Genomic DNA, 52,942 nt, shown 5'->3' on the forward strand with positions numbered 1-52,942 from the left:
CGCGCCGCCGCCGCGCGCACCGCCGCCGCCGCCCCGACCCGCCCGGCCGCGCCCGCCGCCGCCGGCGGCAACGAGCTGCGCGCGCTGTCCACCCCGCCGCCGGCCTTCCCGCCGGAAGCGCTGCGCTCGGCGCAGTCCGGCGAGGTGCAGGTCGAGTTCACCGTGTCGCCGGACGGCTCGGTCTCGGCGGCCCGCGTCGTCCGCGCCAACCCGCCGCGCGTGTTCGACCGCGCCGCGGTCAGCGCCGTCAAGCGCTGGCGCTTCCAGCCGGTCGACGCGCCGGTGACCACGCGCCGCACGATCTCGTTCAACCCGGGTACCTGACCGGGCGACGCGCGACGAAAAAAAGCCCGGCTCCGGCCGGGCTTTTTTCTTGCGGTCGCGCGGCTCAGCCCGGCGTGCCGGGCGAACGGAACAGCGAGGCGACGCCGGTCTTGAGCTTCGCGTGCAGCGTGACGCCCTCGGCCATGCCGGACGCCTTCCACGCCTCGTACTGCGCGTCCATGTCGGCCAGCTCCTGCGCGGTGAACAGTTCGCGCATCGCGGCGAAGATCTCGCGTTCCTCCTCCTTCGCGTGGTGGTCGATGAGCTCGCCCATCACCTTCGCGCTGCCGGCGAATTCGCGGCTGGTCGGCTCGCAGGCCTTGAGGTCGGGCAGCACGCTCTGCTCGACCGCGCGATGCTCCTGCATCGCGGCCGCCCACAGCAGCTTCTGCTCGTGGCTGGCGCGCGACTTCAGCGCCGGATAGAACACCAGCTCTTCCCACTTCGCATGCGGCACCAGCGCCATCTCGATCTTCTCGAGCAATTCCAGGCGCGTCTTCTCGGCGCGGTCGGTGGTGGCGTTGACCTGCTCGAAGAGCGCGCGGAGCTGGTCGTGTTCGGTCTTGAGGGTAGTGAGGATGCTGCGCATTGACGGGCCTCCATGACAGGCCCACAGCGTCGGACGGCGGCGCGGATCGATGCGTGAAAGCGGCCGTGCGCCGCACGCGACACGTATTGCCGCATCGCATCCATGCGAGATGGCGGCGCCCCGCGAGCGCCGCCATCGTGCCGTGCCTCAGCCCGAGATCGCGAGGCGCTCCTGGTGGTAGCGACGCACCGCCGCGAACCACAGCACCGCCGCCAGTCCGAAACCGCTGGCGAGGTAAACCGCCCACACGGCCGGCTGGATCGCCTCGCCGCGCACGATCTTCAGCAGCAGCTGGTTCTGCGCGAGGAACGGCACCGCGAACTGCCACAGCTGCGTCTTGATCGGATTCACCATCAGCATGATCGAGGGCAGCATCGGCAGCAGCATCAGCCAGGTCATGTGGCTCTGCGCCTCTTTCATGCTCTTGGCCGCGGCCGACAGGAACGTCAGCAGCGACGTGCCGATCACCAGCATCGGCAGCAGCACGAACAGCATCTTCGCCATCGCCGGAAAGCTCACGTCGAGCATGCGCGCGGTGGCCGCGAGCTGTGCGCTGACCTTGAACGACATCAACGTGAGCACCAGCGACAGCAGGCCGAGCGAGCAGGCCGCGGCGATCTTGCCGGTGACGATGCCGCCGCGCCGCGCGGGCGTCGCCAGCAAGGGCTCCAGCGACTGGCGTTCGCGCTCGCCGGCGGTGGCATCGATGATCAGGTACGCGCCGCCAAGGAACGAGCTGATGATCAGCAGGTAGGGCAGCATGATCGACAGCACCATGCCCTTCTTGGCCTGCTCGCTGGCGACGTCGCGGTTGCCGACGTTGACCGCGCGCGTGACCGACGGATCGATGCCGCGCGCCAGCAGGCGCAGCGCGCCCATCTGGTCGCGATAGCCCTCCAGCGCCGCGCGCACGCGGGCCATCGGGATCTCCGCATTGCGACGCGTACTGTCGGCCACCACCTCGACCACCGCCGGCTTGCCCGCGCGCCAGTCCTTCGCGAAGTCCTCGTCGATGCGCAGGCCGACGTCCTCGTCCTGCTGCGCGATCGCGGCGTCGAGGTCCTTCGGCGCCTTCTTCGCCTGGATGCCCTGCGTGGCGAGGAACGCGACGAGGTTGGGCGCGCGCTCCATGCCGTCGACCGGGATCACGAGCGTGCGGTCGAGCTCGGTCTTGGCGCGCTTCTCGGCCATCGAGCCGGTGCCGATGATGATCAGCGGGTACAGCAGCGGGCCGAGCAGCAGCGCGATCGCGAGCGTGCGGCGATCGCGCGAGATGTCGCGCAGTTCCTTGCGCATCACCGACCACACGGTGGCCATGAGTCCGGTCTTCATGCGTGCAGTCCTTCTTCCGAGCCGATCGCCTTGACGAAGGCGTCCTCGAGGTTGGTTTCACCGAATCGCGCCCGCAGCTCGTCCGCGGTGCCGCCCGCGACGACCTGCCCCTTCGCGATGATCACGATGCGATCGCAGAGCGCGGCCACCTCCTGCATGATGTGGCTGGAGAAGATCACGCAGCGCCCTTCGGCCTTGAGCTGCAGCAGGAAGCCGCGCATCGCGCGCGTGGTCATGACGTCGAGCCCGTTGGTGGGCTCGTCGAGGATCACGTTCCTCGGGTCGTGCACGAGTGCGCGTGCGATCGCCGTCTTGGTGCGCTGGCCCTGGCTGAAGCCCTCGGTCTGTCGATCGAGGATGTCGTCCATCTGCAGCTCGCGCGCCAGCACCTGGGTACGCGCGGCGATCTGCGCCTTCGACAGGCCGTGCAGCTCGCCGAAGTAGGCGATGTTCTCGCGCGCGGTCAGGCGCTTGTAGACGCCGCGGGCGTCGGGCAGCACGCCGAGCGCGCGGCGCACCGTCACCGGATCCTTCGCGGTGTCGACGCCGTCGACCATCACCTGGCCGCGGTCGGGCGTCATCAGCGTGTAGAGCATGCGCAGCGTGGTGGTCTTGCCGGCGCCGTTCGGGCCGAGCAGGCCGGTGATCTGGCCGTCGGGTGCCTCGAAGGACACGCCGTCCACGGCCTTGACGGGGCCGGTCTTGGTCTTGAACGTCTTGTGCAGGTCGTTGGCGGTGATCATGGCCGGCTCACGGCTCCCATCCGTTGAAGCTGGTGAACGGCGGCACGGGCGCGACCGTCTCCAGGCATTTGGTGTCGAGCGCCTTGGCGTTCGCGGTTTCGATGAACTTGCCGATCAGCTTCGGCATGCAGCCGGTGCCCATCACGTTGTGGCCCTGCCCGCGCAGCACGACGGCCTTCGCGTTCGGCAGCGTCTTCGCCACGCGCTCGGCGTACTCCGGCGGCGTCACCGGATCGAGTTCGCCGGACATCAGCAGCACCGGCGCGTCGCTCCTGAGCGGCTGGCCGAAGTCCGCCGGTCGCGCGCCCTTGGGCCACGCCTTGCAGGCGGCGAAGAACATATCCGCCATGTCGGTGCCGAGCGCGGTGCCCGCGTCGGCCGGATCGGCGACGTAGCGATCGGCGTCCTCGGCGCAGATCACCGACCACTGCATGCCGCGGTTCATGCTGCCGGCCATCGACTCGCCGCCGAGCGCGGCCAGCGCGGCGAGCGGCGCATAGCGCCCCTGCACCGCCTCGTCGACGACGACGGGCAGCAGCGCCGCGGCCAGCGGCACGTACGAGAACAGCTGCGTGAGCCCGACCACGGTCTGCGCGGTGAGCTTGTCGTGCTTGGCCTCGCCGGTGGCGGGATCGCGGTAGTCGACCTCGACCGGCGCGCTCGCCAGGCGCTGCTTGAGCGTGGCCAGCTGCGTGCGCAGGTCCTGCGGATAGCGCTTGGCGCAGACCGGATCGGCGGCGCAGGCCTTGCCGCGCAGCGTGAGCGTGCGTTCGAACGTGCGCGCGAACTCGCCACCGGCGACGACGTCGTTGGGCAGCACGCCGTCGAGCACCACTGCGCGCGTCTGCGCCGGATGGCGCATCGCGTACTGCTGCGCGACGCGCGTGCCGTAGGACACGCCGACCAGGTCGATCTTCTCCGCGCCGAGCGCGCGGCGCACGGTATCGAGATCCTCCACCGCGACGGTGGTGGTGAACAGGCGCGGGTCGTGCGTCTGCGCGGCGGCGCACTTGCCGGCGTACTCGGCGATCGCCGCGGTGTCGTCGCGGTCCTTGTACTCGTCGCGCAGCGCCTTCGGGCAGTCCAGCGGGGCGGACTTGCCGGTGCCGCGCTGGTCGACGAGGAACACGCTGCGCGACTTCAGCACCGGGCCCAGCGCATTGGCCACCGCGGCCGCGTACTCGCTCGCGGCCTGGCCGGGGCCGCCGGCGAGGAAGAACACCGGATCGGGCGCCGGATCGACGCGGCCGCCGGGCCGCAGCCAGGCGATGCGCAGGTCGACCTTCGGCCCGTTCGGCTTCGACGGGTCCTCCGGCACCGCGAGCGTTCCGCACATGCCGTCGAGCGTCTGCGCGGCGAGCGCGCCCGACAGCGCGCAGGGTTCGAATTCGATGCGGCCGACGGTCCGCTTGGCGGACTCCGGCTCGGGCTTGGCCTGCGGGCCGTGCGCGGTGCCGGAACATCCGGCGAGCGCGAGGGCCAACAGTGAAAACAAGGGTCGGACTTTCGACATGGGGCCATCCGTGAAGCGGTGGAAACGCGGCGACCGGCCGGTCGCGCAGGAATGGACGGCCCGGGCCGTCCGTGGAAACGATTACGGGTGAGGGCGGCTGCTCCGCGCGGCGGCGCCGAAGGCGATGCCCGCGCCCACCATCGCCGTGCCCATCGGCAGGAAGGCGATCCGGCGGGTGACCGCGCCGACGCCCAGCAGGGCGAGCCCGAGGATCAGGAACGCGATGCCCATGCCGCGGAGCCGGCGGGACCGGTCGGTAATGGCGGCCATGTCAGCGCGGGCCCGTCGACAGCGGCGGGCACCGCGGCGTGCCGAGCGTGGTGACCCAGAGCGCGGGGAACACGAACGTGGCGAACATCGTCAGGTCGAACACAATCGACAGCACCAGGGTGGCGACCGTCGCGGCGAGCAACCAGGCGTTGCGGCGGGACAGGAAGCGGTTCATGCGTCGTCTCCGGGGAGGAAGATGGCTTCGAGGGGCGCGTCGAACAGGCGCGCGATGCGGAACGCGAGCGGCAGGCTGGGGTCGTACTTGCCGGTCTCGATGGCGTTGACGGTCTGTCGCGACACGGCGAGCCGCTCGGCGAGCTCGCCCTGCGACCAGCCCTGCGATTCCCGCAATTCGCGCACGCGGCTTTCCATGTCAGGCGAAGCGCCGCGAAATGAAGACCTTGGCGATGCCGTAGGTGAGGCAGATCAGTGGGAAGACCCAGATCATCGCGGCGCTCGACGGGATGTCGATCACCTTGGCCGCCTGCAGCAGGCCGGCGGCGAAGTAGGCGAGCGAGACCAGTACCGTGGCGAAGCTCACCGATTCCACCTCGATACGTCGCTGCATCTCGTCGGTATCGCGGATGTGGCGCACGATCGCGCGCATCGCCAGCGCGACGAAGGGCACCGGCGCGAGCGCGACGAGCGCGCGCAGCGACGGATCCTCCACATGCTGCTTGAGCAGCCAGACCGAACCGAGGATGGCGACGACGTAGCCCGCCATCGGCGGCAGGAACTCGCGGAGGTAACGACGGCGCAGGGCGGGCGTCGCGGAGTGCGCGGCCTCCGGCAGGTGGCGCGCCAGCATGCCGGCCAGTACCAGCGCCACGCTGACGCCCGACAGCAGCCCGCCCGCGAAATCGGATAGCAGGCCGGGCATCCAGGCGCGCAATGCCAGTACGGCGACCAGCTGGAAGGCGCCGAGGGCGATGCAGACGCGGGCAGCGAATCGGTTCATCGTGGCCAGTCAAGTAAACTTGACAGGGATGCTGGCGCCGTCCCCGGCCGGTGTCAAGCGTGCTTTACACGGTCCGACGAACGGCGCGGACGCGACGCGGGCGGGTCCGCGACGAGGGCGGCGGGCGATCGATCCCGGCACCCGGCACCCGGCGCGCCGGCCCAGGCGGGGGATCCGCCGGGCTGCCTACTTCGAACTGACGTACTTCTCGCGCCGGATCTGCCCCACCGGCAACCCATGGCCCTTCAGCGCCTCGAAGCAGGCGTCGACCATGTTCGGATTGCCGCAGAGATATGCGATGTCACCCTCGGCACTCGGCGCGAACTCGTCGAGGAACTGCTGCACGTAGCCGTGGCGCACGTCCGCATGCGCCTGCGGCGAGCCGGCCGCCGGCAGCTCGCGCGAAAAGCATGGCACGAAGCGGAAGCGATCCGGGTGCCGGTTCGCGAACGCGCGGAACTCGTCGCCGTAGAGCAGCTCCGCCGGCGTGCGTGCGCCGAACAGCAGCACCACCTCGATGCCGCGCTCGGCGATCAGGCGCTCGAGCTCGGGCAGCATCGCGCGATACGGCGTGACGCCGGTGCCGGTGGCGATCAGCAGGTAGCGGCGGTTCGCATCCTGCGGCATCAGGCAGAAGCGCCCGAACGGGCCGCTGGCCATCAGCGTGCCGCCGATCGCGAGGCCTTCGAACAGCGCCGTGGCAGCGCCGCCGGGCACGTAGCTCACGGCGATCTCCACCGCCTCGCCCGGGCCGATCGCGTGGTCGTGGATCGTCGCCAGCGAATAGCTGCGCTTGGTCGCGGTGCCGTCGGCGTAGGTGAAGTGCACCTGGATGAACTGGCCGGGGATGAAGTCCAGCGGCTGGCCGTCCTCGCGCACGAACGAGTAGTGGCCGACGCTCGGGGCGAGCATGCGGCGCGAGACGAGTCGGAGCGGGAACTGGACGATGGCCAAAGCGGTGCGATCCTGACGGGCAGCGCATGCACAGGGCGGCACGGCCGCTGGAACGCTGCAGCGCGCGGGTGTGCGCGCCTGGGCTGCCTATACTACCGGGATCACCGTTCGAACCCCCGACATGCCCGACGCCGTCGCGACTCCCGCGCTGTCCGTGCGCGACCTGCGCAAGACCTACGACAACCGTGTCGAAGCGCTCAAGGGCGTGTCGCTCGACGTGCAGCCCGGCGACTTCTTCGCCCTGCTCGGCCCCAACGGCGCCGGCAAGTCGACGCTGATTGGCATCGTCAGCTCGCTGGTGAACCTGAGCGAGGGCAGCGTGTCGATCTACGGCATCGACCTGGTGCGCGACCGCGACGCCGCCATGCGGCAGATCGGCCTGGTGCCCCAGGAAATCAACTTCAACATGTTCGAGAAGCCGGTCGACATCCTGGTCAACTACGCCGGCTTCTACGGCGTGCCGCGCGCCGAGGCGCTGCAGCGCGCGGAAGTGGAGCTGCGCCGCGCGCAGCTGTGGGAGAAGGCCAACGTCATGAGCCGCACGCTGTCGGGCGGCAAGAAGCGCCGCCTGATGATCGCGCGCGCGATGATGACGCGCCCGCGCCTGCTGATCCTCGACGAGCCCACGGCGGGCGTGGACATCGAGATCCGCCGCGGCATGTGGAAGACGCTGCGCGAGATCAACGCGCAGGGCACGACGATCATCCTCACCACGCATTACCTCGAGGAAGCCGAGAACCTCTGCCGCAACGTCGCGATCATCGACCGCGGGCGCATCGTCGAGCAGGGCTCGATGAAGTCGCTGCTGGCCAAGCTCGACGTCGAGGGCTTCCTGCTCGACATCGACGGCGTGCTGCCCGCGCAGCTGCCGCAGGTCGAGAACGCCACCATCAGCGCGACCGACGACCACACGCTCGACATCGAGATGCCGCGCGCGATGGATCTCAACCGCGTGTTCGCCGCGCTGGACGCCGCCGGCATCCGCGTGCGCTCGATGCGCACCAAGTCCAACCGCCTCGAAGAACTCTTCGTGCGCCTGACCGGCGAGAACGCCGGCACCGCCGCGGTCTGAGCCGCGCGAAAGAACCGGAAGCCCCGATGTCCACCACGCCCGCCACGCTGTCGTCCCGCCACCTCGTCGCGCTCGGCACCATCGCGCGACGCGAGGTCAATCGCATCCTGCGCATCTGGACGCAGACGCTGATCCCGCCCGCGATCACCATGACGCTGTACTTCATGATTTTCGGCGGGCTGATCGGCTCGCGCGTGGGCACCATGGACGGCATCAAGTACATGGACTTCATCGTCCCGGGCCTGGTGATGATGTCGGTCATCCAGAACGCCTACGGCAACATCTCGTCGAGCTTCTTCGGCGCGAAGTTCGGCCGGCATGTCGAAGAACTGCTGGTCAGCCCGATGCCGAACTGGGTGATCCTCGCCGGCTACGTCGCCGGCGCGGTGCTGCGCGGCGTGATGGTGGGCGCGATCGTGCTGGTGATCGCGATGTTCTTCACCCGCGTGTCGATGCCGCATCCGTTCGTCACGCTCACCACCGTGCTGCTGGGCGCGACGATCTTCGCGTTGGCCGGCTTCGTCAACGCGATCTACGCCAAGAAGTTCGACGACATCGCGATCGTGCCGACCTTCATCCTCACCCCGCTCACGTACCTCGGCGGCGTGTTCTATTCGGTCAAGCTGCTGCCGGGCTGGGCGGAAGCCGCGACGCACCTCAACCCGATCTTCTACATGGTCAACGCGTTCCGCTACGGCCTGCTGGGCACCAGCGACGTGCCGCTCGCCGTGGCGTACGGCCTGATGCTGCTGTTCGTCGCCGTACTGGGCGCGCTGGGCCTGTGGCTGCTGCGCCGGGGCGTGGGCCTGCGCAGCTGATGTGACCTCCGGCCCATTGCGACGGGGGTCGCAGCGGGCCACAGTGCGCGCCTCTACGTCCGGGGAGGGACAGGGATGGCCAAGCTCGTCGATATTTTCCTGCAGCCGTCGAAGGTGTTCGCCGAAGAGCGCGAGCGCCCGACGTTCCTGGTGCCGATGGTGGTGCTCGCGGCGCTCACCGTCGCGTTCACGCTGGCGTACTTCTTCCGCGTCGACCCCGCTTGGTACGCCGACCACATGTTCGACGCCCAGCGCGGCACGATGACCGCGAAGGAAATGGCGCGCGCCAAATCCATGATGCCGGCCACGCGGACCATGGGCGTGTTCGGCGCGCTCGGCGGCACCGTCACCATCGCGCTGATGCTCGCGATCATCGGCCTGTACTACTGGCTCGCGGCGAAGGTCACCGGCAAGCCGCTCGGCTACAAGCACGGCGTGAGCCTGGCCGGCTGGTCGGCGATGCCGACCGCGCTGGGCACGCTGGTCGCGCTGATCGGCGCGCTGACGATGTCGCCGCAGACCGGCCTCGAGAGCCTGATGCTCACGCACGTCGACCCGCTGCTGGTGAGCAGTCCGGCCGGCCAGCCCGGCCATCGCCTCGCGCAGAGCGCCGACCTGCTCGCGGTGTGGACGACGTTCCTGTCCGCGCTGGGCTGGCGCGTGTTCACCCGCTCGTCGTGGCTGCAGGCGATCGTGGTCTCGGTGATCCCGCTCGCGCTGGTCTACGGCGTGCTCGCGCTGCTGCCGGGCTGAGTCCGCACCGATGACCCCGAAGACGAAGAAGGCCCTCGCGGGCGGCGTGGTCGTGGCCGTGCTGGTGCTGCCGGTCGCGCTGCGCGGCCTGCACGGCGAGCGCGGCACGCCGGTGCAGGTGCAGCCGGTCGCCACGCAGTCGGTGCGTCCCACCATCCTCGCCTCCGGCACCCTCGCCTACGGCACCGAGGTGAACCTCACCGCCGAGGTGGTCGCGAAGGTCGACCGCATCCTCGTCGCCGAGGGCGACACGGTGCAGCAGGGCCAGTTGCTGATGACGCTGGACCCCAAGACCTACCGCAACGCGATCGATCGCGAGGCCGCCGGACGCCGGCAGGGCCAGATCGACATCACGCGCCAGCGCGCGACGCTGCAGTTGCGCGAGGCGCAGTACGCACGCTCGCGGCAGCTCGCCGCGCAGCAGCTGATCGACCGCAACAAGCTGGAAGAGGATCGCCTCGCGCTGGAACAGGCCCGCGCGCAGCTCGCCAGCAGCAGCGAGAGCCTGCGCCGCCAGCAGGCGGTGCTCGGCGAGGCCTTCGACCAGCTCGGCAAGACCGAGATCCGCGCGCCGATGGCCGGCCGCATCGTCGAGCTGCCGATCAAGGTCGGCGAGACGGCGATCCCGTCCACCAACGCGCTCGCCGGCGCCAAGCTGATGAAGATCGCCGACGTCAGCGCGCTCACCGCCGAACTCAAGGTGGACGAGGCCGACATCGGCCAGGTGTCGATCGGCCAGGCCGTCGACGTCTATCCCGCCGCGTATCCCGACACGGCGATCCACGGCCGCGTGCAGAAGATCGCGCTCGCCCCGACCATCGAAGGCCAGGCCCGCGCCTACAAGGTGACGGTGACGCTCGATTCGCCCGGCAGCCTCAACCTGCGCTCGGGCATGAGCGCGCGCGCCGACGTGTACCTCGGCGACGGGCGCGCGCGGCTCGCCGTGCCGGTCGAGGCGATGGTCGAGGACGACGAGGAACTCGCCGCCGCGGCGGCCGACGAGGACGCGCCCAAGCGCGAAGCCGCGAAGGCGACGGAAGCGAAGACCTACGTCTGGCTGGAACGCGACGGCCACGCGCGCAAGGCGCCGGTCAAGGCGGGCGTCGCCGACGACCGCTGGCAGGCGATCGCCACCGGCCTCAAGGCCGGCGACCGCGTGATCGTGGGCCCGGCCAAGACGCTGCGCACGCTGCACGACGGCGACGCGGTGGTCGTGAAGACGGCGAAGGAACTCGACGCGGCGAAGGACGGCGGAGCCGCGAAGTGATCGCGCTGTCCGGCATCGTGAAGCGCTACACGATGGGCGAGGAGGTCGTGCAGGCGTTGCGGGGCGTGGACCTCTCGATCGGCCGTAACGAGTACGTCGCGCTGACCGGCCCGTCGGGGTCCGGCAAGTCCACGCTGATGAACCTGCTCGGCTGCCTCGACACGCCCACCGAGGGCCACTACCTGCTCAACGGCCGCGACGTCGCCGGCATGGACGACGACGAGCTCGCGCACGTGCGCAACCGCGAGATCGGATTCGTGTTCCAGAGCTTCCACCTGCTGCCGCGCCAGAGCGTGCTGCAGAACGTGATGCAGCCGCTGGTCTACCGCGGCCTGCCGCGCGCCGAGCGCGTGCGCCGCGCCACCGAAGCGCTGGAGAAGGTCGGGCTCGGCAATCGCCTCGACCATCGCCCCAACCAGCTCTCCGGCGGCCAGCGCCAGCGCGTCGCGGTGGCGCGCGCGCTGGTCGGCGAGCCGTCGCTGCTGCTGGCCGACGAGCCCACCGGCAACCTCGACTCGCAGACCTCCGCCGAGATCATGGCGCTGTTCGACGCCCTGCACGCGCAGGGCCAGACGGTGATCGTGGTCACGCACGAGCCCGACATCGCCGCGCACTGCCACCGCGTGCTGCGCGTGTTCGACGGCCGCATCGTCGAGGACACGCGGCAGGCGCCGCGCAGCGCGGCGGGAGTGCACTGATGCAGGCCTATCTCGAAGCGCTGCGCGCCGCGCTCGCCAGCCTCACCGCGCACCGGCTGCGCAGCTTCCTCACCACGTTGGGCATCCTGATCGGCACCGCGAGCGTGATCGCCGTGGTGTCGCTCGTGCAGGGCTTCTCCGACTCGATCCGCGCGCAGTTCGCCGACATCGGTGGCAGCACGCTGAGCGTGGAGGCCAACAACGACAACGACAACTTCCGCACCGGCAAGATCAACACGCTGACCGCCGAGGACGTGGAGGCGTTGCGACATCGCGTCGCCGGCATCGGCGAGGTCGCCCCGTTGCTGGGCGTGCCCGCGGGCCAGGCGAGCTGGCGCGGCCGCAGCAGCCAGCCGCAGGTCATCGGCACGACCAGTGAATTCCAGCAGGTGCGCGCGCGTTTCCCGCAGGTGGGCCGCTTCCTGGTGCCGGCGGACGACGCCGGGCGGCGCCACGTCGCGGTGATCGGCACCAAGGTGCGCGACGACCTGCACCTGCCTGCCAACCCGGTCGGGCAGTACATCAAGCTCGGCGGCGACTGGTTCAAGGTCGTCGGCATGATGGAGCCGAAGGGCGAGGTGTTCGGCTTCAGCCAGGACAACTACGTCGTGATTCCGTTCGACGTGGCGCGCGCGATGAGCGGCAACGCGATCGACCCGATGATCGGTGTGTCGTTCACCGTGCAGCGCATCGACGAGCTCGACACCGTGCAGGAGCGCGCGCGCCGCGCGCTGCGTGCGAGCCGCGGACTCAAGCCGGGCGTCGAGGACGACTTCAAGATCCAGGCGGCGAACTCGATCAAGGACCAGCTCGAGAAGATCACCGGCATGGCGACCGCCGTGCTCGGCGGCATCGTCGGCATCTCGTTGCTGGTCGGCGGCATCGGCATCATGAACATCATGCTGGTGTCGGTGACCGAGCGGACGCGCGAGATCGGCATCCTCAAGGCGCTGGGCGCGACGCGCCGCGACATCCTCGTGCAGTTCCTGCTCGAAGCCGCGCTGCTCGCGCTGCTGGGCGGCGTGATCGGCATCGTGCTCGGCTACGCGGCGGGCGCCGGCATCGCCGCGCTGATCCCGAACTTCCCGCCCGCGAGCGTGCCGCTGTGGGTGGTGCTGGTCGCCGCCGGCTTCTCCGCGCTGGTCGGCGTGGTGTTCGGCCTGATGCCGGCCTCGAAGGCGGCCGGGCTCGATCCGATCGAGGCCCTGCGCTACGAGTGATCGCGACGCCGCGTGCCGCGCGGCGCCCGCGCCTCAGCCGCGCGTGACCGTCGCGGCCGGCGCCGCCTTGCCGCGACGCAGGGTGCGGCGCAGCCAGCCACCGAGGTCGTCGACGACGGTGTAGGCCGCCGGGATCACCACCAGCGACAGCGCCGTCGACGTGATCAGGCCGCCGATCACCGCCACCGCCATCGGCCGGCGGAAGCTCGAATCGCCCGACAGGCCCAGCGCGATCGGCAACATGCCCGCGCCCATCGCCAGCGTGGTCATCACCACCGGGCGGGCGCGCTTGCGGCAGGCGTCGACCAGCGCGTCGTGCTGCGTCATGCCCTGCTCGTCCTCGGCGATCACCGCGTAGTCCACCAGCAGGATCGAGTTCTTGGTGGCGATGCCGATCAGCATCAGCAGGCCGATCAGCGCCGGCAGCGACAGCATGTTCTGCGTCACCAGCAGCGCGCCGAACGCGCCGCCCGCGCACAGCGGCACCGCGGTGAGGATGGTGAGCGGTTGCAGCGCGTGGTTGAACAGCAGCAGCAGCACCATGTAGATGCAGGCGATGCCGGCGATCATCGCGACGACGAAGCCGGTGAACAGCTCCACGAACACCTCGGCATCGCCGGTGTTGATGAACGACAGGCCCGGCGGCGGGCTCTTCACCGTCGGCAGCTGCTCGACCTCCTTCATGACCTCGCCGAGCGGTCGCCCGTTGAGTTCGGCGGTGAACGTCACGTTGCGCTGGCGCTGGTAGCGCGAGATCACCGACGGCCCGCTGCCCGGCTCGATGGCGGCGACGGCCGCGAGCGGCACCGTGCCGTTCTTGGCGGGCACGCGCAGCTGGCCGATCAGCGCGGGATCGCGCAGCGTGGCCTCGGCGAAGCCGACGCGGATCGGGATCTGCCGCTCGGGCAGGTTCAACTTCGCGAGGCGCTGCGCATAGTCGCCGCTGGTGGCGATGCGCGCGGCCTCGGCGATGTCGGCGGTCGACACGCCGAGCTCGGCGGCGCGCTGCGTGTCCGGGCGGATCTGCAACTCGGGCCGCAGCAGCGAGGCCGAGGAACTGATGCTGCCCAGCCCCTTGATCGCATGCAGTTCGCGCTCGAGCGTGATCGACGCATCCTGCAGGCGCTGCGGATCGTCGCCCGCGAGCACCAGCATTAGGTTTTCGCCGGGCTCGTTGGAGATGTACGACATGCGCACGCCGGGCAGGTCGGCGAGCGTGGCGCGCACCTCGCGCTCGAGTTCCTTCTGGTCGCGGTCGCGCGACCGGGGCTGGCCCCAGTCGAGCACCAGCGTCGCCTTGCGCGGCTCGCCGACGCCGGTCTTGTTGGGGTCGCCGACGTCGAGCACGCTGCCCACCGTGGTGTAGACCTGCTTGAGCTCCGGCAGCGCGCGCAGCTTCGCACGGGCCTGCTCCGCGACGCGCGTGGTCTCCTCCAGCCGCGTGCCCGGCGGCAGCTCGATCTGCAGGTTGCTTCGGCCGACGTCGGTGAACGGAATGAACGTCGTCGGGATCAGCGGCACCAGCGCGAGCGAGCCGATGAAGAACACGGTGGACACCGCGAGCGTGACCCAGCGGTGGCGCAGCGCGGCATCGACGAGGCCGAGGTAGCGCCGCATCAGCGGGCCTTCCTTCTCCTCCACGCCATGCGCCTTGAGCTGGTAGGCGGCGATCATCGGCGTCAGCAGGCGCGCGACCAGCAGCGAGAACAGCACCGCGGTGGCCGCCGTCCAGCCGAACTCGCGGAAGAACTTGCCGGCGATGCCGGGCATGAACGCGACCGGCACGAACACCGCGGCCAGCGTCATGGAGGTCGCGATCACCGCGATGCCGATCTCGTCGGCGGCCTCGCGCGCGGCCTCCAGCGGCGTCTTGCCCATGCGCAGGTGGCGCACGATGTTCTCGATCTCGACGATCGCGTCGTCGACCAGGATGCCGACCACCACGCTGAGCGCGAGCAGCGTGATCATGTTGAGCGAGAAGCCGAACCAGTACATCACCGCGAACGTCGGGATGATCGACAGCGGCAACGCGATGGCGGAAATCCACGTCGCGCGCCAGTCGCGCAGGAACAGCCAGACCACCGCGAGCGCGAGCAGCGCGCCCTCGACCAGCATCTCCATCGACGAGTGGTAGCTGCGCTCGGTCTCGCCGACGGTCGAGGTGACCATCTGGAACTTGGTGCCCGGCGTCTTCGCGGCGAGCTGCGCGAGCGCGGCTTCGACGCCTTCGGCCACCTTCAGCTCGCTCGAGCCGCGCGTGCGCGAGATCGAGAACGCCACCACGGGCCGGCCGTCGAGCAGCGCGACCTGCGTCGGGTCGGCGGTCGCGTCGGTGATGCGCGCGAGCGTGGCAAGGCGCACCGAGCGCCCGTCGGGCAGCACGATCGCGAAGTCCTCGAGCTCGCGCGCGTCGTTCACCGTCGCGATCGTGCGCAGCACCTGCTGGCCGGCGCCGATTTCCGTCTTGCCGCTCGGCCGCTCGACCTGCATCCGCGCGAGCTGCTGGTTCACCGCGCCGGCGGTGGTGCCGAAGGCCTGCAGCGCGTCGGGATCGAGGTCGATGCGCACCATGCGCTCGACGCCGCCCTGGCGCGCCACCTGCGCCACGCCCGGCACGCCGAACAGCGCGCGGGTCACGTCGCGGTCGACGAACCACGAGAGCTCGTCCACGCCCATGCGGTCGGACTGCACCGCGTAGGTCATCAACGCGCCGCCGATGGTGACCTTGGTGACCAGCGGCTCCTGGATGTCCTGCGGCAGGTCGGCGCGGATGCGGCTCACCGCCGCACGCGTGTCGTCGAGCGCGCCCGCGAGGTCGGCCTCCAGCTGGAATTCGATCGCAGTGGTGCTCACGCCCTCGGTCACCGTGGAGGTGACGCGCTTGACGCCGTCGAGCGTCGCGACCTGGTCCTCGACCTTGCGCGTGACCTCCGTCTCCAGCTGGCTCGGCGACGCGCCGGGCTGGCTGATGGTGACGACCACCATCGGGAAGCTGACGTCGGGAAAGCGCGCCACGGGCAGCTTCCAGAAGCCCCAGAGCCCCGCGACGCAGAGCACGAAGAAGATCATCAGCGCCGGCAGCGGCCGGCGGATGGCCCAGGCCGAGACGTTCATCATGGCGCGGTGCCCGCGTCCGCGTCCGCATCCGCACCCGACGCGACGGGCGTCGAGCCGGCCGCCGACGGCGCACCCGCCGCATCGGCCGCGACCACGCGCACGCGGTCGCCGTCGCCGAGGAAGCCGGCGCCGCGCTCGACGACCTGCGCGCCGGCCGCGAGCCCGTCGAGGATCTCGACCATGCCGTTCGCCGTCGTGCCGGTGCGCACGCGCACCCGCTTGGCCGCGCCGTCCGCACCGACGGTGAACACGTACGGGTTGCCGTCGCGCTGCACGATCGCGGTGGCCGGGATCACCAGCGCCTTCGCGTTGCCGACCAGGATGCGGCCCGGCAGGTACGCACCGGTGCGCAGGCCGTCGGGTTCCGGCAGGTCGGCGTAGATCGTGCCGGTGCGGGTGGCGGCGTCCACGCCCGGCGGCACCGCGCGCACCTCGCCTTCGACATCGTGGCCATCGGGCGCGCGCACCACGACGGGGTCGCCCACGTTCACCGCGGCGAGCTCGGTGTCGGCGAGTTCGGCGCGCCATTCCAGCCGGCCGTCGCGGATCAGGCCGATCAGCTCGGTGCCTGCGGCGACGATCTGCCCGGGCTGCACGGCGCGCTTGCTGACGACGCCATCGTCCGGCGCGCGCAGCTCGGCATAGCTGCGACGCAGGCGCGCGGCATCCAGCGCGGCGCGCGCGGTGGCGGCGCGCGCATTGGCCTGGTCGCGCGCGGCGCGCAGCTCGTCGACCTGCCCGGCCGAGATGTACTTCTCGCGCAGCAGCGGCTCCGCGCGGCGCAGGTTGGCCTGCGCGAGCGAAGCGCCCGCCTGCGCCTCGCGATAGCTCGCCTCGGCCTGCTGCAGCTCGCTCTGCAGCGAACGCGCGTCGAGTTCCAGCAGCACCTGCCCGCGGCGCACGAAGTCGCCGACGTCGACGTACAGGCCGGTGACCCGCTGGCCGCTGAGCTCGACCCCGAGCTGCATCTCCTCGCGCGCGGCCACCGGGCCGGAGACGCGGATCTCGCGCGGGATCTCCTGCACGCGCGCGGGGACCACCGTGACCGCCATCGGCGCGGTCTCGGCGGGCGCCTTCGCGGGCTCGGATTTCTTGCCGCAGGCGCTGAGCGCGAGCAGGGCGAGGGCCATGGCGGCCCAGGGACGGAGCGTCGTCATGCGGAGTCTGGTCTGGCGAGGGGAAAGCGCCCGAAGGCGCCAAGGATACGGGCCGGTATGTGGAGGCGGCAGTGCCGCCAGCGCGCGGGGCGCCGGGGTCTCAGCCCGCGGGCGCGTCGCCGCGGGCGGGCAGGCGGAAGAAGGCTCGCGCGGTCGCCGTCGTCGCGCGCGCCACCGCGTCCACCGGTTCGCCGCGATCGCGCGCCAGCTCCTCCACGATGTGCGCGAGGAAAGCCGGTTCGTTGCGACGGTCCTTCGGCATCGGCTTCAGCGTGCGCGGCAGCAGGTACGGCGCGTCGGTCTCGATCATCAGCCGGGCGAGCGGCACGTGCGGCACGATCTCGCGCAGGTGCTGGCCGCGGCGCTCGTCGCAGAGCCAGCCGGTGATGCCGATGTGCCAGTCGCGGTCGAGGTAGGCGAACGCTTCCTCGCGCGTGCCGGTGAAGCAGTGCACCACCGCCGGGCCGAGGCGCCCCTCGAAGTTCTTCATGATCGCGACGAAGTCGTCGTGCGCGTCGCGCTGGTGCAGGAACAGCGGCTTGCCGGTGTCGACCGCCGTCTGCAGCTGCATTTCGAAGGCGCGGCGCTGCGCGGGGCGCGGCGAGAAGTCGCGGAAATAGTCGAGCCCGCATTCGCCGACTGCGACGACCGCGTCGTGCGCCAGCAGCGCGCGCATCTCGGCATCGCATTCGGCCGTGTACTCGACGGCATGGTGCGGATGCACGCCCGCGGTCGCGAAGAGAACGCCCGGATGCGCCTGCGCGAGCGCCAGCGCCTGCGGCGAGTGCTCGCGGCTCGCGCCGGTGACCACCAGCTGCGCGACGCCCGCCTCGCGCGCGCGCGCCAGCACGGCGTCGCGGTCGCGATCGAAGGATTCGTGGGTGAGGTTGGCGCCGATGTCGATCAATTCCATGCGGCGATTTTACCGGCCGCGTGCGAAGGCCGCCGGTAGAATCGCCGCGTGACGTTTCCCATCGATCCGCTGCTGCCGCGCATCCGCGCGTCGCTCGACGTGCATCCGCGCCTGGTGCTGGAGGCGCCACCCGGCGCGGGCAAGACCACGCAGGTGCCGCCGGCGCTGCTGGAGGCGCCGTGGCTCGAGGGCCGGAAGATCCTGATGCTCGAGCCGCGCCGCGTCGCCGCGCGTGCGGCCGCGATGTTCATGGCGAAGCAGCGCGGCGAGGACGTCGGCCACACCGTCGGCTACCGCATCCGCTTCGAGAACCGCGTTTCCGCGCAGACGCGGATCGAGGTCGTCACCGAAGGCATCCTCACCCGCATGCTGCAGGACGATCCGATGCTCGAGGGCGTCGGCGCGATCCTGTTCGACGAATTCCACGAGCGCCACATGGCGGCCGACCTCGGCCTCGCGCTCGCGCTCGACGTGCAGGCACAGCTGCGCGAGGACCTGCGCAGCGTGGTGATGTCCGCGACGCTCGACGGCGAGCGGCTCGCGACGTTCCTCGACGCGCCGCGGCTCTCCAGCGAGGGCCGCGGCTTTCCGGTCGACATTTCGCACTTCCCCGCGCGTCGCGACGAGAAGACCGAGCACCAGCTGCGGCGTGCGATCGAGCACGCGCTCGCCGCGCATCCCGGCGACGTGCTGGTGTTCCTGCCCGGCCAGCGCGAGATCGCACGCGTGCATCAGCTGGTCGAGCATGTCGATGCCGAGGTGCTCGCGCTGCACGGCGAGCTGCCGGTCGAGCAGCAGTCGCGCGTGCTGCAGCCGTCGCCCGATGCGCGCCGCCGCGTCGTGCTCGCGACCAACGTCGCCGAATCGAGCGTCACCCTGCCCGGCGTGCGCGTCGTGATCGACACCGGCCTCGCGCGCGAGCCGCGCTTCGATCCGGTGAGCGGATTCTCGCGGCTGGACGTCGTATCGATCGCGCAGGCCTCGGCGGACCAGCGCGCCGGCCGCGCCGGCCGCGTGTCGGAGGGCTGGGCGTATCGGTTGTGGCCGCAGTCGCAACGGCTGGAGGCGCAGCGGCGGCCGGAGATCGCGCAGGTCGACCTGTCGGGCCTCGCGCTCGAGCTCGCGCTGTGGGGCGGCGAGCTGCGTTTTCCCGATGCGCTACCGACCGGCGCGCTCAACGCCGCGCGCGACCTGCTGCAGCGGCTGGGCGCGCTCGACGGCACGACGGTGACGCCGCTCGGCAAGCGCATGCTCGCGCTCGGCACGCATCCGCGGCTGGCCGCGATGCTGCTCGCGCCGCGCGACGCACGCGAGCAGGCGCTGGCCTGCGACCTCGCCGCGCTCATCGAGGCGCGCGATCCGTTGTGGGCGTCGCCCGGCCGGCCGCGCAGCGACGCGCTCGCCGATCGCTGGCAGGCGCTGGCCGCATTCCGCGCCGGCCGCGTGCCGGTCGATGCCTCGCGCAGCGCGCTCGCGCAGATCGACCAGGCCGCGAAGCAATGGCGCCGCCGCCTGCGCCTCGACGCATCGCCGCCCCCGCATGCTCCCGCGCACCTGCTCGGCGACGTGCTGCTGCACGCGTTTCCCGATCGCATCGCGCGCCAGCATCCGGCCGACGCAGTGCGTTACCAGCTCGCGACCGGCCGCACCGTGCGCCTGTTCGACGACTCGCTGCTGCGCGGCGAGCCGTGGCTGGTCGTCAACGAGCTGCGCGACGAGCTGCGCGACGCGCGCATCCTGCAGGCCGCGCCGCTCGACGAGGCCCGGCTGGAACGTGAATTCCCGCAGCGCTTCGTCAACGAGGATCGCGTGGTCTGGGACGCCGCTGCGCGCGCGATCGCCGCGGTGCGCGAGCGTCGCTTCGACCGCATCGTGCTGGAATCGAAGCCGCTGCCGCGGCCGGATCCGTCGCGCTATGCGGATGCGTTGGTCGACGCGGTGCGCCAGTTGGGAATTGATGCGTTGCCGTGGACGGAGTCGCTGCGGCAGTGGCGCGCGCGTGCGCTGCCTGCGTGCGTGGATGCCGGAACTCGCCGACGCGCTGCCCGACCTGTCCGACGACACGTTGCTCGCGACGCTCGACACGTGGCTCAAGCCCGCGCTCACCGGCAAGACGCGCCTGGACGCGTTGTCGGAACAGGATCTCGGCGAGGCGTTGAAGTCGGGCGTCGACTGGACCACGCGCCCGCGCATCGACGCGCTCGCGCCGCTGCGCATCGCCGTGCCGTCCGGGCTCGAGCGCGCGATCACGTACGCGGTCGACGCGGACGGCACGCCGCAGTCGCCGGTGCTCGCGGTGAAGCTGCAGGAACTCTTCGGCTTGGCCGACACGCCGCGCATCGCCGACGGCCGCGTGCCGATCACGCTGCACCTGCTGTCGCCCGCCGGGCGCCCTCTGCAGGTCACGCAGGACCTGCGCGGCTTCTGGGAGCGCACGTCTCCGGAAGTGAAGAAGGAAATGAAGGGCCGCTACCCGAAGCACCCGTGGCCGGACGATCCGTGGACGGCCACCGCGACGCATCGCGCGAAGCCGCGCGGAACCTAGCCGCCGGCGCGGCCCGGCACGGCGGCTGCACGCATCGCGGAACGCCGCGCCGTGCGAACCGGCAAGCAGCCGTTCAGCCCCATGCCGCGCTTGTCACGCCGTTTCGACGAACCCGGCGGAACATGGTGCGCCTCACCCTCAAGGACATCGATATGACTACGCTGGATTCCCTGTCCGAACGCGCACTGGGCCTGGCCGGGCACGCGGGTGATTCGCTGCGCGGGCTCGCCCCGAAGGCCTCCACGCTGCTCAATGCCGGCATGAAGATGGGCGCTGCCCGTGCCGGCGCGCGCGCCGGCCTGATGGTCGTCCGTCGCAATCCGGTCATCGCCGTCGCCACGCTCGCCGGCGCCGGCCTGCTCTGGTATGCCGCGCGCCGCCGCGCACGCCGCGCCGAGGCCGGCAATGGCCAGACGCTGGAAGGCAGCTCGCGCCGCATCGAGACCCGCTCGGGCGACAGCGAAACGGCCGGTCGCACGCGCACCCGCGCCCCGCGCAAGGCGGCCGGCACGCGCCGCGCGTCGGGCAGCCGTTCGCGCACCGCGAACCGCGAGTCGCGCACGGAGCACTGAGGCCCCCGTTTCAGCCGACGGTCGGCCCGGGCCGACCCGCGATGCCGCCGGCTTCCGGCGGCATCGTCGTTTCTGGACCGTGGACGCAGTCGCGCGCGCGATTGATCGATCGGCGCGTCGCCGCGTGATGGGTCAGGGAATCGCGAACGATCGATCCGGTCCGGGCGGCCTGCCGATCCGGCATCGGCCCACGCGCGAGCCGGTGGCGGCGGCGTCAGGTCGCCTGCGGCAGCTCGATCACGAAGCGCGCGCCGCCGTTCTTGCGGTCCTCGTACCAGAGCTGCCCGCCTGCCTTCTGGATGATCTGCTTCGCGAGCGACAGGCCGAGACCCGAGGAGATGCCGTCGTCGCCCTCGTGCAGGCGCACGAACGGCTTGAACAGCTCGCGCTGCTTGGAGGCGGGGATGCCGGGGCCGCGGTCGGCCACGACGAGCTGCCAGTAGCCCGGCGCGCCGGGCAGCCCGGCGATCGTGAGCTCCGCGTCGGGCGCGTACTTCATCGCGTTGGTGATCAGGTTCTCGCTCACCTGGCGCAGCACGCGCTCGTCGATGCGCACGTGCACGTCCTGCGCCGGGCGCTGCACCTGCACGTGGATGCCGCGCGCCTCGAGCTGGTATTCGTAACGCTGCACCAGCCAGTCGATGGTCTCGGTAAGCGACGCGCTGGGCGCGGCGGCGCCGTCCTCGCCACGGCCCGCGCTTTCGAGGTACTGGCGGATGTAGCCGAGCGCGTCGGTCGCGCTCTCGTGGATCATCGACATGTAGCGCGGCACGCGCTCGGGCTTGGTGGCGCCGCTGATCAGCATCTCGCTGGCGAACAGCACCGACGAGAGCGGGTTCTTGAGGTCGTGCGCGACCAGGTTGACCAGCTCCTGGCGCTCGCGCGCCACGCGCTCGAGGCGGTCGCGGGTGAGCTTCAGACCCACGTGCGCGGACACGCGCGCGAGCAGCTCCTCGGGCAGGAAGGGCTTCGTGACGTAGTCGACCGCGCCGGCGTCGAACGCGCGCAGCAGCAGGTCGCGGTCCTGCGCGGCGGTGACGAACACCACGGGCAGGCTCGGCGGCGCGGCGCCGGCGCGCATTTCCTCGAGCACCTGGAACCCGTCCATGCCCGGCATCATCATGTCGAGCAGCACGAGGTCCGGCGGGTCGGTCTCGCAGATGTCCAGCGCCTTCGGGCCGCTGTCGGCGGTCACCACCTCGTAGCCCTGGCGCGACAGCAGCATGCCGACGACGCGCAGGTTCGCCGGCTGGTCGTCGACGACCAGGATCCTCGCGGCGTTACCGGTGGAAGTGACCATTCGTTCTCGCGCTCGTGCGCCGTCCGTGACGCATTCAGGAACCGTCGACCTTAGCAGACGGGTTCCGGTTTATGCCGTGAGACCTATTCAGTTTCGGTGAACGATTCACCGCCTCCTTCACGCGTCGAGGCGACGCCACGCGCCGGGCGCGAGTTCGCCGAGCCGATGCGCGCCGATCGCCACGCGCACGAGCCGCAGCGTGGGCAGCCCGACCGCGGCGGTCATGCGCCGCACCTGGCGATTGCGGCCCTCGGTGATGATGATCTCGAGCCATGCATCGGGCACCGTCTTGCGGAACCGCACCGGCGGGTCGCGCGGCCACAGCGGCGGCGCGTCGACGCGGCGCGCCTGCGCCGGACGGGTCGGTCCGTCGGTGAGTTCGACGCCGCGCCGCAACGCCTCGAGTTGCGCGGGCTGCGGCTCGCCCTCCACCTGCACGAGGTAGGTCTTGGGCTGCTTGTGGCGCGGGTCGGTGAGGCGGTGCGCGAGCGCGCCGTCGTCGGTGAGCAGCAGCAGGCCCTCGCTGTCGTGGTCGAGGCGGCCGGCCGGGTAGACGTCCGGCGGCAGCCCGAAGCCCGCGAGCGTCGGCCGCGGCGGCGTGCTGCGATCGGTGAACTGGCAGAGCACGCCGTAGGGCTTGTTGAAGGCGATCAGCATGCGGAGGCGGAAATCCGGGCGTCCGCGGCGTCGCGGCGGTTCTGGCGCCACACCACGATGCCCGCGGCGAGATACAGCGCCGCCATCGCCGCGGGGATCGCCACGTTCGCGACCGACGTCGCCCCGGCCTGCAGCGCCGCGCCCGTCGCCACGCTCGCGACGCCCAGCGCGTGGTACGCCGGCGCGCGGTACAGCCAGCCGTAGGGCAGGAAATGCGCGCCGAGCGACGCCGCCAGCGCGAATGCGACGAGGTCGGTGCGCAGCCACAGCAGCGCGACCAGCAGCGGCCAGCCGAGCATCTGCCCCACCGTGAGGGCCCCCACCAGCCCGCGCAGCTCGCTGCCGCGCGCGGTGAGGTCGCCGCCGAACGCGCGGTTGCACAGCCAGCCGGCGGGGTACACCAGCGCACCGCCGACGAGGAAGCACACGCCGAGCGGCGTCGGATCGAGGCCCGCGAACCGCGCGACGCCCGCCACCGCCAGCCAGAACGCGGCCGAGGCCAGCGTCATGCCGACGCCGCGGCGGGTGATCGCGACCAGCCGCGCGCGCGCGATGCCGAGCGGCACGCGCGCCGCCCAGCCCGGCAACGCCTCAGGCACGCGGCTTGACGAAGCGCAGCGTCATGCGATCGCTCTCGCCGATCGCCTTGTACTTCGCGTCGTCCTTGGCGTCGTGCTGGTTGGTCGGCGGCAGCATCCACACGCCGCCGGGATGGTCCTTGGTATCGCGCGGGTTCGCGTTGACCTCGCTCTGCCCGTCGAGCACGATGCCGGCGGCCTGAGCCATCGCGATCACCTGCTGCTGGCCGACGTAGCCGGACTTGTCGTCGGCGGCGACGTCCGCCTTCGCGCGGTGCTCGACCACGCCGAGCACGCCGCCGGGCTTGAGCACGTCGTAGAAGCCTTTGAACATCGACGGCGCGGTGCCGGCCATGCGCCAGTTGTGCACGTTGCGGAAGGTCAGCACGACGTCGGCCGAACCGGCCGGGCCGAACACCGGCGCCTTCGGATCGAAGCCGACGATGCGCGCGCGGTCGTAATGCGCGGGATCCGCGGCGAACTTCTGTGCGAGCACGTCGCGGTTCTTGGCGTAGTAGGCGCGCGACTTCTCGTTCGATTGCGAGGCCGGATCGACCACCGCGGCGACGTACTGGCCGTTCCCACGCAGGTAGGGCGCGAGGATCTCGCTGTACCAACCCGGCGACGGCGTGATCTCGATGACGGTCTGGTCGCCGCGCACGCCGAAGAAGCTCAGTGTCTGCTTCGGATGGCGCCAGGCATCGCGCGCTACGTTGGCGGGGTCGCGCCACGCGCCGGCGATCGCCTCGTCGAGCGCGGCGCCCGTCCCGTTGGCGACCATCGAGGGCGCGGTATCGGCCGGCGTGCTGGCGCAGCCGGCGAGGAGCAGGGACGACGACAGCACGGCGAGCAGGAGCGGGCGCATGGCGGCTTCCGGTAGCGACGGGTGGCCGCGAGCTTACCGCCAGCGCACGGCCGCCTTCGAATCGACACGCGGTCGGCATCGGCCTGTCATGCGGGCGCGCCAGGCTGGCGTGGATCCGACACGGAACCGCGCCATGCCCCTCGACGACGAACACGACCCCGCCGCCGTCTTCTCGCCCGGGCACTGGCCGGTCTTCGGGCACGCCGCGCCGTGGCGACCGGCCCGCGTCCACGCCGCGCCCGGCGAGGCCCCGGCCGCCGACACCGTCGACCAGGAATTCGAGGAGTACTTCTTCGAGTGAGGCGGACGCCGGGCGGAGGCAGCGGACGCCCCGCCCGGCGACGGGCCTCAGCCGCGCAGGCCGTCGATCACCGCGTTGAGCGTCGGGCTCGGGCGCATCGCCGCCGCCACCTTGCCGAGGTCGGGCTGGTAGTAACCGCCGATGTCGACGCCGCGGCCCTGCACCTCAACCAGCTCGCGCAGGATGGTCGCCTCGTTCTCCGTCAGCGCCTTCGCCACGGGTGCGAAGCGCGCGGCGAGCTCGGTGTCCTTGGTCTGGTCGGCCAGCGCCTGCGCCCAGTACTGCGCGAGGTAGAAGTGGCTGCCGCGGTTGTCGAGCTCACCGACCTTGCGCGCCGGCGACCGGTTCTCGTCGAGGATGCGGCCGTTGGCGACGTCGAGTGCATCGGCCAGCACCTGCGCGCGCGGGTTCTTCGCGTGCTGGGCAAGGTGTTCGAGCGAGGCGGCCAGCGCGAGGAACTCGCCCAGCGAATCCCAGCGCAGGTAGTTCTCCTCGACGAACTGCTGCACGTGCTTGGGCGCCGAACCGCCGGCGCCGGTCTCGAACAGGCCGCCGCCCGCCATCAGCGGCACGATCGAAAGCATCTTCGCGGACGTACCGAGCTCCATGATCGGGAACAGGTCGGTGAGGTAGTCGCGCAGCACGTTGCCGGTAACCGAGATCGTGTCCTGGCCCTTGCGGATGCGCTCGAGCGAGAACGTCATCGCATCGACCGGCGACAGGATGCGGATGTCGAGTCCCGACGTGTCGAACTCCTTGAGGTACTGCTCGACCTTCGCGATCAGCTCGCGGTCGTGCGCGCGGGTCGCATCCAGCCAGAACACCGCCGGCGTGTTCGACAGGCGCGCGCGGCTCACGGCCAGGCCGACCCAGTCGCGGATCGGCGCGTCCTTGGTCTGGCACATGCGGAAGATGTCGCCCGCTTCGACCGCCTGCTCGAGCAGCACGTCGCCGTTCGCATCGACCGCGCGCACGGTGCCCGCCGCCGGCAGCTGGAAGGTCTTGTCGTGCGAGCCGTATTCCTCGGCCTTCTGCGCCATCAGGCCGACGTTCGGCACCGAGCCCATCGTGGCCGGGTCGAATGCGCCGTTCGCCTTGCAGTCCTCGATCACCGCCTGGTAGATGCCGGCGTACGAGCGGTCGGGGATGATCGCCTTCGCGTCCTGCAGCTTGCCCTCGGCATTCCACATGCCGCCGCCGTCGCGGATCATCGCCGGCATCGATGCGTCGACGATCACGTCCGACGGCACGTGCAGGTTGGTGATGCCCTTGTCGGAGTTGACCATCGCCACGGCCGGGCGCGCGTCGTAGACCGACTGCAGGTCCGACTCGATCGCCAGGCGCGTCGGCTCGTCGAGCTGCGACAGGCGCGCGTACAGATCGCCGATGCCGTTGTTGGCATCGAAGCCGATGCGCTCGAGCGCGGCGGCGTGCTTCTCCAGCGCGGCGCGGTAGAAGCGCTTGACCGCGACGCCGAACATGATCGGGTCGCTGACCTTCATCATCGTGGCCTTCAGGTGCAGCGAGAACAGCACGCCCTGCGCCTTGGCATCGTCGATCTGCGCGTCGATGAAGCGCGCCAGCTTCGTGGTGTTCATCGCCGCGGTGTCGATCACCTCGCCGGCCTGCAGCGCGAATGGCGCCTTGAGCTGCTGCGAGCTGCCGTTGGCCCCGACGAATTCGATGCGTACCTGCGTCGGCGCTTTGAGCGTCGTCGACGTCTCGCTGCCGTAGAAGTCGCCGCCGTCCATGTGCGCGACGTGCGACTTCGAATCCTTCGACCACGTGCCCATGCGGTGCGGATGCTTGCGTGCGAACGCCTTCACCGAGGCCGGCGCGCGGCGGTCGGAGTTGCCTTCGCGCAGCACCGGGTTCACCGCGCTGCCCTTGACGCGGTCGTAGCGTGCCTTGACGTCGCGCTCCGCGTCGCTGGACGGCTCTTCCGGGTAATCGGGCAGCGCGTAGCCGTGCGCCTGCAGCTCCTTGATCGCCGCCTTGAGCTGCGGCACCGACGCCGAGATGTTCGGCAGCTTGATGATGTTGGCGTCCGGCGTGGTCGCCAGCTGGCCGAGCTCGGCGAGGTCATCGCTCACCGCCCTGTCGCCGAGCTCCTGCGGGAACTGCGCGAGGATGCGCGCGGCCAGCGAGATGTCGCGCGTCTCCACCGCCACCCCGGCCGCGCCGGCGAAGGCCTCCACGATCGGCAGCAACGACTGCGTGGCGAGGTACGGGGCTTCGTCGGTGAGCGTGTAGAGGATCTTCTGGGTCGACATGGGGCACTCGCGGAATCGGGGCGACGACGCGGGGCGCCGGGCCGGGGGCGATGCGGGATCGCGGGATCGCGCATTGTCGCGGTTCGCGCCGGGGGCGGCAAAAGCGCGGGCGGACCGCTGTGTCCGCGGCTGCCGTCAGTGACCGCGCCGCATGGCCGCTTCGGCGGCGACGAAGGCGGCCGGCCAATCGGCGTCGAGTGCCCGTGTCCAGCGCCGCTCGCGCCAGTGCCCGCCGATGCGTTCGCCGAGCACGAGCCGAACGCGTCGCCCGTCGCTGGCGTCGACGGTCGCCTCGCGCAGCCTGAGCGGCCGGTCGCGGTGCCAGCCGTATTCGGCGGTCGTGCGGCCGCTGCCGCCGTGCGCCTCCAGGCGCAGGCGACGCCGCGCGCGGTCGACGTCGAAGAAGCCCGACGACCGCGCCTGCAGCGCACCGAGCGCGCGATCGACCTCGAAGCGCCCGCGTGCCGGGCGGTAGCGGTAGACGGTGTAGGACGGCGCGCCGCCGAGCGCGTCGCGGCCGGTGCAGAGCGCGAGGTCGTCGAAGCCGTCGAAATCGAGGTCGGCCACGCGCAGCACGTCGGGGCGCGCGACGTCGCGCGCGGCCTCGGGGAACGCACCGCGTAGGCGCTGCGGTCGCGCGCCGCCACGCGGCAGGACGTCGGCGACGAGCGTGCGCGGGCAGTCGTCGCGCACCTGGCCCGGTGCGCACCGCGCGTGGATCGACACGCGCACGTCGAACCGCGGCGATGCCGCGCGTTCGGTCCAGCCGCCGGCGATCGCGAGCGCCAGCACGACGTACGACAGGGTCATCGCAAGGCCTCCCGGGCGGCACGTGTCGCCGCCGCCGCGCCTGCCTAGAATCGCTCCGACCGGCGCGCCGCGCCAAACCCGTCGCAGGAGCAGGACATGGGCGTTCTGGATTTCATCAAGGGCCAGGCCATCGAGATCATCGAATGGACCGACGACTCGCGCGACACGCTGGCCTGGCGCTTCCCCGACGAGGACCGCGAGATCAAGAACGGCGCGCAGCTGATCGTGAGCGACAGCCAGGCGGTGCAGTTCGTCGCCGCCGGCCAGTTCGCCGACCTGTTCGGGCCCGGCAAGCACACGCTGAAGACCGAGAACATCCCGATCCTGTCGCGGATCCTCGGCTGGAAATACGGCTTCGAGTCGCCGTTCAAGTGCGACGTCTACTACCTCAACACGCGCCTGTTCACCGGCAACAAGTGGGGCACCGCGAACCCGGTGATGATGCGCGACGCCGACTTCGGCCTCGTGCGGCTGCGCGCGTTCGGCACCTACGACTTCCGCATCGTCGACGCGCCGAAGTTCCTGCGCGAGGTCGCCGGCACCGACCAGAACTTCCGCCTCGACGAGTTCGCCGACACGATGCGCTCGCGCATCGTCAGCGTGTTCACCGAGGCGCTGGCGACGGCGAAGATCCCGGCGCTCGACATCGCCACGCGCTACGGTGAGCTCGGCGACGCGCTGCTGCCGGTGGTCAACCCGATCATGCAGGGCAAGTACGGGCTGGAGATCACCGCGTTCGTGGTCGAGAACGTGTCGGTGCCGCCGGAGGTCGAGCAGGCGATCGACAGACGCTCGGGCATGGCGGCGGTGGGCAACCTCAACGACTACGTGAAGTTCCAGATGGCCGGTGCGATGGGCCAGGGCGGCGGCAGCGTGGCCGCGGCGCCCGCCGAAATGGCGATCGGCTTCGCGATGGCGCAGCAGATGGCGCAGGGCATGGGCGCGACCGCGTCGACGCCTGCGGCCACCGTGCCGCCGCTCGACGTGCTCACGCCCGAGCAGGCCGCGCAGGCGCTCGGCGTGTCGGCCGAGGACGTCGTCGCCGCGCTGGAGAAGGGCGAGCTGAAGGGCCGCAAGATCGGCAGCGCGTGGCGCATCGCGCGCGCGTCGCTGGACGAGTACCTGCGCGGCGCCTGACGTGGTCGACGTCGTCCCGGACCTCGCGCACGCCACGCTCGACAAGCGCGCCTGCCCCGACTGCGGGGGCGACCTCGAGTGGAACGCCGCGAAGCAGGCGCTGGTCTGCCCGTACTGCGGCACGGTCGCGCCGTGGAAGCCGGGCGACGCCGCACCCGCGATCGCCGAGCTCGACCTCACGCAGGCGCTGGCGAAGGCCGACGACGGCGGGCGCGGCTACGGCGATGCGCGGCGCGAGGTGCAGTGCCAGAGCTGCCGCGCGATCAGCGTATTCGATGCCGATCGCGTCGCCGATCGCTGCGCGTTCTGCGGGTCGCCGGCGATCGTGCCGTACGCCGCGCTGAAGGAAGCGATCACGCCGCAGAGCCTGCTGCCCTTCCGCATCACCGACACGCAGGTGCGCGAATCGATCCGGCGCTGGTACGGCACGCGCTGGTTCGCGCCGAACAAGCTCAAGCGCGTCGCGCTCACCGACACGCTGCGCGGCGTGTACCTCCCGTACTGGACATTCGACGCGCAGGTGCACGCGGCCTGGACCGCCGAGGCGGGCCACTACTACTACACGAGCGAGCGCGTCCTGCGGAACGGGCGCTGGGAGACGCAGCAGGTCCGGCACATCCGCTGGGAGCCGGCGTCCGGCGAGCTCGACCACTACTTCGACGATGCGCTGGTGCCGGGCAGCGAAGGCGCGCATGCGGACCTCCTGCAGAAGATCGCACCATTCCCCACCACCACCGACCTCCAGGCCTATGCGCCCGAGTTCGTGCGCGGCTGGACGGTGGAGCGCTACCAGGTCGACCTGCGGCAGGCCGCCGACCTCAACATGGCCGACATGGAGCGCGCCGTGCGCGAACTGTGCGCCGCGCAGGTGCCGGGCGACACGCAGCGCAACCTCGAGGTGCACGCGACCTACCGCGGCCGCACCTTCAAGCACGTGCTGATGCCGGTGTGGCTGGTCAGCTACACCTATGGGCGCCGCGCGTTCCAGCTGCTCGTGAACGGCTACACGGGGGCGATCGCGGGGCAACGGCCGTACAGCGCGATCAAGATCGCGCTCGCGGTGATCGCCGCGCTGGTCGTGGTGATCGCATACATCTGGCTGGACAACGCGCGCTGAGGGCCGTCATGACGATCCGCTGGTACTTCGACTTCATCTCGCCCTTCGCCTACCTGCAGCGCGCGCGCATCCGCGAGCTCGCACGTACGCAGGCGATCGAGTACCGCCCGATCCTGGTCGCCGGCCTGCTGCAGCGGCTCGAGCACAAGGGCCCGGCGGAGATGCCGGACAAGCGCCGGTTCACCTATCGCCACGTGGTCTGGCGGGCACGCGAGCGCGGTGTCCCGCTGCGTTTCCCGCCCGCGCATCCGTTCAATCCGCTCGCCGCGTTGCGGCTGTGCATCGCGGCGGGGTGCAGCGATGCCGCGATCGACGCGATCTTCGACCACCTCTGGCGCGACGGCCTGCGCGGCGACGACGCCGCATCGCTCGCGCCCGTCGCGGAGCGCCTCGGGCTGGATGCGGCGACCGCGATCGCGGCTCCCGCGGTGAAGGCGCGGTTGCAGGCGAACTTCGAGGCGGCCGTGGCCGACGGCGTGTTCGGCGTGCCCACGCTCGTCGCCGACGGCGAGGTGTTCTGGGGCGAGGACGCGACGGCGATGTTCGAGGACTGGCGTCGCGATCCCGCCGCGTTCGAGCAGGGCGAGATGGCGCGCGTGGCGCAGCTTCCGGTCGGCGTCGCGCGCACGCCGCGCGCGGGCTAGCGCCGGCTGCGCAGGTTCTTGTCGACGATGCCGATGAAGATCAGCAGGAAGAACACCAGCCGCGCGACCAGGTAGGGCGCCGTGGCCTCGTCGCGCGCGCCCTGCCAGGCGAACGCCGCGCGGTTGACCGCCTCGAGGAAGAACGCCGAGGCGAACCACAGGAACAGGCGGTCGCGGCCGGTGCGCCAGAAGCGCAGGAACAGCAGGCCGGCCACCGCCGAGCCCATGCAGATCATGCCGAGCAGGAACAGCTGCATGTCAGCGGTCCTCCACGATCAGGCCGTAGACCAGGCTGCCGACCGCGAGCAGCGACAGGCCCTGCCGCAGTGGCCACAGGCGCACGTCCGGCCCGGGGAAGACGACGAAATCGAGGAACAGCACGATGTTCGCCACCGCCAGCAGGCCGAAGCAGATCGCGCTCCACACCAGCATGCGCGAGCGCGACCGGCGCGCGCCGAGGCCGAGCATCACCGCGCAGACCATCGCGGCCAGCGCGCACAGGGCATAGATCGTGGCGTTCATTCGTCCCTCCGCAGCACGAAGGCGTCGGCGAAGTCGCGCGCCTTGCGCTCCAGTCCTGAATGGATGATCTCGGTCACTGCCACGACGTGCCGGCTGTACGTCGCCGCGAGCTGGTCGACCAGCGCCGCGATCGCGGGATCGGCGGGCGCGTAGCGCACCGTGTCGCCTTCGACGCGCGCGAGCTGCTCGCGGCAGAGGTCGCGCACCAGCGTGTCGATGCGCGCATCGGGCAGGTACAGGCGCCCGGCGAGTTCGCTCCGCGTCCAGTCGCCATCGCGACCGTGCAGCAGGAGCAGCGCCTCGAGCATCGGAACCGAGTGGATCTTGGCGGCCACGAACCGGCGAAGGTCGGGCGCCAGCGGTGCAGCAGCCATGGGGTCATGCTCCCCCGCGGGTCCCGATGATGCAAGGCCTTGATCGGACTGGACATCCGTGCAAGGCCCGCATGCCGACCCGCCGGCGACGCCGGCGGGCCGGACGACCGGTCACTCGATCGGCTGGTCGAGCATCAGCTCGCGCACGAAACGCACCGGCGGCGCGCCGTAGCTCAGCACCTTGTCGTGGTAGGCCTTGAGGTTGAACGCCGCGCCTTCCTTCGCTTCCACCGCCTTGCGCGTGTCGTACTGCTCCTGCACGCCGACGAAGTAGGTCGGCAGCTGCGCGGAGCTGAGCTGCGCGCGCACCCACTTGCCCGCCGCCTCGCGTTCCTGCTGGAAGGTGTCGTGCATCATCAGGCGCATCGCCTGATCGCGGCTCCAGCCGTCGACGTGCACGCCCTGGTCGAGGATCGCGTTGCCGATCGTGCGCAGGTAGAACTTGAGCTGCACGAGGCGGAACAGCGGGTCGTTGTCCATGTAGCCCGCGTCGGTCATCAGGTTCTCGGTGTAGACCGCCCAGCCCTCGGCGAACAGGCCCGAGCGCAGCACGCCGCGCAGCGGCGACGGGTAGCGCGCCGAGTACGCGCCCTCGAGGTAATGCCCCGGCATCGCCTCGTGGATGGTGAGCAGGTGGATCATGCGCGAGTTGTATTCGCGCAGGAACGATTCGGTCTGCGCCTTGGTCCAGTCGTCCGGGATCGGCGAGATCGCGAAGTAGGTGTCCAGGCCCTTGTCGAGCGGGCCGGGCGAATCGGCATACGCGACCGCGACGCCGCGCTGGAACTCCGGCATCAGGATGATCTTGACCGGATCGTTGGGCACCGTGACGAGGTTCTTGTCGCGCACGAACTGCGTGGCCTGCGCCAGCGCGGCCTTGGCGGCGTCGACCACGCCCTCGCGCGTCGGATGCTCGCGGTAGGCGAGCTCGAGCGCGGCCTCGATGGCCTTCTGGCGCTGCGCGTCGGTGGGGTTGGCCGGCAGCGCGGGCGCGCCCTTCCTGCCTTTCAGTACCTGCTGCGCGATGCCGTACATCTCGCCGCGCACGCGGGTGAGCTCGGCCTTGGCACGGTTGCCGATCTCCTCGCGCGAGAGCGAGGACATCAGCGCGAACTTGAGCTTCTGGTCGTAGAGCTCGCGGCCGATGCGGAAATCGCCCTTCGCGTTCGGCACGAGCGTCTTGTCGAGCCATGCCTGCTGCTCGGCGACGGCGGTGCGCAGGGCGGCGACGGCGGCGTCGAGGCGCGAGCGATCCGCACCGGTCAGCTTGTCGGCGTTGGGCGCGATGAACTCGTCGACCAGCTGCAGCACGCCGGCGTTCTGCTTGGCCACCGTCTGCGCGTGGATCAGCGGCACCCGCGCGGGATCGAGGTTGGCGCGCATCTGCGCGAACAGCGCGGGCAGCTGCTCCATGCGCGCGGTGGCGGACTTCAGGCGTTGCGGCATCGGCGCGAACTCGCGCGCCATCAGGTTGTAGATCGCGCCGCCGGCGAGGCCGCTGTAGACCTGCGGATCCCAGGCCCAGCTCTGGAACGTCTGCATGTTCCAGATATCGCCCTGCAACTGGTTGCGCAGGATCAGCGCGTCGACCTGGTTCTCGCGCGAGAGCTGCGTGCGGTCGATCGCGTCGAGGCGCGCGAGCATCCGCGTGCTGAAGTCGACGAGCTGCTGCCGGCCCGTCGCGGACAGATCGTCCAGGCGGTCGTCGAAGCGGTGGTCGCCCAGCTGCGTGGCGGCGACCGGGTTGAGGCGCATCCAGCCGTCGAGCCAGTCGTTCGTGATCGCCTGGAAGCGGGCGTCGGCGGTCTGCGACGGCGCCGTCACGGCGGGCGGTGCCTCGGGCGCGACCGGGGCGGACTGGCAGCCCGCGAGGACGAGGGTGACGGCGAGGGCGAGGATCGACGCGCGCATGGCGGCTCCGGCAGGCGATGAAGCCGCCAGCATAAGCGTCGGCGCCGCCGCCGGCCCGCCGCGGTGCGTCAGGACGCCCGGGTATGCGCGCGTCGGCGCTCAGCCGCGCGTGCAGCTCGCGCGGTCGCCGCCGCCGTCGACCGGCGAGGTGGTCCAGTGCGCCGCATCGATGCGCTGCAGTCGCGTCTCGTACACCGCACGGCGCTTGAGCTGCGCGTCCTGCAGGCGCTGGCCTTCGCCCACGCTGATGCCGGGATCGGACGAGGACAGGAAGGTCACCCGTTGCACGGTGGTGCGCAGCACGTCGCCGGTGAGCGACCACGTGCCTTCGGCGCGGTCCTGCGTGGTGACCGGCGCGTGGCCGGGCCGCGTGATCACCGAGCGCGTGACGGTCTGGAAACGGCGATCGGCCTGGTAGGTGCTGTCGGTCGAGACCGCGACGTCGAAACCGCTGCCGTGCAGCGTGGTGGGCCCGCAACGCCAGCGCCCGACCACCGACGTGGCGTCGATCGGCGCAGTCGTCGCGCAGGCGCCGAGCAGGAGAAGAACGGGCAGGAAGGCGATGCGGCGCATGGGCGACGTCCGGTGAAGGGCGTGGACCCTTGTAGCGCGGCCGTCGTTGCGCGCGCGTGTTCGGCGCGCGGTCGACCGTCGGATGCGCACCGCGACGGGGGCGTCGCGGTGCGGTGTCAGGCCGCGATCAGGTGGCGGTCGTCGCGCCGCAGCACTTCTTGTACTTCTTCCCGCTGCCGCAGGGGCACGGCGCGTTGCGCTCCGGCGTGGCCTCGCGGCGCACCGGTTCGCGCGGCGTCAGCGCCTCGATGCGGTGGTGGTGCAGGTCGTTGAGCATGCCGGGCAGGCTGCCGATGATCTCCAGGCGCTGCTTGTACTCCAGCGGCGTGCCTTCGGCGGTCGGATCCTCGCCGATGATCTCTCCGCTCGCGAGGCGATCGAGCAGGTCGAAGATCTCCTCGATCCAGTCGTTCTCGTCGAGCCATTTCTCCCACGCGGCCTCGCGCAGTTCGACGCCGGCGAAGAAGCCCATCGCCCAGTCGCGGCCGACGTCGAGCTCGTCGTCCTCGTGCTCGTCGAGGTTTTCCGGCAGCCACAGCAGCGGCGCGTAGGTGTCGGGCAGGTCCTCGTCGCCGTGGCGCACGCGCTGCTCGGCGGTCGCGGCGTGGGTGGCGAGCAGCGCACGCACCTCGCGCGCCTCGTCCTCGTCCGCCCAGCGCGGCGGCGAGCCCCAGACCTGCGGTTCCCATTCCTCGAACGGGATCGTGTCCGGCGAAAGCGCGATCGCGGTCAGGTAGCCGTCCAGCGCTTCGAGGTTGAAGCCCTTGAAGGGCACCGCGCGCCGGTCGAGCAGTTCGGCCAGCTGCTCGATCTGGGCATCGCTGAGGGGCGGGGCGACTTTCATGGCGGTGCTCGGCACGGGGGGCGGCCATGGTAGTGCCCGCGCCGTCGCGAGGCGAAAAAAAAGCGCGGCTGAAGCCGCGCCGGAGAGAGTCGAAGGGGTGTCAGCGCACGTCGAAATCGCGCGTCTGCACGACGGTGCCGTCGTGGGTGATCTCGACGCGGTACTTGCCGGCCGGCCAGCCGTCGGGCTTGCTCACGTGGAATTCGTGGGTGGCGGCGGCGCCGGCGAGATCCTTGGTCTGGGTGTCGACCTCGGTGGGCGTGGCCATGCCGTCGGCGCCGAGGTAGGTCCAGCGCGCGCCGAGCTTGCCGGTCGCATTGGCCGCGGTGGTCACCGAGGCGTACAGCGTGTCCTTGGTGCCGAACGAGGTCATCGGGCTGGCGACGCGGTTGTCGGCGCCCACCGACGTGCCGAGCTGGACGTCGCTGATGACGTCGCCCGCGGCGGGGGCCGGCGTGGACGGCATCGGTGCGGGTGCGGCCGGCGGCAGGCCGGTGTCGGTGCCGGTCGAGGCGGGTGCGGGCGCGGTGGCCGGCGGCGTCTCGTCGTGCTTCTTGCAGGCCACGAGCGCGGTCGATGCGAGCAGCGCGACGGCGAGGAGGCGGGCGGTCGGATGGGCCATGGCGGTCTCCAGTCAGCGGTTGTCTTGGGCGGGGATGACGAGCACCTGTCCGGGACGGATCAGGTCGGGGTCGTCGATCTGGTCGCGATTGGCGTCGAAGATGGCGTGCCAGTGGCTCGCCTTGCCGTAGAAGTGGTGCGCGATGTGCGAGAGCGTGTCGCCCTTCTGCACGGTGTAGTGCTGCGCGCCGGCGACCTGGCCCGTGCCGCCGCCACCGCTCACCGTGCTCGTGCCGCCCTGCACGTTCGAGAAGTCGGGCTGCGACTGCGACGCCGGCACCGAGGAGCTGCCGCTGCGCACGTTGGAGAAGTCGGGGGTCTGCGGGGTCATGGCGGTCCACCTGTCACGGGTGGCGCCACGGTCTCACCGTAGTTGTTAAGGCGGCGGTTGCCCGCCGTGAACCGCCGCTTACATCATTGCCGTTCGTCGCGCGCCGCCGCAGGCGCGGGCACGCCTGCCGTCGCCCGCCACGGGTTGATGTCCAGGCCGCCGCGCCGGGTGTAGCGGGCTTCCACCGACAGCATCAGCGGGCGCGCCGCGGTCATCAGGTCGACGAAGATGCGCTCGACGCACTGCTCGTGGAACTCGCAGTGGTCGCGGAACGACACGAGGTAGCGCAGCAGCGCCGCGCGGTCGAGCGCCGCGCCGCGGTAGGTGACGGTCAGCCGCGCCCAGTCGGGCTGGCCGGTGACCGGGCAGTTCGACTTGAGCAGCTCGCTGGTCAGCGTCTCCTCGACGATGTCCACCGGCTCGCGCAGCGCCAGCAGGCCGGCATCCGGCGGGCCGTAGGTGGTGATCTCGGTCTCGACCGTATCGATGAGGATCGCCGAGCGCCGGCGGTCGATCGGCGGCAACCCGAAGTTGACCGACACCGTGCCGCCCGCCACCCGCGAGAGGTCGCCCGCGATGCGCTCGCGCACCTCCTGGTAGGTGTCGAACACCGTCGCGTTGAACGAGTTGAGGTAGAGCTTGAGCGACTTCGATTCGATCAGGTTCGGCGTGTCGGCGGGCACGCCGATCGTCGCGGTGGCCACGTGCGGCTTGCCGCTGCCGTCGAGCCAGGACAGCTCGTAGGCGTGCCAGCGGTCGTGGCCGATGAAGGGCAGCGGCGCGTCGATGCCGAGCCCGGCGCGGCCCTGCGCGCGCGGGATCGGGAACAGCAGCGAGGCGTCGTAGGTCGCCGGGTACTCGACGTGGCGGCCGAGCGGAATCGAAGCGTCGGTCATGGCGTCAGGCCTTCGGCGCCTCGAGGTAGTCGAGCGTGGCCTGCAGCATCGCGCGCAGGCCGACGTCGAGCGACTGCTCGTCCAGCTTGAACTCGGGCGAATGGTTGCCGGGCGCGGTGGCCGGATCGACGCCCGGGGCGGTCGCGCCGACGAAGAAGAACAGGCCGGGCACTTCCTTCGCGTAGTACGAGAAATCCTCGGCGCCCATCTGCAGCGGCGGCTCGATCACGTTGGCGTCGCCGACCACCGCCTCCAGGCTCGGCAGCATGCGCGCGGTCAGCGCGGGATCGTTGTAGGTGACCGGGTTGCCCTCGGTATCCGGCACGTTCGCCTCGACCGTCGCGCCGTGCGCGGCAGCGACGTGCTCGGCCACGTTCCTGAGGTCGGCGAACACCTTCTGGCGCATGCCTTCGTCGAAGGTGCGGATGGTGCCGATCAGCTTCACGTCGTCGGGAATGATGTTGTAGCGGATGCCGCCGTTGATCGCGCCGAAGGTGACGACCGCCGGCAGCTTCGCGATGTCGGTGCGGCGCGACACGATCGACTGCGCGCTCGTGACGATCTCGCTCGCGGTCACGATCGGGTCAACGCCGCCCCACGGCCGCGAGCCGTGCGTCTGCCGGCCCTTCACGGTGATGTTGAAGCGATCGCTCGCCGCCATTTCCGGCCCGCTGCGCACCGCGATCTGCCCGACCTGCACGGTCGAGAACACGTGCAGGCCGAAGACGGCGTCGGGCTTGAAGTCTTTGAACAGGCCTTCCTTCAGCATCAGCGACGCACCGCCGTCCTCGCCGACCGGTGCGCCTTCCTCGCTGGGCTGGAAGACCAGCATCACCTGGCCCGGCAGGTCCTTGCGCATCTTCATGAGCGACTGCGCGATGCCGAGCAGGATCGCCGTGTGCGCATCGTGGCCGCAGGCGTGCATCACGCCGGTCTGCTGGCCGTTGAACGTGGTGGTGACCTTCGACGCGAACGGCAGGTCGACGCGCTCGGTGACCGGCAGCGCGTCCATGTCGGCGCGCAGCGCGAGCTTCGGGCCCGGCCTGCCGCCCTGGATGATCGCGACCACGCCGTGGTGCGCGATGCCCGTGCGCGGCGTCAGGCCCATCTTGCGCAGCGCGTCGGCCACCGCCTTCGAGGTGCGCTCCTCGCGGTTGGACAGCTCGGGGTGCTGGTGGAAGTCGCGGCGCCAGGCCACCACCTGCGACTGCACGGCCTTCGCGGCGGCGTCGACCTCCGGGCGCGCGGCGGCCCGGGCCTGCGGCGCAGGGGCGGCGAGCGCGGCGACGAGGGCGGCGGACAGGACGGCGAGGCGCATGCGGGGGCATCCGGAAAACGGGCCGTCGATGCTACTCCAGAGTTCCAGCACGTCCGCTGCACGGCGCCGCGCAATCGTGCGACGCTCGGCACGGATTCCATTCATCGGGCTGACCGTGTCCCCATCCCCTTCCCGTCCGCTGCAGGGCGACGCCGCGCTCGTGCGTGCGATCGGCGTGTTCGCGCTCGCCGCGGCCGTCAGCAACTCCACCGTCGGCGGCGGCATCTTCCGCATGCCCGGCGCGCTGTCGGCGCAGGTCGGCAGCGCCGCGCCGCTCTCGCTGATCGTCGGCGCGTTCGCGATCATCCCGATCGCCCTGTGCTTCGCCGCGGCGGGCAGCCGCACGCATGCCACCGGCGGGCCGTACACCTATCTCTCCGTCGCGTTCGGGCCGTTCTTCGGCTTCGTCGCGGGTGCGCTGATGTGGATCAGCCACGTCGCCTCCAGCGCGGGCGTGGCCGCGTCGTTCGCCGAGCAGGTCGCGAACCTCGAGCCCGCGTTCGCCGCGCCCGGCGCGCGGGCCGCGTTCATCATCGGCACCTACGCGCTGCTGTTCGTGCTGAACGCGTTCGGCGTGAAGCTCGGCGCGCGTGCGGTGGCCACGCTGGCCACCGTCAAGCTGGCGCCGCTGGTGCTGCTGGTGCTCGGCGGGCTCGCCTTCGTCGACTGGAGCGCGATCAGCTTCAGCCCGGCCGACGTGCCGTCGATCAACGCGCTCGGTGGCTCGCTGGTGCTGGTGATGTTCGCCTACTCCGGCATGGAGACCGCGCTGGTGCCGTCGGGCGAGTTCAGCGATCCGGCGAAGAACGTGCCGCGCGCGACGGTGGTGGCGATCCTGCTCGTGGTCGCGCTGTACCTCGGGCTGCAGATCGTCGGCCAGGGCGTGCTCGGTGCGGCGCTCGCCACCAGCGAGGTGCCGCTGGCGGACACCGCGGGCGCGCTCATCCCGGCGGGCCGCACGCTGCTGCTCGCCACCGCGTGCGTGTCGATGGGCGGCTTCCTGCTCGGCAACCTGCTGGGCTCGTCGCGCCTGCTGTTCGCGCTGGGTCGCGACGGCTACCTGCCTTCGGCCTTCGGCAGCGTCAGCGCGCGCCATCGCGTGCCGCTGCTGGGCCTCGCGACGCATGCCGCGCTGGCCTGCTTCCTTGCCGTGCGCGGCAGCTTCGACGCGCTCGCCGCGGTGTCGGGCGGCGCGATCTGCATCGTCTACGCGGTGGTCGCGCTCGCGGCGTGGCGCCTGCAGCAGCGCGGCATCGCCGAGCGCGGCACGCCGTTCCGCATGCCGGGCGGCGCCGTCGTGCCGCTGATCGCGGCGGCGATCATGACCGCGATCCTGTTCACGCTCGCGCCGGCCGAGTGGCGCGCGATCGCGATTTCGCTCGGCGTGCTGGTGGTCGTCTACGGCGTGCTGCACCTGATGCGGCGCGGGCATGCGCCCGTGCCGCAGGAGTAACGACGCCCACCGTCAGCGCAGCATCTCCGCATGGTGCGAGAGGTGCTCGCCGATGAAACTCGCGATGAAGTAGTAGCTGTGGTCGTAGCCCGGGCGCAGGCGCAGGTCGAGCGGATGGCCGACGGCCTCGCAGGCCGCGCGCAGGCGCTCGGGCTGCAGCTGCGACTCGAGGAATTCGTCGGCCAGCCCCTGGTCGACGAGCAGAGGCAGGCGCTCGCGCGCATGCTCGATCAACGCGCAGGCATCCCAGTGGAGCCAGGTTCCGCGGTCGTCGCCGAAGTAGGCGGTGAACGCCTTCTCGCCCCAGGGCACGTGCGACGGCGCGACGATCGGCGAGAACGCCGACACGCTGCGGTAGCGCCCGGGATTGCGCAGCGCCAGCACCAGTGCGCCGTGCCCGCCCATCGAATGCCCGCTGATGCCGCGCGCGCCGCTCGCCGGGAAATTCGCTTCCACCCAAGCCGGCAGCTCGTGCACCACGTAGTCGTGCATGCGGTAGTGCGCGTTCCACGGCGCCTGCGTCGCATTGACGTAGAAGCCGGCGCCGATGCCGAGGTCGTACGACTCCGCGTCCGCCACGCCCTCGCCGCGCGGCGACGTATCCGGCGCGACGAGGATCAGCCCGAGTTCGGCCGCGCACCGCTGCGCGCCGGCCTTGGTGATGAAGTTCTGCTCGTTGCAGGTCAGGCCGGAAAGCCAGTACACGACCGGGCACGGCCCCTGCAGCGCCTGCGGCGGCAGGTAGACGCCGACGCGCGTGCGCGTGCCGAGCGTCGCCGAGTCGATCTCGTAGACGTCCTGCCAGCCGCCGAAGGACGCGTGGCGCTCGACACGCTGCATCAGTAGTGCACCACGCTGCGGATGGATTCGCCCGCGTGCATCAGGTCGAAGGCGCGGTTGATGTCGTCGAGCGGCATCGTGTGGGTCACGAACGGCGCGAGTTCGATGTCGCCGCGCATCGCGTCCTCGACCATGCCGGGCAGCTGGCTGCGGCCCTTCACGCCGCCGAAGGCCGTGCCCATCCACTTGCGGCCCGTCACCAGCTGGAACGGCCGCGTGCGGATCTCCTGACCGGCGCCCGCGACGCCGATGATCACGCTCTGGCCCCAGCCGCGATGCGCGCATTCCAGCGCCGCGCGCATCACCTCAACGTTGCCGATGCATTCGAACGAATGGTCGACGCCCCAGCCGGTCATCTCGACGATCACCTGCTGGATCGGCTTATCAAAGTCCTTCGGATTGACGAAGTCCGTCGCGCCGAATTGCCGCGCCATGTCGAATTTGGACGGGTTCGTGTCGACCGCGATGATCCGGCCGGCCTCCGCCTGCCGCGCGCCCTGGATCACCGCCAGGCCGATGCCGCCGAGGCCGAACACCGCGACCGAATCGCCCGGCTGCACCTTGGCCGTGTTGTGCACCGCGCCGATACCCGTGGTGACGCCGCAGCCGAGCAGGCAGACGTGCTCGGGGTTCGCCTCCGGGTTGACCTTCGCGAGCGAGACCTCGGCCACCACCGTGTACTCGCTGAACGTGCTGCAGCCCATGTAGTGATGGAGCGGCTGGCCTTCATAGGAAAAGCGCGACGTACCGTCCGGCATCACGCCACGGCCCTGCGTCGCGCGCACCGCCACGCAGAGATTGGTCTTGTTGGACTTGCAGAACAGGCACTCGCCACATTCGGCGGTGTAGAGCGGAATCACGTGGTCGCCCGGCTTCACCGACGTCACGCCCTCGCCCACCTCGACCACGATGCCCGCGCCTTCATGACCCAGTACGACCGGGAACAGGCCTTCGGGATCCTCGCCCGACAGGGTGAACGCGTCGGTGTGGCAGACGCCGGTGTGGGTGATGCGCACCAGCACCTCGCCCGCGCGCGGCGGCGCGACGTCGATCTCGACGATCTTCAGCGGTTCGCCCGGGGCGAAGGCGACGGCGGCGCGGGATTTCATCGAAGGTGGCTCCGTAAGGGGACGCCGCATCGTAGCGGCCCGTGCGCGCCGCGGTGTTCCATCGGCGTGAGGCTCAGTCGCCCCAGTTCCACTCGACACCGAGGGTGAGCGCGCGTCCGGCACCCGGCTCGAAGTAGCGGCCGTTGGCATCGTTGACGATGACCGAGCCGACGTAGCGGCGGTCGAGCAGGTTGGCGACGCCGAGGTAGACGCGCCCGTGCTCGCGGTCGCGCTGCACGCGCCAGCCGATGCTCGCGCCGACGACCGTGTAGCCGTCGGTGCGCACGTCGCCGGCGGTGGTCGCGCCCACGCCGCCCACGTGCTGCGCATCGAGTTGCCACTGCAGGCCGTTGTCGCTGCCGCGCCGCAGCGCGGCGAACGCCTGCGAGCGGGGCACGCCGGTCAGCGGCGTGCCCGCCGCGACATCGGCCACCGGCGCGCGGCAGCCGCTGCCGACGCAGGCCGGGAACGTCGAACGGAATTCGGCATCGAGCCAGGTGCCACCGAGGTCGAACCGCCACGCGTCGCCGAACGGCAGGCGCAGCGCGCCTTCGATCCCGCGTCGCCGTGTCGGCCCCGCGTTGCGGAACGAGGTGCGGCCGCCGATGCTGGTGTTCACGACCAGCTCGTCGCGCGTGTCCGACTGGAACAACGCGACCTCGCCGCGAACGCCGCCGCGCGCGAAGCGCGCGCCGAGCTCCGCGTTGCGCATGCGCATCGGCCGCAGCGCGAAGTTCAGGCCGCTGCCGCCATCGCTGCGGTAGCCGAGTTCGTTGAACGTGGGTGTCTCGAAGCCGCGGCCCAGCGCGCCGTAGAACGACACGCCGCGTGCCGGCCGCCACGTCGCGCCGATCACCGGCGACACCGCCGAATAGCGCACGCGGCCGCTGTCGTCCGGGTTGTCGGCGGTGACGTAGGCATCGTCGGACTCGAACGTGACGCGGCTGGCGCGCAGGCCGCCGCTCACGCTCCACGCGGGCGAGAGGTCCCACGTGGCCTGCAGGTACGGATCGACCGAGCGCACGCGGTCCTGCTGCTCGGCGCGCCGCGCGCCGCGGATGCCGACATCGCTGCCCACGAAGTTCTCGTAGCCGCGGCGCGACTGCCGCTGCTGCTCGAGATCGACGCCGAGCACCACGTCGAGCGGACGCGCGGCGACGTCGCGATGCCAGCTCCAGCGCGCATCCACGCCGGCGAACGGCGAGTCGAGGTCGATCCAGCCGCCCGCGCTCAGCGGGCTGCGCTGCGCCTCGGGCGGCGTCGACAGCACCTGCTCGACATGCCGCCGGCCGCCGTAGGCGAGCACGTGCAGGCCGCCGCGATCGTAGACCGCGCCGAGCTGTGCCTGCTGCGCGCTCTTGCGGGTGTCGAAGCGCAACGCGCCAGCGCTGGCCTGCCGGGGATCGGCCTCCACCTGCTCGCGCGTGAGCCCCTGCGGATCCAGCGTGTCCGGTGCGTCGAATGCATTCGCCACGAGCGTCAACCGGCCCTCGCCCAGCGGCAGGCCCAGCTTCGCGTTGACGCCGCGGCGCGTGGCCGCGCTGTGCTCGCGGTAGCCGGAGGTCGAGAACCGCGACGCGCCGATCGCATAGTCGACGTCCCCCGCCGCGCCGCGCAGGTGCACGCCGAGCCGGCGGGACGCGAAGGTTCCGATCGAGGCGTCGACGCCCGCGCGCGTCGGAGCGCCGCCGTCCGCCGTCTCCAGCAGCACCACGCCGCCGGCGCCGTTGCCGTACAGCGCCGCGAACGGCCCGCGCAGCAACTCGATGCGCGCGGCGTCGCCGAGCGGAAAGTGCGAGACCTGGCCCTGGCCGTCGGGCATCGTCGCGGGGATGCCGTCGACGTAGAGCCGCACGCTGCGGATGCCGAAGCTCGCGCGCGTGCCGAAGCCGCGGATCGAGACCTGCTCGTCCTGCGCGAAGTTCTGCCGCGTGCGCGCCAGTACGCCCGGCACGGTCGCGAGCTTTTCCGAGAGCGTGGCGCCGTTGCCCGCGGTGTCGAGCGCATCGCCGTCGAGCACGCTCACCGCGGCGGGCGTGCGCTCGATCGCGCGCGGCGCGCGCGTGGCGACGACCTGCACGCGGTCGAGCGTCGCGGGGTCGGTGGGCACGGCGTGGGATTGGGCCTGGGCGACGCCGGCGACGGCGAGCAGGCAGAACGGGATCGGTCGGGTCACCGGCGAAGGGTAAGCGCGCATCGCCGGCGGGTGCGTGAGCGGTCGTCGCGCGCCTGGCGGCCGTACGCCGCCTGAATGTCGCGCGCCGGCGCGGCGACGGCGCCTGCCGTTTTCACCTGCGCTTGAAAACCCGCGACCTAGCGTCCGCTCACACGCAACGGATGGGGACGCCACGATGCACGCAACGACCGAGACCGCCGCACGCCCGTCGACGACCGCCACGCTGCCCGCCGCGCCGGTGCGCAAGGCGCGCGCGTCCGACGAGCTGTACGAGTTCCGCCGCTACAACTACGCCGACGGCTGGGACAGCGACGACGCCGCGCTGGGCTGGGTCGACGACGAGATCGTCAGCGCGAAGTCGCGTCGCCTGCACTGACCACCCCCACCGGGCGCTCAGCCGCGATGCTCGAGCGCCAGGTACTCCGCCGACTGCATCTCGATCAGGCGCGAGGCGGTGCGCTCGAACGCACCGCTGAGCCTGTCGCCGCGGTAGAGCGCCGTCGGGTCGGCATCGGCGGTGCAGACCAGGTTGACGTGGCGGTCGTAGAGCTCGTCGATCAGGTGCACGAAGCGGCGCGCGGGGTCGGCGCGGGTGTCGTCGAGCCGGGGGATGCCGCCGACCAGCACGGTGTGGTGCTCGGTCGCGATCTCGATGTAGTCGCTGGCCGCGCGCGGGCCTTCGCACAGCGCCGCGAAGTCGAACCAGGCATGGCCCTCGATGCAGGCGCGCACCGGGATGTCGCGGCCCTCGATGTGCAGCGGCGCATGCGGGACCGGCGGGTGGCCGGTGAGTTCCTGCCAGCGCGTGGCGAGCCAGGCGTCCGACCCGGCATCGAGCGGCGCGCGGTACACCGGCGACTTCGTCAGCGCGCGCAGCCGGTAGTCGGTCGTGCTGTCGAGGAACAGCACGCGCGTGTTCGCTTCCAGCAGGCGGATCGCGGGCAGGAAGCGCTCGCGCTGCAGGCCGTCCCTGTAGAGGTTCGGCGGCGCGGTGTTCGAGCTCGTGACCAGCGCCACGCCCTCGGCGAACAGGCGCTCGAGCAGGCGCCCGAGCAGCATCGCGTCGCCGATGTCGTTGACGAAGAACTCGTCGAGCACCAGTACGCGCAGCGAGCCGCGCCATTCCTTCGCGATGAGCGCCAGCGGATCGCTCTCGCCGGCGTGCCGCCGCAGCGCCTCGTGCACCTCGCGCATGAAGCGGTGGAAGTGCGTGCGCTGCTTTTCCGCGAACGGGAGCGATTCGTAGAAGAGATCGATCAGGAAGGTCTTGCCGCGACCGACGCCGCCCCAGAGGTACAGGCCCTGCGGTGCGGGCGGGCGCTTGCCCGACAGGCGATCGAACAGGCCGAGCTTGGGCGGATCGAGCAGCGCGGCCTGCAGCCGGTCGAGCTCGACCAGCGCGGGCTGCTGCGCCGGATCGAACTGCCAGCCGCCGCGCGCCACGCCGTCGGCATAGCGCTGGGAGGGCGTGCGCGGCTCAGCCATGCGCGGCGTCGAACGAGGGCAGTTCGGCGCGCACGCCGTCCTGCATCGCCTGGCGCAGGTCCATCAGCTTGCCGTGGAAGAAGTGGCTCGCGCCGGGCAGGCGGATGATCGTCGGCGGCTGGCGCAGCTCGGACAACCGCGCGAGCCAGTCGTAGACGCGCGCGGGCTCGACGATCTCGTCGGCCTCGCCCTGGATCACGAACCACGGGCCGGTGTAGAGCCCCATCGCGTCGAAGTCCCAGCTGCGGCCGGCCGGCGGCGCGATCGAGAACAGCAGCGCGGGCTGCAGCGCGTCGGCCATGCGCAGCGAGACGTAGGCGCCGAAGCTGAAGCCGCCGAGCCAGAGCGCGGCATCCGGTCGCTCGCGCCGCACCCACTCGACCACCGCACGCAGGTCGTCGGACTCGCCGACGCCGTTGTCGAAATCGCCGGCGCTGTGGCCGACGCTGCGGAAGTTGAAGCGCACCGTGGTGGCGCCGAGCTCGCGCAGCGCGCGCGCGGCCATCGTCACCACCTTGTTGGAGAGGCTGCCGCCCTCGGTGGAGAGCGGGTGGCAGAGCACGGCGACGACGTCGCGTGCCGGCACGCCGGCCTCGGGCATGTCGACCACCGCCTCGAGCGGGCCGGCGGGGCCCTCGAGCATCAGGCGGACCACGCCGCCGGGCGGTGCGTCGGGAAAGGGGGGCATCGGCATGGGGACAGGCTACGCGGCGGGGCGTGGAAACGACGACGCCGCCCGGAGGCGGCGTCGTGGCGGAAGGCGCGGGGCCTTACTTGAGGTTGGCCAGCATCCAGTCGACCGTGGCCATGACCTGCTCGTCGGTCAGCGCCGGGTTGCCACCCTTGGCCGGCATCACGCCCGCGCTGCCCTGGAAGCCTTCGATCGCATGCTTGTGCAGCGTGTCGACGCCCTTGGGAATGCGCGCGGCCCAGTGCGCCTTGTCGAGCGTCGGCGCGCCGCCGGCGCCCGAGCCGTGGCAGCCCGAGCAGAGCTGGCCGAAGATCACCGAGCCGTCCTTGGTGCCGCCGTAGGCGACCTGCGAAGCGGCGGCCGCGGCGGCGGCGGCCGAGGCGGCGGCCTGCTGCGCGGCGCCGGTCTGGCCCGCGTAGACCGCGCCGGTCGGCGCGATGCGGTCCTCGGTGAGGCGCGTCATCGCCGGGTCGCGCTCGGCCGGCAGCGAGCCGTTGAGGTAGAGCGCCGCGAGGATGAGGCTGATCATGACGATCAGCAGGAAGCCGATCATCATCGAGAACTTCTTCAGGAACACCATGTCGTAATTGCGCACGATCCACCTTGGGCGCGCCCGGGGCGCGCGGGGCCGGTTTGGGGTCGGCGGTGGACGCGACGCGCCACCGGGCCGGGAAGTTTATCACCGGCCCCGCGGCGGCGGACCGCTCAGGACATCGGGTTCGGCGGGGGCGGCGGATCGCCGGGCAGGGGGATGAATTCGTCGTGGTCGAGGTCGGGCAGCTTCATGCGCCCGGCGCGCCAGTCGGCCTTGGCCTGCTCGATGCGCTCGCGCCGCGAGGACACGAAATTCCATTCGAGGAAGCGCGGGCCCAGCGGCTCGCCGCCCAGTGCCATCACCGTGACCGCGCCGTGCGCGACGAGGTCGGTCGCGCGACCGGTGGCGAGCACGGCCATGTGCCCGGCGGCCACGCGCTGCCCGTCCACCTCCACCTCGCCGCGGGCGACGAACACCGCGCGGTCGGCGTGCTCGGCCGGCAGCGCGAAGCGCGCGCCGTCGGCCAGCTCGAGGTGCAGATAGAACAGCGGCGACGCGACCGGCACCGGCGTCGTCAGCCCGAGCGCGCTGCCGGCGATCAGCCGCCCGTGCACGCCCGGCTCGCCGAACGCAGGCAGCTGCGCGGCGTCGACGTGCACGAAGCCGGGTTCGGCTTCCTCGTCCGCCTCGGGCAGCGCGACCCAGGCCTGCAGGCCGTCGACGTGGTCGCCCTGCGCGCGGGCCTTCTCGAAGCGCTCGGAATGGGTGATGCCGCGGCCGGCCGTCATCCAGTTGACCTCGCCGGGGCGGATCGGCTGCTCGGAGCCGACGCTGTCACGATGCACGATCTCGCCGTCGAGCAGGTAGGTGACCGTCGCCAGGCCGATGTGCGGATGCGGGCGCACGTCGACGGTGCGCGGGATGCCGGCGGGCAGGTCGGCCGGACCCATGTGGTCGAAGAACACGAACGGGCCGACGGCGCGCTTGAGCACGGCCGGCAGCACGCGCCCGACCTCGAAGCCGCCGAGGTCCTTGCGGCGGGCGGGGAGCACGAGCTCGATCATCGCGGAGTCCTCGGTCGGGCGGTCCAGCGTACCGCCGCGGGCCGCACCCGCGCCTCGGCCGCCGGAACGGCCTGTTGCGTGCGTCGCCGCGCGCGCACAATGCGGCCATTCCGGGGGGAGCGTCGATGATCGAAGTCGAGGGACTGACCAAGCGCTACGGCGACTTCACCGCCGTGCATTCGCTTTCCTTCGCCGTGCGGCCCGGCGAGGTGATGGGCCTGGTGGGCCCGAACGGCGCCGGCAAGACCAGCACGCTGCGCTGCGTGGCCGGCATCATCCCGGCCACCCTCGGCACGGTCCGGCTGGGCGGCATCGACCTGGCGAAGGATCCCGTCGGCGCCAAGCGCACGATGGCCTTCATTCCCGACGAGCCGCGGCTGTTCGAGTACCTCACCGTGGCGCAGCACCTCGCGTTCGTCGCGCGCCTGTACGGCGTGGGCGACTACCGCGCACGGGCCGAGTCGATCCTCGCGGACCTCGACATGGCCGACAAGCAGGCGCTGCTGCCGGGCGAGCTGTCGCGCGGCATGAAGCAGAAGCTGGCGATCGCCTGCGGCCTGCTGCACGCGCCGACCGCGGTGATCTTCGACGAGCCGCTCACCGGCCTGGACCCGCGCGGCATGCGCCGCATGAAGGACGTGATGCGGGGCCTGGCGGCGCAGGGCGCGGCGATCATCCTCAGCTCGCACCTGCTCGGGCTGGTCGAGGAGGTCTGCACGCACCTGCTGATCCTCAAGGACGGCCGCGCGATGGCCGACGGCAGCGTCGCCGACGTGCGCGCGCGCTTCGCCGGCGACGACGGCTCGAGCCTGGAGGACGTGTTCTTCCGCGCCACCGGCGACGAAGACGTCGCGCGGCCATGAACGACGTCGCGCGTGCGCTGGCGTACATGCAATGGCATTCGCTGGCCGGCCGCGTCCGCCAGCGCGTGCGCCGGCTGAAGCAGCCGAAATACCTCGTCGGCGCGATCGCCGGCGCCGCCTACATGTACTTCTTCGTCTTCCGCCATTTCCTCGGGCGGCCGGGCGGGCACGGCGGCGCGCGCTTCGCGCAGGTGCCGCCGGAGTTCCTCGGCGTGGTGGCGCCGATCGCGGCGGTCGGGCTGCTGCTGGTGCTGGCGTCGGCGTGGCTGCTGCCGAGCGATCGCGCCGCGCTGCGTTTTTCCGAGGCGGAAACCGACTTCCTGTTTCCCGCGCCGATCTCGCGCACCGGGCTGATCCACTTCAGCGTGCTGCGCGCGCAGCTCGCGATCTTCGTGTCGGTGTTCCTGATGTCGCTGCTGCTGCGGCGCGGCGGCGCGGTCGGCATCAACCCGCTGCAGTACGCGACCGCGCTGTGGCTGGTGTTCGCGACGGTGCGCCTGCATTACCTCGGCGCGTCGTTCACGCGCGAGCGCCTGCTCGACGTCGGCATCCGGCCGATGTGGCGGCGCGCCGGCGTCGCCCTGCTGTTGCTGGCGCTGCTCGCGGCGGGCATCGGCTGGGCGCGCACGCAGCCCGCGCCGCCCGTCGCCGGCGGCGCGCGCGCGATCGCGGCCTGGGTGGCGGCACTGCTCGGCCACGGTCCGGTCGCCGTGGTGCTGGCGCCGCTGCGCTGGATCGTCGCGCCGCTGCTGTCGACGACGGGCACCGCGTTCCTGCGGGCGCTGCCGGGCGCGGTCGCGTTGCTGCTGCTGCACTACGCGTGGGTGGTGCGCTCGCAGGTCTCGTTCGAGGAAGCGTCGATCGCGCTGGCGAAGAAGCGCGCGGAAACGCGCAGCGCGATGCGCGACGGCCGGATGCGCTTCGGGCGCAAGGCCGCGCGCGCGCGCCGGGCGCCGTTCGCGCTCGCCGCCCGCGGCCCGGCCCCGACGGCGTTCCTGTGGAAGGGCCTGATCTCGGCGGGGCCGTTCTGGCGCGTGCGCACGCTGGTCATCGCGACGGTCGCGGCGGTGGTGCTGACGCAGTGGCTCGGCGCGTCGCCGACCTACCGGCCGCTGCTCAAGGTGGTCGGTGCGATCGCACTCGGCGTGGCGGGCTGGGGCACGCTCGCCGGGCCGATGCTGGTGCATCGCGGCCTGCGCGAAACGCTCGACCGGCTCGACGTGCTGCGCGCCATGCCGCTGCGCGGCTGGCAGATCGCGCTGGGCCAGCTGCTCACGCCGGTGGCGATGCTGGTGCCGGCGCAATGGGTGTTGCTGCTCACCGCGGGGCTGGCCTTTGCCGGGTCGTCGTCGCCGGGCTGGCTCACGCCCGGCATGCTCGCCGCCATCGCGGTGGCGGCGATCGCGCTGGCGCCGACCATCTGCCTGCTGATGCTCTGCGTCCCGTTCGCCGGCGTGCTCCTGTGTCCCGGCTGGTCCGCCGGCGGCCGCGGCGGCGGCGTCGACGTGATGGGCCAGCGCCTGATCTTCGGCGGCGTCTACCTGCTCACGCTGGCGACCGCGCTGCTGCCGGCGTCGCTGGTCGCGGGTGCGCTGCTGTTCGTGATCCGCGCGCTCGGCAGCATGCCGCTGGCGGTGGGCGTCGGCGCGCTCGCCGCGGCCGCGGTGCTCGCCGCCGAAGTCATGCTGCTGGTGCGCTGGCTGGGCGGTCGCATCGAACGCTTCGACGTCTCGACCGAGATGCGCTGACGCCCCCGGCGCCGACTCAGAAGAGCCAGCGCAGGCTCGCCTGCACTTGCGTCTCGTGCTGGCGCGCCTCGCGGCCCTCGAGCCGGCGCTGCGCGCGTGTGCTGTCGATGTGCAGCACCTCGCCCGTCACGCGCAGGTCGTCGCGCGGTCGCCAGCCCAGCGCCAGGGTGAGCGCGCGGCCATGCTCGTCGCCGGTGGCGGGCTCCAACGCCGGCGTGCGCGCGGTCCGGAACAGGTCGACGCGTGCGGCCGGGCGCCAGCGGCCCGCCTCGCGCGCGGCCATCAGGTAGCCCGCCGCGAAATGCGTATCGAGCCGCAGGCCCGGCGCCGGCTCGACGATCGTGCTGCCGCGCATCAGCTGCGCGAGCAGCGCGTACTCGCCGAAGCGGCGCTGCCCGCCCGCGCTCCAGAAGCGCGTGCGCCAGGCGTAGAGCTCGCGGCCGGCGTAGTCCACGTCGCGCGTCGGATCGGCGCGGTTGTCGTAGACGAGCAGCGTCGCGCGATCCTGCGCCGGCGTGCGCCAGTCGAGCAGCGCGTACGCGCCGAGGCGATGGTCGATCTCGAGGAACGGGCGGAAGTACACCGGCGCGGTCGTGCCGATGCCCGGCGCAAAGGCATCGGGCTCGCGCAGCCGCGCATCGAGCCCGGTCACCAGGTCGTGCATCGCCCAGCCGCGGGTGGCCAGCAGCTCGCCGGCGGGATCGTTCTTCGCGAACAGGCCGAGGCCCGCGGCCAGCGTGCCGCGCATGCCGCGATGCTCCAAGCGGCCTTCCGCACCGAACGTGCGCAGCTCCTCGCCGACCCACGTATCGATGGCCGACGGCGTGAGCGTGTAGGGACTGGTCCAGCCGAGCGCGTCGTTCTCCAGCGAAACCGGCGCGAAGAACATGCCCGCCTTCAGCGATGCGCGCCACGGCGTGGTCGACACCGGGCGCCAGCGCAGCGATGCATCGATCACGTCGAGCGGATGGCTCGACCCGGGCACGTACTGCGCGCTGGCGGTCGCCAGCAGCGACGGCGTGGCCTGCCAGTCGGCGACGAGCGCGCCGCCGCCGGTGAGGCCGTCGTTCGCCGCGTCGGTGCGCGCCTTGCCGAGGCCGCCGCCGACCCAGCGGTCGTCGTCGCCGTGCATCGACACCGCGCGCAGGTCGACGAAGCCGTGCAGCTGCAGCGCCTGCGCGGAGGCGTGGCCGGCGACCAGCACGGCGAGCAGCGCGCAGGCCGCGATGCGTCTCATGCGTCCATTGCCTGCACGCCGCGCGCCGCGACGAACGCGGCGAGCGCCCGTGCGTCCATCGGCCGCGCGATGGTGAAGCCCTGCGCCTGGTCGCAACCCATCGTCGCCAGGTGCGCGAGCGCGACCGCGTCCTCCACGCCCTCGGCGGTGACCTCGCAGCCGAGCGCATGCGAGAGCTCGACGATCGAGCGCACGATCACGCGGTCCTGCGCGGACCCGGCCAGCGGCGTCACGAACGCACGATCGATCTTCAGTTCCTTCACCGGCAGCCGGCGCAGGTAGGCGAACGAGGACTGGCCGACGCCGAAGTCGTCAATCGACAGCGCGATGCCGTGCGCGGCCAGCGCATGCAGCACCGGCAGCGCGGCGTCCGGATCGCGCATCAGTGCGCTTTCGGTGATCTCCAGCACGATGCACGCGGCCGGCACGCCGTGCGCGGCGAGCAGCCCGGCGACGTGCCGCGGCAGCGAGGCGTCCTCGAGGTCGCGCGCGGAGATGTTGAGCGAGAGGCGCAGGTCGAGCCCGGCGGCCTGCCAGCGCGCCGCCTGCGCGATGCCGGCGGCGAGCACCCAGCGCGTGAGCCGGCGGATGTGGCCGGTCTGCTCGGCGAGGCCGATGAACGCGTCGGGCGCGATCGCGCCGAGCCGCGGATGCGTCCAGCGCACCAGCGCCTCGACGCCGGTGACGCGGCCGTCGGCCAGCCGCAGCTTCGGCTGGTAATGCAGCGCCAGCGCGTCCTGCTCGATCGCGCGCTGCAGATCGCCCATCAGCGACAGGCGCTCGGGGCGGTGCGGATCGGTCGCGGCGTCGTACACCGCCACCGCGTCGCCGCCCCCGAACGCGGCCATCAACGCGACGTCCGCGCGGCGCAGCAGGTCCGCGGCGTCCACGCCGTGCAGCGGCGCGAGCGCGATGCCGACCGCCGGCACCAGGTCGAGGCGGATGTCGGCCTCGCGGTAGGGCTCGGCGAGCGCGTCGAGCACGCGGCTCGCGCACTCGACCGCGTCCTGGCGCGACGCCGCCGGCAGGAAGATCGCGAACTGGCCGTCGGTCGCGCGCGCGAGCAGGCCCGTGGACGGCGCGGCGAGGCGTCGGCCGATGTCGCGCATCACGCGGTCGCCGACGGCATGGCCGAGCGTCTTGACGATGTCGGCCGCGCGCTCGAAGCCGACCATCAGCAACGCCGCCTCGCGCTCGGGCGTCGCGTCGATGAGCTGCTGGATGCGCGCTTCGGCCGCGCCGCGGTTGGCGAAGCCGGTGACGGGATCGTGCGCGGCCTGGTGCAGGATGCGCGCCTCGCGCTCGCGGATCGCCGCGGCCATCGCATCGAAGGCGGTGGCGAGCGCGCCCAGTTCGTCGCCGCGCGCGTCGAGCCCGAGCGGCGCGTAGTCGCCGGCCTCGATGCGCCGCGCCGACGCGGCCAGCCGTTCGACCGGCCGCGACACGCCGCGCGCGATCAGCCACGCGCCGGCGAGCCCGACCAGCAACCCCAGGCCCAGCAGCGCGCCCCAGGCGAGCGCGACGCCGCGGTACGGCTGCAGCGCGGCGTCCACCGAATAACCGAGCAGGGCGACCACCGGCGCGCTGCGGCGCGAGCGTTCGATCGGCACCGCCTGCAGCACGTACTCGCGCGCGCCCACGCCGACCACGCGCGGCGAGCGCGGCAGCGTGTCCAGGCGTGGCGCCACCGCGTCGACCAGCTCGCCCGCGCCGCCGTGCGCGATCGCACGCCAGCGTCCGCGCTCGAGCGTGGCCAGCACGATGTCCTTGGGCAGCGCCGACTGCGCCTGCAACCGCGCGAGCAGCGCATCGTCCACCGGCACCGCGGCGGCGATGAAGCCGACGAGGTCGGGC

Annotated in this window: 53 protein-coding genes and 1 pseudogene; 17 read left to right on the forward strand and 37 right to left on the reverse strand. The window is 71.7% G+C overall.

What is annotated here, in order from left to right:
- Positions 1-324: energy transducer TonB (locus E4F61_RS02115; RefSeq protein WP_133477871.1), on the forward strand; the 324-nt coding region annotated here is incomplete at its 5' end.
- 64 nt (positions 325-388) lie between these two features.
- On the opposite strand, the gene E4F61_RS02120 is transcribed toward E4F61_RS02115, so the two are convergent.
- The 9 genes from E4F61_RS02120 to E4F61_RS02155 all read right to left on the reverse strand — a co-directional run bounded on the left by E4F61_RS02120 (position 389) and on the right by E4F61_RS02155 (position 6,683).
- Positions 389-913: a hemerythrin domain-containing protein gene (locus tag E4F61_RS02120; protein WP_133477873.1), complete on the reverse strand. Its 525-nt coding sequence runs from the start codon at positions 911-913 to the stop codon at positions 389-391.
- Between the two features lie 147 nt (positions 914-1,060).
- Entirely contained in the window at positions 1,061-2,245 is a 1,185-nt protein-coding gene (locus E4F61_RS02125; RefSeq protein WP_162301366.1) for an ABC transporter permease, read from the reverse strand.
- Positions 2,242-2,988 carry an ABC transporter ATP-binding protein gene (locus E4F61_RS02130; RefSeq protein ID WP_133477875.1) on the reverse strand — a complete coding sequence of 249 codons (747 nt, stop codon included), beginning with the start codon at positions 2,986-2,988 and terminating at the stop codon, positions 2,242-2,244. Before E4F61_RS02130 ends, E4F61_RS02125 begins: the two co-directional genes overlap by 4 nt.
- Before the next feature lie 7 nt (positions 2,989-2,995).
- Positions 2,996-4,501 carry an alpha/beta hydrolase gene (locus E4F61_RS02135; RefSeq protein ID WP_133477877.1) on the reverse strand — a complete coding sequence of 502 codons (1,506 nt, stop codon included), beginning with the start codon at positions 4,499-4,501 and terminating at the stop codon, positions 2,996-2,998.
- Positions 4,502-4,582: 81 nt separating this feature from the next.
- On the reverse strand, positions 4,583-4,771 hold the full coding sequence (locus tag E4F61_RS02140) for a hypothetical protein (protein WP_133477879.1): 189 nt from the start codon (positions 4,769-4,771) through the stop codon (positions 4,583-4,585).
- Position 4,772: 1 nt separating this feature from the next.
- Positions 4,773-4,946: a hypothetical protein gene (locus tag E4F61_RS14590; protein ID WP_162301367.1), complete on the reverse strand. Its 174-nt coding sequence runs from the start codon at positions 4,944-4,946 to the stop codon at positions 4,773-4,775.
- On the reverse strand, positions 4,943-5,143 hold the full coding sequence (locus tag E4F61_RS02145) for a helix-turn-helix transcriptional regulator (protein ID WP_133477881.1): 201 nt from the start codon (positions 5,141-5,143) through the stop codon (positions 4,943-4,945). The genes E4F61_RS14590 and E4F61_RS02145 overlap by 4 nt, the downstream gene beginning before the upstream one ends.
- A gap of 1 nt (position 5,144) precedes the next feature.
- Positions 5,145-5,729: a hypothetical protein gene (locus E4F61_RS02150; RefSeq protein ID WP_133477883.1), complete on the reverse strand. Its 585-nt coding sequence runs from the start codon at positions 5,727-5,729 to the stop codon at positions 5,145-5,147.
- A 186-nt stretch (positions 5,730-5,915) separates the two neighbouring features.
- Positions 5,916-6,683, reverse strand: coding sequence for a ferredoxin--NADP reductase (locus tag E4F61_RS02155; protein WP_274380522.1), 768 nt, complete (start codon positions 6,681-6,683; stop codon positions 5,916-5,918).
- A 121-nt stretch (positions 6,684-6,804) separates the two neighbouring features.
- Here E4F61_RS02155 and E4F61_RS02160 point away from each other — a divergent pair, with 121 nt between their 5' ends.
- The 6 genes from E4F61_RS02160 (at position 6,805) to E4F61_RS02185 (ending at position 12,511) form a co-directional block, all read left to right on the forward strand.
- Positions 6,805-7,755, forward strand: coding sequence for an ABC transporter ATP-binding protein (locus E4F61_RS02160; protein WP_133477886.1), 951 nt, complete (start codon positions 6,805-6,807; stop codon positions 7,753-7,755).
- 26 nt (positions 7,756-7,781) lie between these two features.
- The gene (locus E4F61_RS02165) at positions 7,782-8,573 is read left to right on the forward strand and encodes an ABC transporter permease (protein ID WP_133477888.1); all 792 of its coding nucleotides are present in this window, start codon (positions 7,782-7,784) and stop codon (positions 8,571-8,573) included.
- A 75-nt stretch (positions 8,574-8,648) separates the two neighbouring features.
- Complete coding sequence (locus E4F61_RS02170; protein ID WP_133477890.1) at positions 8,649-9,326, forward strand: YIP1 family protein; 678 nt, start codon at positions 8,649-8,651, stop codon at positions 9,324-9,326.
- Between the two features lie 10 nt (positions 9,327-9,336).
- Positions 9,337-10,593 carry an efflux RND transporter periplasmic adaptor subunit gene (locus E4F61_RS02175; RefSeq protein ID WP_133477892.1) on the forward strand — a complete coding sequence of 419 codons (1,257 nt, stop codon included), beginning with the start codon at positions 9,337-9,339 and terminating at the stop codon, positions 10,591-10,593.
- The gene (locus E4F61_RS02180; RefSeq protein WP_202908925.1) at positions 10,590-11,291 is read left to right on the forward strand and encodes an ABC transporter ATP-binding protein; all 702 of its coding nucleotides are present in this window, start codon (positions 10,590-10,592) and stop codon (positions 11,289-11,291) included. The genes E4F61_RS02175 and E4F61_RS02180 overlap by 4 nt, the downstream gene beginning before the upstream one ends.
- Positions 11,291-12,511, forward strand: a complete 1,221-nt coding sequence (locus E4F61_RS02185) for an ABC transporter permease (protein ID WP_133477894.1) — start codon at positions 11,291-11,293, stop codon at positions 12,509-12,511. The genes E4F61_RS02180 and E4F61_RS02185 overlap by 1 nt, the downstream gene beginning before the upstream one ends.
- A 33-nt stretch (positions 12,512-12,544) precedes the next feature.
- Here E4F61_RS02185 and E4F61_RS02190 read toward each other — a convergent pair whose 3' ends face one another.
- The 3 genes from E4F61_RS02190 to E4F61_RS02200 form a co-directional block, all read right to left on the reverse strand.
- Positions 12,545-15,625, reverse strand: coding sequence for an efflux RND transporter permease subunit (locus tag E4F61_RS02190; protein WP_133477896.1), 3,081 nt, complete (start codon positions 15,623-15,625; stop codon positions 12,545-12,547).
- Positions 15,625-16,785: an efflux RND transporter periplasmic adaptor subunit gene (locus E4F61_RS02195; protein ID WP_133477898.1), complete on the reverse strand. Its 1,161-nt coding sequence runs from the start codon at positions 16,783-16,785 to the stop codon at positions 15,625-15,627. The genes E4F61_RS02190 and E4F61_RS02195 overlap by 1 nt, the downstream gene beginning before the upstream one ends.
- 100 nt (positions 16,786-16,885) lie before the next feature.
- Positions 16,886-17,698, reverse strand: coding sequence for a TatD family hydrolase (locus tag E4F61_RS02200; protein WP_133477900.1), 813 nt, complete (start codon positions 17,696-17,698; stop codon positions 16,886-16,888).
- A gap of 48 nt (positions 17,699-17,746) precedes the next feature.
- On the opposite strand from E4F61_RS02200, the pseudogene hrpB reads away from it, so the two are divergent.
- Together hrpB and E4F61_RS02210 are read left to right on the forward strand one after the other, a co-directional pair.
- Positions 17,747-20,243, forward strand: a pseudogene (gene hrpB / locus E4F61_RS02205) (ATP-dependent helicase HrpB).
- The gene (locus E4F61_RS02210; RefSeq protein ID WP_133477903.1) at positions 20,198-20,815 is read left to right on the forward strand and encodes a hypothetical protein; all 618 of its coding nucleotides are present in this window, start codon (positions 20,198-20,200) and stop codon (positions 20,813-20,815) included. Before hrpB ends, E4F61_RS02210 begins: the two are co-directional and overlap by 46 nt.
- A 214-nt stretch (positions 20,816-21,029) precedes the next feature.
- Here the strand turns inward: E4F61_RS02210 and E4F61_RS02215 are convergent, their stop codons facing one another.
- The 4 genes from E4F61_RS02215 to E4F61_RS02230 all read right to left on the reverse strand — a co-directional run bounded on the left by E4F61_RS02215 (position 21,030) and on the right by E4F61_RS02230 (position 24,215).
- Positions 21,030-22,115 carry a hybrid sensor histidine kinase/response regulator gene (locus E4F61_RS02215; RefSeq protein WP_133477905.1) on the reverse strand — a complete coding sequence of 362 codons (1,086 nt, stop codon included), beginning with the start codon at positions 22,113-22,115 and terminating at the stop codon, positions 21,030-21,032.
- Between the two features lie 117 nt (positions 22,116-22,232).
- Positions 22,233-22,772, reverse strand: a complete 540-nt coding sequence (locus tag E4F61_RS02220; RefSeq protein WP_133477906.1) for a pseudouridine synthase — start codon at positions 22,770-22,772, stop codon at positions 22,233-22,235.
- Positions 22,766-23,371, reverse strand: a complete 606-nt coding sequence (locus E4F61_RS02225; protein ID WP_133477908.1) for a DUF7010 family protein — start codon at positions 23,369-23,371, stop codon at positions 22,766-22,768. Before E4F61_RS02225 ends, E4F61_RS02220 begins: the two co-directional genes overlap by 7 nt.
- Positions 23,364-24,215, reverse strand: a complete 852-nt coding sequence (locus E4F61_RS02230; protein ID WP_133477910.1) for a class I SAM-dependent methyltransferase — start codon at positions 24,213-24,215, stop codon at positions 23,364-23,366. Before E4F61_RS02230 ends, E4F61_RS02225 begins: the two co-directional genes overlap by 8 nt.
- Positions 24,216-24,348: 133 nt before the next feature.
- Between E4F61_RS02230 and E4F61_RS14595 the strand changes: the two genes are divergently transcribed.
- Positions 24,349-24,516, forward strand: coding sequence for a hypothetical protein (locus tag E4F61_RS14595; protein ID WP_162301368.1), 168 nt, complete (start codon positions 24,349-24,351; stop codon positions 24,514-24,516).
- Between the two features lie 47 nt (positions 24,517-24,563).
- Here the strand turns inward: E4F61_RS14595 and E4F61_RS02235 are convergent, their stop codons facing one another.
- Positions 24,564-26,789 (reverse strand): NADP-dependent isocitrate dehydrogenase, encoded by a 2,226-nt coding sequence (locus tag E4F61_RS02235; RefSeq protein ID WP_133477912.1) that lies wholly within the window; start codon positions 26,787-26,789, stop codon positions 24,564-24,566.
- Positions 26,790-26,924: 135 nt separating this feature from the next.
- Positions 26,925-27,599, reverse strand: a complete 675-nt coding sequence (locus E4F61_RS02240) for an XAC2610-related protein (RefSeq protein WP_133477914.1) — start codon at positions 27,597-27,599, stop codon at positions 26,925-26,927.
- 96 nt (positions 27,600-27,695) lie between these two features.
- Between E4F61_RS02240 and E4F61_RS02245 the strand changes: the two genes are divergently transcribed.
- Genes E4F61_RS02245 through E4F61_RS02255 form a run of 3 tightly spaced genes read left to right on the forward strand, consistent with a single transcriptional unit; the run spans position 27,696 to position 30,497 of the window.
- A complete protein-coding gene (locus E4F61_RS02245) occupies positions 27,696-28,736 on the forward strand; it encodes an SPFH domain-containing protein (protein WP_133477916.1) in 1,041 nt (346 codons plus the stop codon).
- A 1-nt stretch (position 28,737) separates the two neighbouring features.
- Positions 28,738-29,853 (forward strand): Trm112 family protein, encoded by a 1,116-nt coding sequence (locus E4F61_RS02250; protein WP_133477918.1) that lies wholly within the window; start codon positions 28,738-28,740, stop codon positions 29,851-29,853.
- An 8-nt stretch (positions 29,854-29,861) separates the two neighbouring features.
- On the forward strand, positions 29,862-30,497 hold the full coding sequence (locus E4F61_RS02255) for a 2-hydroxychromene-2-carboxylate isomerase (RefSeq protein WP_133477920.1): 636 nt from the start codon (positions 29,862-29,864) through the stop codon (positions 30,495-30,497).
- Here the strand turns inward: E4F61_RS02255 and E4F61_RS02260 are convergent.
- The 10 genes from E4F61_RS02260 to E4F61_RS02305 form a co-directional block, all read right to left on the reverse strand.
- A complete protein-coding gene (locus E4F61_RS02260) occupies positions 30,494-30,754 on the reverse strand; it encodes a DUF5985 family protein (protein WP_133477922.1) in 261 nt (86 codons plus the stop codon). The two genes, E4F61_RS02255 and E4F61_RS02260, sit on opposite strands and share 4 nt — an antisense overlap.
- 1 nt (position 30,755) lies before the next feature.
- Positions 30,756-31,019 (reverse strand): DUF5985 family protein, encoded by a 264-nt coding sequence (locus tag E4F61_RS02265; RefSeq protein ID WP_133477924.1) that lies wholly within the window; start codon positions 31,017-31,019, stop codon positions 30,756-30,758.
- On the reverse strand, positions 31,016-31,393 hold the full coding sequence (locus tag E4F61_RS02270) for a hypothetical protein (protein WP_133477926.1): 378 nt from the start codon (positions 31,391-31,393) through the stop codon (positions 31,016-31,018). Before E4F61_RS02270 ends, E4F61_RS02265 begins: the two co-directional genes overlap by 4 nt.
- 111 nt (positions 31,394-31,504) lie before the next feature.
- On the reverse strand, positions 31,505-33,304 hold the full coding sequence (locus E4F61_RS02275; RefSeq protein ID WP_133477928.1) for a DUF885 domain-containing protein: 1,800 nt from the start codon (positions 33,302-33,304) through the stop codon (positions 31,505-31,507).
- 99 nt (positions 33,305-33,403) lie between these two features.
- On the reverse strand, positions 33,404-33,877 hold the full coding sequence (locus E4F61_RS02280; protein WP_133477930.1) for a hypothetical protein: 474 nt from the start codon (positions 33,875-33,877) through the stop codon (positions 33,404-33,406).
- Positions 33,878-34,004: 127 nt separating this feature from the next.
- Positions 34,005-34,721 (reverse strand): UPF0149 family protein, encoded by a 717-nt coding sequence (locus E4F61_RS02285; protein ID WP_133477932.1) that lies wholly within the window; start codon positions 34,719-34,721, stop codon positions 34,005-34,007.
- A gap of 100 nt (positions 34,722-34,821) precedes the next feature.
- On the reverse strand, positions 34,822-35,343 hold the full coding sequence (locus E4F61_RS02290) for a hypothetical protein (RefSeq protein WP_133477934.1): 522 nt from the start codon (positions 35,341-35,343) through the stop codon (positions 34,822-34,824).
- 12 nt (positions 35,344-35,355) lie between these two features.
- A complete protein-coding gene (locus E4F61_RS02295; protein WP_133477936.1) occupies positions 35,356-35,673 on the reverse strand; it encodes a LysM peptidoglycan-binding domain-containing protein in 318 nt (105 codons plus the stop codon).
- An 83-nt stretch (positions 35,674-35,756) separates the two neighbouring features.
- Positions 35,757-36,569 (reverse strand): NADPH-dependent 7-cyano-7-deazaguanine reductase QueF, encoded by an 813-nt coding sequence (queF, locus tag E4F61_RS02300; protein ID WP_133477938.1) that lies wholly within the window; start codon positions 36,567-36,569, stop codon positions 35,757-35,759.
- 4 nt (positions 36,570-36,573) lie between these two features.
- A complete protein-coding gene (locus tag E4F61_RS02305) occupies positions 36,574-37,887 on the reverse strand; it encodes a M20 family metallopeptidase (protein ID WP_133477940.1) in 1,314 nt (437 codons plus the stop codon).
- A 115-nt stretch (positions 37,888-38,002) separates the two neighbouring features.
- Between E4F61_RS02305 and E4F61_RS02310 the strand changes: the two genes are divergently transcribed.
- A complete protein-coding gene (locus tag E4F61_RS02310; RefSeq protein ID WP_162301369.1) occupies positions 38,003-39,340 on the forward strand; it encodes an APC family permease in 1,338 nt (445 codons plus the stop codon).
- Between the two features lie 12 nt (positions 39,341-39,352).
- On the opposite strand, the gene fghA is transcribed toward E4F61_RS02310, so the two are convergent.
- From fghA to E4F61_RS02325, 3 genes are all read right to left on the reverse strand, one after another.
- On the reverse strand, positions 39,353-40,180 hold the full coding sequence (gene fghA, locus E4F61_RS02315; RefSeq protein ID WP_133477945.1) for an S-formylglutathione hydrolase: 828 nt from the start codon (positions 40,178-40,180) through the stop codon (positions 39,353-39,355).
- Complete coding sequence (locus E4F61_RS02320) at positions 40,180-41,289, reverse strand: S-(hydroxymethyl)glutathione dehydrogenase/class III alcohol dehydrogenase (RefSeq protein ID WP_133477947.1); 1,110 nt, start codon at positions 41,287-41,289, stop codon at positions 40,180-40,182. Before E4F61_RS02320 ends, fghA begins: the two co-directional genes overlap by 1 nt.
- A gap of 73 nt (positions 41,290-41,362) precedes the next feature.
- Positions 41,363-43,465 (reverse strand): TonB-dependent receptor family protein, encoded by a 2,103-nt coding sequence (locus E4F61_RS02325; RefSeq protein WP_238382768.1) that lies wholly within the window; start codon positions 43,463-43,465, stop codon positions 41,363-41,365.
- Between the two features lie 175 nt (positions 43,466-43,640).
- Here E4F61_RS02325 and E4F61_RS02330 point away from each other — a divergent pair, with 175 nt between their 5' ends.
- On the forward strand, positions 43,641-43,841 hold the full coding sequence (locus E4F61_RS02330) for a hypothetical protein (RefSeq protein ID WP_133477951.1): 201 nt from the start codon (positions 43,641-43,643) through the stop codon (positions 43,839-43,841).
- Positions 43,842-43,858: 17 nt separating this feature from the next.
- Here the strand turns inward: E4F61_RS02330 and zapE are convergent, their stop codons facing one another.
- From zapE to E4F61_RS02350, 4 genes are all read right to left on the reverse strand, one after another.
- Positions 43,859-44,950, reverse strand: a complete 1,092-nt coding sequence (gene zapE / locus E4F61_RS02335) for a cell division protein ZapE (RefSeq protein WP_133477953.1) — start codon at positions 44,948-44,950, stop codon at positions 43,859-43,861.
- Positions 44,943-45,644, reverse strand: coding sequence for an alpha/beta hydrolase (locus E4F61_RS02340; protein WP_133477955.1), 702 nt, complete (start codon positions 45,642-45,644; stop codon positions 44,943-44,945). Before E4F61_RS02340 ends, zapE begins: the two co-directional genes overlap by 8 nt.
- A gap of 76 nt (positions 45,645-45,720) precedes the next feature.
- Positions 45,721-46,236: a c-type cytochrome gene (locus E4F61_RS02345; protein ID WP_133477957.1), complete on the reverse strand. Its 516-nt coding sequence runs from the start codon at positions 46,234-46,236 to the stop codon at positions 45,721-45,723.
- A gap of 110 nt (positions 46,237-46,346) precedes the next feature.
- Positions 46,347-47,240, reverse strand: a complete 894-nt coding sequence (locus E4F61_RS02350) for a pirin family protein (RefSeq protein WP_133477959.1) — start codon at positions 47,238-47,240, stop codon at positions 46,347-46,349.
- A 125-nt stretch (positions 47,241-47,365) separates the two neighbouring features.
- On the opposite strand from E4F61_RS02350, the gene E4F61_RS02355 reads away from it, so the two are divergent.
- Both E4F61_RS02355 and E4F61_RS02360 read left to right on the forward strand, forming a co-directional pair.
- The gene (locus tag E4F61_RS02355; protein ID WP_133477961.1) at positions 47,366-48,103 is read left to right on the forward strand and encodes an ABC transporter ATP-binding protein; all 738 of its coding nucleotides are present in this window, start codon (positions 47,366-47,368) and stop codon (positions 48,101-48,103) included.
- The gene (locus E4F61_RS02360; protein ID WP_133477963.1) at positions 48,100-49,851 is read left to right on the forward strand and encodes a putative ABC exporter domain-containing protein; all 1,752 of its coding nucleotides are present in this window, start codon (positions 48,100-48,102) and stop codon (positions 49,849-49,851) included. The genes E4F61_RS02355 and E4F61_RS02360 overlap by 4 nt, the downstream gene beginning before the upstream one ends.
- Before the next feature lie 16 nt (positions 49,852-49,867).
- On the opposite strand, the gene E4F61_RS02365 is transcribed toward E4F61_RS02360, so the two are convergent.
- Positions 49,868-51,088: a hypothetical protein gene (locus tag E4F61_RS02365; RefSeq protein ID WP_133477965.1), complete on the reverse strand. Its 1,221-nt coding sequence runs from the start codon at positions 51,086-51,088 to the stop codon at positions 49,868-49,870.
- A partial coding sequence (locus tag E4F61_RS02370; RefSeq protein WP_133477967.1) for a putative bifunctional diguanylate cyclase/phosphodiesterase occupies positions 51,085-52,942 on the reverse strand: 1,858 nt, incomplete at its 5' end. The genes E4F61_RS02370 and E4F61_RS02365, both read right to left, overlap by 4 nt.

Source organism: Cognatilysobacter segetis, from assembly GCF_004359965.1.
GTDB classification, from domain to species: Bacteria; Pseudomonadota; Gammaproteobacteria; order Xanthomonadales; family Xanthomonadaceae; genus Cognatilysobacter; species Cognatilysobacter segetis.

What these genes read in the sequence shown, in the direction of transcription:
- E4F61_RS02200 (WP_133477900.1), bottom strand. Translation starts at nt 17,698, where the DNA reads ATGGAATTGATCGACATCGGCGCCAACCTCACCCACGAATCCTTCGAT.
- queF (WP_133477938.1), bottom strand. Translation starts at nt 36,569, where the DNA reads ATGACCGACGCTTCGATTCCGCTCGGCCGCCACGTCGAGTACCCGGCG.
- fghA (WP_133477945.1), bottom strand. Translation starts at nt 40,180, where the DNA reads ATGCAGCGTGTCGAGCGCCACGCGTCCTTCGGCGGCTGGCAGGACGTC.
- E4F61_RS02240 (WP_133477914.1), bottom strand. Translation starts at nt 27,599, where the DNA reads ATGACCCTGTCGTACGTCGTGCTGGCGCTCGCGATCGCCGGCGGCTGG.
- E4F61_RS02145 (WP_133477881.1), bottom strand. Translation starts at nt 5,143, where the DNA reads ATGGAAAGCCGCGTGCGCGAATTGCGGGAATCGCAGGGCTGGTCGCAG.
- E4F61_RS02230 (WP_133477910.1), bottom strand. Translation starts at nt 24,215, where the DNA reads ATGCGCCCGCTCCTGCTCGCCGTGCTGTCGTCGTCCCTGCTCCTCGCC.
- zapE (WP_133477953.1), bottom strand. Translation starts at nt 44,950, where the DNA reads ATGGCTGAGCCGCGCACGCCCTCCCAGCGCTATGCCGACGGCGTGGCG.
- E4F61_RS02140 (WP_133477879.1), bottom strand. Translation starts at nt 4,771, where the DNA reads ATGGCCGCCATTACCGACCGGTCCCGCCGGCTCCGCGGCATGGGCATC.
- E4F61_RS02295 (WP_133477936.1), bottom strand. Translation starts at nt 35,673, where the DNA reads ATGACCCCGCAGACCCCCGACTTCTCCAACGTGCGCAGCGGCAGCTCC.
- E4F61_RS02355 (WP_133477961.1), top strand. Translation starts at nt 47,366, where the DNA reads ATGATCGAAGTCGAGGGACTGACCAAGCGCTACGGCGACTTCACCGCC.
- E4F61_RS02340 (WP_133477955.1), bottom strand. Translation starts at nt 45,644, where the DNA reads ATGCCGATGCCCCCCTTTCCCGACGCACCGCCCGGCGGCGTGGTCCGC.
- E4F61_RS02245 (WP_133477916.1), top strand. Translation starts at nt 27,696, where the DNA reads ATGGGCGTTCTGGATTTCATCAAGGGCCAGGCCATCGAGATCATCGAA.
- E4F61_RS02165 (WP_133477888.1), top strand. Translation starts at nt 7,782, where the DNA reads ATGTCCACCACGCCCGCCACGCTGTCGTCCCGCCACCTCGTCGCGCTC.
- E4F61_RS02215 (WP_133477905.1), bottom strand. Translation starts at nt 22,115, where the DNA reads ATGGTCACTTCCACCGGTAACGCCGCGAGGATCCTGGTCGTCGACGAC.
- E4F61_RS02265 (WP_133477924.1), bottom strand. Translation starts at nt 31,019, where the DNA reads ATGAACGCCACGATCTATGCCCTGTGCGCGCTGGCCGCGATGGTCTGC.
- E4F61_RS02150 (WP_133477883.1), bottom strand. Translation starts at nt 5,729, where the DNA reads ATGAACCGATTCGCTGCCCGCGTCTGCATCGCCCTCGGCGCCTTCCAG.
- E4F61_RS02280 (WP_133477930.1), bottom strand. Translation starts at nt 33,877, where the DNA reads ATGCGCCGCATCGCCTTCCTGCCCGTTCTTCTCCTGCTCGGCGCCTGC.
- E4F61_RS02320 (WP_133477947.1), bottom strand. Translation starts at nt 41,289, where the DNA reads ATGAAATCCCGCGCCGCCGTCGCCTTCGCCCCGGGCGAACCGCTGAAG.
- E4F61_RS02130 (WP_133477875.1), bottom strand. Translation starts at nt 2,988, where the DNA reads ATGATCACCGCCAACGACCTGCACAAGACGTTCAAGACCAAGACCGGC.
- E4F61_RS02135 (WP_133477877.1), bottom strand. Translation starts at nt 4,501, where the DNA reads ATGTCGAAAGTCCGACCCTTGTTTTCACTGTTGGCCCTCGCGCTCGCC.
- E4F61_RS02305 (WP_133477940.1), bottom strand. Translation starts at nt 37,887, where the DNA reads ATGCGCCTCGCCGTCCTGTCCGCCGCCCTCGTCGCCGCGCTCGCCGCC.
- E4F61_RS02360 (WP_133477963.1), top strand. Translation starts at nt 48,100, where the DNA reads ATGAACGACGTCGCGCGTGCGCTGGCGTACATGCAATGGCATTCGCTG.
- E4F61_RS02170 (WP_133477890.1), top strand. Translation starts at nt 8,649, where the DNA reads ATGGCCAAGCTCGTCGATATTTTCCTGCAGCCGTCGAAGGTGTTCGCC.
- E4F61_RS02235 (WP_133477912.1), bottom strand. Translation starts at nt 26,789, where the DNA reads ATGTCGACCCAGAAGATCCTCTACACGCTCACCGACGAAGCCCCGTAC.
- E4F61_RS02125 (WP_162301366.1), bottom strand. Translation starts at nt 2,245, where the DNA reads ATGAAGACCGGACTCATGGCCACCGTGTGGTCGGTGATGCGCAAGGAA.
- E4F61_RS02330 (WP_133477951.1), top strand. Translation starts at nt 43,641, where the DNA reads ATGCACGCAACGACCGAGACCGCCGCACGCCCGTCGACGACCGCCACG.
- E4F61_RS02195 (WP_133477898.1), bottom strand. Translation starts at nt 16,785, where the DNA reads ATGACGACGCTCCGTCCCTGGGCCGCCATGGCCCTCGCCCTGCTCGCG.
- E4F61_RS02270 (WP_133477926.1), bottom strand. Translation starts at nt 31,393, where the DNA reads ATGGCTGCTGCACCGCTGGCGCCCGACCTTCGCCGGTTCGTGGCCGCC.
- E4F61_RS02260 (WP_133477922.1), bottom strand. Translation starts at nt 30,754, where the DNA reads ATGCAGCTGTTCCTGCTCGGCATGATCTGCATGGGCTCGGCGGTGGCC.
- E4F61_RS02275 (WP_133477928.1), bottom strand. Translation starts at nt 33,304, where the DNA reads ATGCGCGCGTCGATCCTCGCCCTCGCCGTCACCCTCGTCCTCGCGGGC.
- E4F61_RS02220 (WP_133477906.1), bottom strand. Translation starts at nt 22,772, where the DNA reads ATGCTGATCGCCTTCAACAAGCCCTACGGCGTGCTCTGCCAGTTCACC.
- E4F61_RS14595 (WP_162301368.1), top strand. Translation starts at nt 24,349, where the DNA reads ATGCCCCTCGACGACGAACACGACCCCGCCGCCGTCTTCTCGCCCGGG.
- E4F61_RS02255 (WP_133477920.1), top strand. Translation starts at nt 29,862, where the DNA reads ATGACGATCCGCTGGTACTTCGACTTCATCTCGCCCTTCGCCTACCTG.
- E4F61_RS02185 (WP_133477894.1), top strand. Translation starts at nt 11,291, where the DNA reads ATGCAGGCCTATCTCGAAGCGCTGCGCGCCGCGCTCGCCAGCCTCACC.
- E4F61_RS02120 (WP_133477873.1), bottom strand. Translation starts at nt 913, where the DNA reads ATGCGCAGCATCCTCACTACCCTCAAGACCGAACACGACCAGCTCCGC.
- E4F61_RS02290 (WP_133477934.1), bottom strand. Translation starts at nt 35,343, where the DNA reads ATGGCCCATCCGACCGCCCGCCTCCTCGCCGTCGCGCTGCTCGCATCG.
- E4F61_RS02350 (WP_133477959.1), bottom strand. Translation starts at nt 47,240, where the DNA reads ATGATCGAGCTCGTGCTCCCCGCCCGCCGCAAGGACCTCGGCGGCTTC.
- E4F61_RS02175 (WP_133477892.1), top strand. Translation starts at nt 9,337, where the DNA reads ATGACCCCGAAGACGAAGAAGGCCCTCGCGGGCGGCGTGGTCGTGGCC.
- E4F61_RS14590 (WP_162301367.1), bottom strand. Translation starts at nt 4,946, where the DNA reads ATGAACCGCTTCCTGTCCCGCCGCAACGCCTGGTTGCTCGCCGCGACG.
- E4F61_RS02190 (WP_133477896.1), bottom strand. Translation starts at nt 15,625, where the DNA reads ATGAACGTCTCGGCCTGGGCCATCCGCCGGCCGCTGCCGGCGCTGATG.
- E4F61_RS02365 (WP_133477965.1), bottom strand. Translation starts at nt 51,088, where the DNA reads ATGAGACGCATCGCGGCCTGCGCGCTGCTCGCCGTGCTGGTCGCCGGC.
- E4F61_RS02285 (WP_133477932.1), bottom strand. Translation starts at nt 34,721, where the DNA reads ATGAAAGTCGCCCCGCCCCTCAGCGATGCCCAGATCGAGCAGCTGGCC.
- E4F61_RS02160 (WP_133477886.1), top strand. Translation starts at nt 6,805, where the DNA reads ATGCCCGACGCCGTCGCGACTCCCGCGCTGTCCGTGCGCGACCTGCGC.